This window comes from Halorhodospira sp. 9628, assembly GCF_022228075.1.
Classification (GTDB): domain Bacteria; phylum Pseudomonadota; class Gammaproteobacteria; order Nitrococcales; family Halorhodospiraceae; genus Halorhodospira; species Halorhodospira halophila_A.
Genome location: NZ_JAJNRF010000001.1, coordinates 226,213 through 282,708, shown reverse-complemented (window position 1 = coordinate 282,708; position 56,496 = coordinate 226,213). Strand labels below are relative to the sequence as shown.

Below are 56,496 nucleotides of genomic sequence, written 5' to 3'. Positions count from 1 at the left end.
GCTGAGGCCGGCGGCCCCGGTCAGGACGACGGGCTTGAGGGCGTGGCCGAGCCGGCGGAGTTGCTTGAGTTGATCCGGATCTAGATGCATGGAGGTGTTTGGTGCCTGGTGACGATAAAGCAAGAAGGCTATCACGCCGTGGCGTGGTCCGGGCAAGCGGCGGGCCGCTGCGCGAGGTCAAGATCGAGCTGGGTGTGGTGGTGCTGGTGATCATCTCGGCGTACTTCCTGACGCTGGGTCTCGATCTCGCCGCCTGGCAGGAGGCGCTCGGCGTGCTGGTGGTCGCCAGCCTGGGTGCCGGCTGGGTCGTGCTGCGCGCACGTGCCGTGGCGCGCCGCCGCGTGGCGGAAGGGGGCGGGCATGGCGGCCTGTAGGCGGCGGCGCAGCGGCTGCAACTCCCGGGCCCGGCGGAGCCGGCACGAAAGCGATCCGTTCGTCCGCCGTGCCCGTGCTGAGGGGTGGCGCTCGCGGGCAGCACTTAAGCTCGAGGCGATCGACCAGCGCGACGGGCTCCTGCGCCCCGGTCAGGTGGTTGTTGACCTGGGCGCCGCACCCGGTGGGTGGTCGCAGCTGGCGGCGCCGAAGGTGGGCGCGTCGGGGTTGGTCGTCGCCATCGACCTGCTGGAGATGGAACCCCTGCCCGGGGTTACGTTCGTCCACGCCGACTTTTCCACCGACGACGGGCTGCGCGCCGTGGAGACCGCGCTGGGCGGGCGCCCGGTGGATGTGGTGCTCTCCGACATGGCGCCGAATCTGACCGGGCACAGCGCGGTGGATCAGCCGGCGGCGATGGGGCTGGCGGAACTCGCCGCCGACTTTGCCGGTCAATTCTTGCATAAGGATGGTGACTTCCTCGTCAAGGTCTTCCACGGCGAGGGGTTCGACACGTTCCGCGGCGAGCTGACACGGCGCTTCTCCCGCGTCCTCTCTCGCAAACCGGACGCCTCCAGGTCGGGCAGTCGGGAGGTCTACCTTCTGGCTCGCGGTCCGACGGTATAGTAAGGTGCCTATCAGGTGCCGCATTCAGGCAGATTGAGGTGACGCCGTGAGCGACATGGCCAAGAATCTGATCCTTTGGGTCATCATCGCCGTCGTGCTGATGTCCGTATTCAGCAACTTCCAGGAGCAGTCGGCGGATGTGACCGAGAAGGTCCCCTACTCCGAGTTCCTCAACGAGGTCGAGCGCGGCAATATCCGCGAGGTGCTGATCCGGGGCGAGGAGATCACCATCCAGCACGCCGACGGCAACGAGTACCTGACCTTCAACCCCGAGGTGGACAACCGGGCGCTGATCGGCGAACTGCTCGAGCACGGCGTCACCATCGATGCGGAGCGGGCTGAGGAAGACAGCATGCTCCTGCAGATCCTCATCTCGTGGACGCCCTTCCTGCTGCTGATCGCCGTGTGGATCTACTTCATGCGCCAGATGCAGGGAGGCGGTGGCGGCCGCGGGGCGATGTCCTTCGGCAAGAGCAAGGCCAAGATGATGACCGAGGAGCAGAGCAAGCACAGCTTCTCGGACGTGGCCGGCTGCGACGAGGCCAAGGAGGACGTCAAGGAGCTTGTGGACTTCCTGCGCGACCCAAGCAAGTTCCAGAAGCTCGGCGGGACCATCCCGCGCGGCGTGCTCATGGTCGGGCCGCCGGGAACCGGCAAGACCCTGCTCGCCAAGGCCATCGCCGGCGAGGCGCGGGTGCCGTTCTTCTCCATCTCCGGGTCGGACTTCGTCGAGATGTTCGTCGGCGTCGGCGCCTCCCGGGTGCGGGACATGTTCCAGCAGGCCAAGAAGCAGGCGCCGTGCATCATCTTCATCGATGAGCTGGACGCCGTCGGCCGTCAACGCGGCGCCGGGCTCGGTGGTGGTCACGACGAGCGCGAGCAGACGCTAAATCAGATGCTCGTCGAGATGGACGGTTTCGAGGGCAGCGAGGGCATCATCGTCATCGCCGCCACCAACCGGCCGGACGTGCTCGACCCGGCACTGCTGCGCCCCGGCCGCTTCGACCGCCAGGTGGTGGTGCCGCTGCCGGATGTGCGCGGACGCGAGCAGATCCTGAACGTGCACATGCGCAAGGTGCCCATGGCCGACGACGTCCGGCCCGAGATCATCGCCCGCGGAACGCCGGGCTTCTCCGGGGCCGATCTGCAGAACTTGGTCAACGAGGCGGCGCTGTTCGCAGCGCGGGCCAACAAGGAGGCCGTCGATCAGACGGACTTCGAGCAGGCCAAGGACAAGATCATGATGGGCTCCGAGCGCAAGTCCATGGTGATGAAGGAAGACGAGAAGAAGCTCACGGCCTACCACGAGGCTGGGCACGCCATCGTCGGCCTGCGCACCCCGGAGCATGATCCGGTCCATAAGGTGACGATCATCCCACGCGGTCGTGCGTTGGGCGTGACCATGTTCCTCCCGGAAGAGGATCGGTACAGCTACACCAAGCAGCGCCTGGACAGCATGATTGCCAGCCTCTTTGGCGGCCGGATCGCCGAGGAGCTGATCTTTGGCAACGACCGGGTCACCACCGGTGCCCAGAACGACATCCAGCGGGCCACCGAGATTGCCCGCAACATGGTCACCAAGTGGGGGCTCTCGGCGCGGCTTGGCCCGCTTGCCTACGGCGAAGAGGAGGGCGAAGTCTTCCTCGGCCGCTCGATGGCGCAGCAGAAGGAGGTCTCGGACGAGACGCAGCACGCCATCGACGAGGAGGTCCGGGCGGTGATCGACAGCAACTACACCGCCGCGGAGAAGATCCTCCAGGAGAACCTGGAAAAGCTCCATATCATGGCCGATGCCCTGATGAAGTACGAGACCATCGACCGCGACCAGATCGATGACATCATGCAGGGCAAGGAGCCCCGGCCGCCCAAGGGGTGGCAGGATCGCGATCAGGGCGGTGGCTCCACCGACGAGGGCGAGACGGTCGGGGTTGACGACCAGGCCGAAACGGATGGCAAGGACGACGGCCGCGAGGGACCCATCGGCGGACCCGTAGGCGAACACTGATGGTGGCGTTGTCCGACGGGGCGGTTCTCCATTGCGGGGGCCGCCCCCTCTCGTTAGATCGGCCGCGGGTTATGGGCGTGCTCAACGTGACCCCGGACTCCTTTTCGGACGGGGGCCACTTCCTCGACCTGGAGCAGGCGCGCGCCCATGCCCGGCGGATGGTGGCCGAGGGCGCCGACCTGATCGATGTCGGAGGCGAGTCGAGCCGCCCCGGTGCGCCGCCGGTGCCGCTGGAGCAGGAGCTTGAGCGAGTGGTCCCGGTCGTCGAGGCCCTGGCCAGCGAGGTCGATTGCCCGATCTCCGTGGACACCTACAAGCCCGAGGTGGCCCGCGAGGCGGTAGCCGCCGGGGCGGGTTTGATCAACGACATCCGTGCGCTGCAGGAGCCGGGGGCCGCGGAGGCAGCCGCCGGGCTGGGCGTCCCAGTGTGTCTGATGCACATGCAGGGTCAGCCCCGGACCATGCAGGATGCGCCGAGCTACAATGACGTGGTGACCGAGGTGGCCGAATGCTTGGCGGAACGGATGGCCGCCGCCGAGGAGGCCGGGCTGCCACGCGAGCGCATGCTGCTCGATCCGGGGTTCGGTTTCGGTAAGACGCTGGAGCACAACTACCAGCTGCTCCGGCACCTGGATCGGATCGTGGCGCTCGGACCACCGGTGCTCGTCGGCATGTCGCGCAAGTCCATGATCGGCAAACTGCTGGATCGCCCGGTGGAGGAGCGGTTGCCAGGCAGCCTGGCGGCGGCGGCCGTCGCCGTGTACCAGGGGGCACGGATCATTCGTGCCCACGATGTTGGGGCGACCGCCGACGCGGTGCGGGTGGCAGCGACGGCCGCGAGCGCCTAGGCAAGTGCACTGAAAGGGAACACGGACTTGGCCGAGCAGAGAATCTATTTCGGAACCGATGGCATCCGCGGGCGGGTCGGCGAGGCGCCGATCACCCCGGACTTCGTCCTCAGGCTGGGCTGGGCGGCTGGCCGTGTCCTCGTCGGCGAGGGGCAGCGCAAGGTGGTCATCGGCAAGGACACCCGGCTGTCCGGGTACATGTTCGAGTCCGCCCTCGAGGCCGGTTTCGCGGCCGCCGGCGTGCACAGTCTGATGCTCGGGCCCATGCCGACCCCGGCCATTGCCTACCTGACGCGGACCCTCCATGCCCGGGCCGGTGTCGTCATCAGCGCCTCGCACAACCCGCATTACGATAACGGGATCAAGTTCTTCGGCCCGGATGGCTACAAGCTCGACGACGCCACCGAAGAGGCCATCGAGCGACTGCTCCAGGACGGGCCGCCGCAGATGGTCCCCTGCCAGGAGCTGGGCCGCGCGACCCGTATCAACGACGCGGTCGGGCGGTACATCGAGTTCTGCAAGGGCTCTGTGGGTCGGCGCATCGACCTGCGCGGTCTCCGGGTCGTGGTTGACTGCGCCCACGGTGCCACCTACCAGGCGGCACCGGCGGTGCTCCGCGAGCTGGGTGCCGAGGTGGTGCTCATCGGCCACGAGCCGGACGGGCTGAACATCAATGTCGATCACGGCTCCCAGCACCCGGAGCGTCTGTGCCGGCGGGTGGTGGACGAGTCCGCGGATGTCGGTGTGGCGTTCGACGGCGACGGCGACCGGGTGATCATGGCCGACCGGTCCGGCCGCCTGATCGATGGCGATGGTCTGCTCTATATCATCGCTACGGCCCGGGTGGCCCGTGGTCAGGCGTGCGGACCGGTGGTCGGCACCCAAATGACCAACCTCGGCCTGGAGGTGGCGCTGCAGGAGCTGGGGCTTCCCCTGGAGCGGACCCGGGTGGGCGACCGTTATGTCCTCGAGCGGCTGCTGCAGGTCGGCGGTGTGCTGGGCGGTGAGTCCTCCGGTCATATCATCTGCCTGGATCGGACCACCACCGGCGACGGGCTGATCTCGGCGCTGCAGGTGCTCGAGGCCATGGTGACCACCGGCCGGCCGCTGGATGAGCTGGTCGCCGGGATGCAGTACTATCCACAGCGTCTGGTCAATGTGCCGATCGAGCGTGGCGTGGACGTACTCGGGTTGCCGGCGGTCAACGAAGCGGTCAGCGAGGCCGAGCAAGAGCTCGGCGAACGGGGGCGGGTGTTGTTGCGTCCGTCGGGGACAGAGCCGCTGCTGCGGGTGATGGTCGAGGGCGCCGACGGGGCGCAGGTGGATCGCCTGGTCGAGTCGCTGGCGGAGACCGTGGCCAGCGCGGCCCGGGGTGCGGCCACCGACCCGATTTGATTTCAGTCGCTTGTGTAGATAGGCTTCGTCAGCTTCACAGGAATCCATAGACAGGGTTGGGTCTAGGCATGCGGCGCAAGATCATTGCTGGTAACTGGAAGATGAACGGCGACCAGGATCTGGTCCGCCGCGTTGCGGAGCACGCTGCCGACAGCGGTGGCGATGCCGAGCTGGCGGTCTGCCCGCCGTATCCCTTGCTCGCGGCGGCCGCATCGCAGCTGCCATTCGGTGTGGCGCTGGGTGCGCAGGACGTCAGCGAGTACGAGTCGGGCGCCTACACCGGCGAAGTGTCGGCGGGCATGCTGCTCGAGGCGGGGTGCCGTTACGTGATCGTCGGGCACTCGGAGCGTCGGACGCTCTACGGCGAGGACAACGGCCGGGTGGCCGGCAAGTTCGTGGCGGCGCGCAATGCCGGGCTGACCCCGATCCTGTGCGTTGGCGAGACCCTGGCCGAGCGAGATGCCGAGCGCACCGAGACTGTGGTAGGTGAACAGCTCGACGCTGCCATCGACGCCGTGGACGGGGCGGCCTTCCAGGGGGCGGTCATCGCCTATGAGCCGGTCTGGGCCATTGGGACCGGGCGGACCGCAACCCCGGAACAGGCGCAGGCGGTGCACGCTTTCATCCGTCAGCGCGTTGCGGAGCGCGATGGCAATGAGGTGGCCGACCAGCTGCGCATCCTCTACGGGGGCAGCATGAAGGCGGACAATGCCGCCGAGCTCCTGGCCCAGCCGGATATCGACGGCGGTCTGATCGGTGGCGCGTCGCTGGATCCCGACAGCTTCCTTTCGATTTACAACGCAGCCGCGGAGGGCTGAGCTAGACCCATGTTTGAAGCGTTGCTTGCCGTCCATATCGTCATCGCCGTTGCCCTGGTGGTGCTGGTCCTGCTGAACCAGGGGAAGGGCGCTGACATGGGAGCCGCCTTCGGCAGCGGTGCCTCGAGCACCGTCTTCGGCTCGCGCGGCGCAGCGACCTTCATGACCAAGCTGATTGCGACCCTGGGTACGACCTTCTTCCTGACCAGCCTGGGGCTGGCGGTGATCGCCTCGCAGGGGATCGGCGGCGGCGCTTCGGTGATTGGCGACGACGACGTGCTCGAGAGCGAGGAAGAGACGGAAGAGGAGGATCCGGAGGCGCCGGCGGCTCCGGACATGCCGGCGGAGCAGGAGGCCCCTGCGCCTGAGGCGCCGGGTCAGCCGGTGGAGCCGGACGCGCCTGCGGAAGAGGGTGAAGCGGAGTAGCCCCTTTTCCGCGATTGCGGGATTGAATCGCGGGATCAGGGTTGCTATCATGCGTCCCGCGTTGGGGCAGAGTAAACGCCCAAGCGCAACTGTCTACGTGCCGAAGTGGTGGAACTGGTAGACACGCCGTCTTGAGGGGGCGGTGGCGAAAGCCGTGCCGGTTCGAGTCCGGCCTTCGGCACCATCTATATCTCTCCTTCCTCAGCGCGCACTCGCGCGATATCCCGCACCCTGATCGTCCCTGTCTGGTCGCGCCGGTTGGCGGGATTGATTTCCCGCAACCGTCACGATCGTTTGTCGGCACGATAACGTCTTTAAAATCAGGAAGTTAAAAAAGCCGCTGAGTTGACACGGAGAGAGACCGCTCCGTAAACTCCAGCGATGTTCGACACGGGGGCGGGGCACCGGTCCCGTGTTCTCACCAGCGGAGCGGCGAACGATGCTAGAGAATTACCTCCCGGTTCTGCTCTTCATTGTCGTCGGGCTCGTCTTCGGCGTCCTGCCTCTGGCTGCCGGGTTCGTGCTCGGTCCTCGGCGTGAAGATCCGGAAAAGCAGTCGCCTTACGAGTGCGGCTTCGAGGCCTTCGAGGATTCGCGCATGAAGTTCGACGTGCGCTATTACCTCGTCGCCATTCTGTTCATCCTCTTCGATCTCGAGATCGCCTTCCTCTTCCCTTGGGCAGTTGTGTTGGACGACATTGGGCTGTTCGGCATCTTGGCCATGGGCCTATTTGTCGGGCTTCTCGTGATCGGTTTGCTCTACGAGTGGCGTAAAGGGGCGCTGGAATGGGAGTAGAAGGCATCCTGGAGCGGGGGTACGTGACGACCTCCGCGGATAAGCTGATCAACTGGGCGCGGACCGGCTCCCTGTGGCCCATGACCTTCGGCCTGGCCTGCTGTGCCGTCGAGATGATGCACACCGCGGCGGGGCGCTACGACATGGACCGCAACGGTCTGATCTTCCGGCCCAGCCCGCGGCAGTCTGATGTGATGATTGTCGCCGGCACGCTCTGCAACAAGATGGCCCCGGCGCTGCGCAAGGTCTACGACCAGATGCCGGAGCCGAAGTGGGTGATCTCCATGGGGTCGTGTGCCAACGGCGGGGGGTACTACCACTACTCCTACTCGGTGACGCGCGGCTGCGACCGCATCGTCCCCGTGGACATCTACGTCCCCGGTTGTCCACCCACGGCCGAGGCCCTGTACTACGGCATCCTGCAGCTGCAGAACAAGATCCGCCGGACCAATACCATCGCACGTTGAGGGAGAGTCATGGCTGAGCCCGAGAGCCTGTTGGAGCAGCTCCGCGGCCATTTCGGTGGTCGTTTGACCGATTGCTGGCTCGAGCGCGGCGAGGTGACGCTGGAGGTCCGGCCCGCCGAGTTGGTTGCGGTGATGACCGAGCTGCGTGATGCCGCCGATTGGCGTTTCGAGCAGCTGTCCGATGTCGCCGGGGTCGACTACGCCGCCTACGGCCAGGATGAGTGGATCACCGAGTCGGCGACCGGGACAGGCTTCAGCCGCGGGGTGACCGAGCCGGGGTTTGGGCGTCTGGGCCTGACCGGCATCTACGGGGTGCAGTCGATCGAGGAGCGGACCGGCCGGCGTTTCGCGGCGGTCTATCAGCTGCTGTCGTTGACGCACAATCAGCGCCTTCGCGTGCGCTGCTTCGCCGAGGATGACGACCTGCCGGTATTGCCCTCTGTGTCGGGCCTCTGGCCGTCCGCCAATTGGGCCGAAAGGGAGGCTTTCGACCTGTACGGTATCGTTTTCGAAGGCCACCCGGATCTGCGCCGGATCCTCACCGATTACGGTTTTGTCGGGCACCCCTTCCGCAAGGACTTCCCGCTGATCGGCAACGTAGAGCCGCGCTACGACCCCGAGAAGGGGCGTGTCGTCTACGGGCCGGTGGAGATCGAGCCGCGGGTGCTCGTGCCGCGGGTGATCCGCGAAGACAACCGTTACGCCGCACCGCACAAGGCGGAAGGCACGGAGGGACAAGCCGATGGCTGAGTTCCAGAGCTATACCCTGAACTTCGGCCCGCAGCACCCGGCGGCGCACGGGGTGCTGCGCCTGGTGCTGGAGATGGAGGGGGAAACGGTGCGCCGCGCCGACCCCCACATCGGTCTGCTGCACCGGGCGACGGAGAAGCTGGCCGAATCCAAGCCGTACAATCAGTCCATCGGCTACATGGACCGGCTCGACTACGTCTCGATGATGTGCAACGAGCACGGCTATGTGCGCGCGATCGAGAAACTGCTCGGTATCGAGCCGCCGCTGCGGGCGCAGTATATCCGCACGATGATGGACGAGGTCACCCGCATCTTGAACCACCTGATGTGGCTCGGCGGGCACGGGCTCGACGTCGGCGCCATGACCGCGTTCCTGTATACCTTCCGCGAGCGCGAGGATCTCATGGATGTCTACGAGGCGGTCTCGGGCGCGCGGATGCACGCGACCTACTACCGCCCGGGCGGGGTGCACCGCGACCTGCCCGACCAGATGCCCAAATACGAGCCCTCGCCCTACCGCAGCGAGAAGGAGTTGCGTGAGATGAACCGCGCCCGCGAGGGCTCGGTGCTCGACTTTCTCGACGACTTTTGCGAGCGCTTCCCCGCCTGCGTGGACGAGTACGAGACGCTGCTGACCGAGAACCGGATCTGGAAGCAGCGACTGGTGGACATCTGCCCGGTCTCCGCCGAGCGTGCCGTGGAACTCGGCTTTACCGGTCCGCTGCTGCGCGGCTCCGGAGTGGCCTGGGACCTGCGCAAGAAACAGCCTTACGCCGCCTACGACCGGGTCGACTTCGACATCCCGGTCGGCGTCAACGGTGACTCCTACGACCGCTACTTGGTGCGTGTCGAGGAGATGCGCCAGTCGGTGCGCATTATCAAGCAGTGCGTGGACTGGCTGCGCGACAACCCGGGCCCGGTGCGGGTCGACGATCCGAAGGTGACCCCCCCGACCCGGGAAGAGATGAAAGACGACATGGAGTCGCTCATCCACCACTTCAAGCTCTTCACCGAGGGGTACTGCACGCCGCCCGGCGAGGTTTACGCCGTGGTAGAGGCGCCCAAGGGCGAGTTTGGCGTCTACCTGATCTCGGACGGCGCCAACAAGCCGTACCGCTTAAAGGTCCGGCCGCCGTGCTACTACCACCTGGCGGCTACTGACGAGATGATCCGCGGCTACATGCTGGCGGACGTGGTGACCCTGATCGGCTCGCTGGATGTGGTGTTCGGGGAGGTGGATCGGTGACGGAGCAGACGGTGGCAGCAGAGACCCTGAGCGCGGACCAGTGCCGGCGTATCGACCACTGGCTGGCTAAGTATCCCGATGACGAGCAGGGGCGGGCGTCGGCGATCATCCCGGCGCTGCACATCCTGCAGGATGATAACGGCGGCTGGCTGGAGCGGCGTCACGTGGCGGCGGCCGCAGACTACATCGGCATGCCCCGGGCCAGCGCCTTCGAGGTGGCGACCTTCTACTCCATGTTTCACCTCGATGAGCCGGTGGGCCGGCACAAGGTCAATATCTGCACCAATATTTCGTGCTGTCTCAACGGCGCCGATGAGCTGGTGGCCTACGCCGAGGAGAAGCTCGGGATCCGGCTCGGCGAGACGACGCCGGACGGACGCATCACGCTGGTGCGCGAGGAGGAGTGCCTGGCCGCCTGCACGCGGGCGCCGATGATGGTCGTCGACGGGCACTACTACACCCATCTGACCCGCGAGCGGATCGACGAGATCCTCGACGGGCTGAGCTGAGCCGCAGGGCGCGGAGGGGTCATGGTCAACCAAGTTTGTTATACGACCCTGGGCTATGACGAGCCGTGGAGCCTGGAGACCTACCGCAAGGTGGGTGGCTACAAGGCCCTCGAACGCGTGCTGCGCACGCCCATGTCGCCCCAGGAGGTCATCGACGAGGTCAAGCAGAGCGCCCTGCGCGGTCGGGGCGGTGCCGGCTTCCCGCCGGGGATCAAGTGGGGGTTCATGCCCCGCGACAGTGCCGGGCAGAAGTACCTGATCTGCAACTCGGATGAGTCCGAACCGGGAACCTGCAAGGATCACGACATCCTGCGTTTCAACCCGCATGCGGTGGTCGAGGGGATGATCATCGCCGGCTACGCCATGGGCGCGAGCGTCGGCTACAACTACCTGCGCGGCGAATTCCATCACGAGCCGTTCGAGCGTATGGAGCAGGCGGTGGCCGAGGCCCACCAGGCCGGCTACCTGGGGCAGAACATCCTCGACTCGGGCTTCGATTTTCAGCTCCACAACCACTACGGTGCCGGCGCCTATATCTGCGGCGAAGAGTCGGCACTCATGGAGTCGCTCGAAGGCAAGAAGGGCCAGCCCCGATACAAGCCGCCTTTCCCGGCGCAGGTCGGCATCTACGGCAAGCCGACGACCATCAACAACACCGAGACCCTCGCCTCGGTGCCTGCGGTCATCCGCAATGGCGCCGACTGGTTCCTCAACCTCGGTAGGCCGAACAACGGCGGCGAGAAGATCTTCTCCGTCTCCGGTCACGTCGAGCGCCCCGGCAACTACGAGATCCCGATGGGCATCCCCTTCCGCGAGCTACTGGAGATGGCCGGCGGTGTGCGTGGTGGTCGCCGGCTCAAGGCGGTGATCCCCGGCGGCAGCTCGACGCCGGTGGTCCCCGGCGAGACCATGCTCGAGACCGACATGGACTACGACAGCATTGCTGCAGCCGGCTCCATGCTCGGCTCCGGGGCCGTGGTGGTGATGGACGATACCACGGACATGGTGCGCATCCTCGCCCGTATCACGCGCTTCTATTACGCCGAGTCCTGCGGGCAGTGCACGCCGTGTCGTGAAGGCACCGGCTGGCTCTATCGCGCGGTCCAGCGGATCCATGAGGGGCGCGGCACCCACGACGACCTACGCATGCTCGAGGAGGTGCCGGGGCAGATCGCCGGGCACACCATCTGCGCCTTCGGTGATGCGGCGGCAACTCCGGTGCAGAGCTTCATCCAGCACTTCCGGCACGAGTTCGAGCACTACATCGAGCACGGTCGATCCCCGGTGGAGGCAGCGGCATGAGCGCAAACGAGGAGACGGTCACCATCGAGGTCGATGGGTGCTCCATCGAGGCCCGCAAGGGCGAGATGCTGATTCAGGCCACCGACCGTCACGGGATCCACGTCCCGCGGTTCTGCTACCACAAGCACCTCTCGGTGGTGGCCAACTGTCGGATGTGCCTCGTCGAGGTCGAGAAGGCGCCGAAACCGCTGCCGGCGTGCGCCACGCCAGTGGCTGACGGCATGGTGGTGCGCACTACATCGGCGACGGCGATCAAGGCGCAGCGCGGGGTGATGGAGTTCCTGCTGATCAATCACCCGCTCGACTGCCCAATCTGCGACCAGGGCGGCGAGTGCGAGTTGCAGGACATCTCCATGGGGTACGGCCGCGGGATCTCGCGCTTTACCGAAGGCAAACGCTCCGTGGCCGACGAGGACCTTGGCCCGCTGGTCGCCACGGAGATGACCCGCTGCATCCACTGCACCCGCTGTGTGCGCTTCCTCGACGAGGTGGCCGGGCAGAAGGAACTCGGTGGCATGGGGCGGGGCGAGCACATGGAGATCTCGACCTACCTGGAAACGGGTCTAAGCTCGGAGCTCTCCGGCAACGTGATCGACCTCTGCCCGGTTGGAGCGCTGACCAACAAGCCGTTCCGTTTCCGGGCCCGTCCGTGGGAGCTGCTCAGCTTCCCAGCGGTCTCCCCCCACGACGGGGTCGGCTCGAACCTGGCGCTGCACACCCTGCGCGGACGTATCCAGCGGGCGGTGCCGCGCGAGAACGAGGCCATCAACGAGACCTGGATCGCCGACCGCGACCGGTTCGCCATTGAGGGGGTCGACCACGCCGACCGGCTTGTGCAGCCGATGATCAAGCGCGACGGCCGTTGGCACGAGGTGCCCTGGGAGACGGCACTCGATCGCGCCGCGGGGGCCCTGCAGGGGGTCGTCCAGCGCCACGGCGCTGATGGTCTGGGCGGGCTGCTGGCGCCGAGCGCCACCCTCGAGGAACTCTACCTGGCGGCGCGACTGCTGCGCGGTCTGGGGAGCGGGAACGTCGACCACCGGCTCCGCGAGGTGGACACCTCGGACCAGGAACAGGCACCGCCCTTCCCCTATCTCGGGCAGGAGATCGCCGAGCTCGAGCAGGTCGATGCGGCGCTGCTGGTCGGGGCCTATACCCGACACGAGCAGCCGCTGATCAACCACCGCCTGCGCAAGGCCGCGCGTTCGGGCGCGCAGATCATGGCCCTGAACCCCCGGGGGTTCGATTGGAACCTGCCGCTGGCCTCAGAGCAGGCCGTTGCGCCGGCGCAGCTGGTTGCCGAGTTCGGCGCGGTGGCGGTGGCAGTGGCCGAGGGAGCCGGGCGCTCGCTGCCCGACGAATTGGCTGCCGTGGCCGGACCGGTGACGGATCACGCCCGCGAGGTGGCGCGCCGGTTGGCCGCGGCGCAGCGGCCCACGGTGCTGCTCGGCAACCTCGCCAGCAGTCATCCGCAGGCTGCCGCGTTGCGGGCCCTGGGCAGCTGTATCGCGGAGTTCTGCGGCGGGCGCCTCGGGGTTCTCGCCGAGGCCGGCAATACCGCCGGCGGCTGGTTGGCCGGCGCGGTGCCACATCGTCAGGCCGGCGGCGTGGCGGCACAGCCGGCCGGACGCAGCGCCGACGCCATGCTGCGCGCCGGGCTCAAGGGGTATCTGCTGCTGAACGTCGAGCCGACCCGCGATCTATGGGATCCGCAGGCCGCCCGGCAGGCCATGGAGCAGGCCGAAGAGGTGGTGGCCATCACGGCCTTCGCCGACGAGCAGCTGCGCGCCCAGGCCGACGTCCTGCTGCCGATGGGCGCTTTCGGCGAGAGTGCCGGGACGTACGTCAACAACGAGGGCCGCTGGCAGAGCTGCCGTGGTGTGGCGGAGCCTCCCGGCGAGGCACGCCCGGGCTGGCGCGTCCTGCGTGCCCTGGGCACGGTCCTCGGGCTGGAGCGCTTCGAATACAACGACATCGCCGATGTTTACGGCGAGCTGGCCGGGCTCTGTCGGGATCTGAGGCCGGGGTCGCACTACCCGGCCACGGCGGTGGCCGCCGGGGCGAAGACGGGGCAGGGCTTGGCGCTGGCCGGTGGTGTGCCGATCTACGCCGGCGATCCGCTGGTGCGGCGCGCGCGGCCACTGCAGCAGGCGCCGATTGCCGGGCGGGCCGAGGTGGTGCTTGCCCCGCAGACGGCGGCCGAACTCGGGTTTTCGCAGACGCAGCCACGCCGCGTCCGGGTCCGTGCCGACAGCGGGGTGGCGGAGCTGCCGCTGGTCGTGGATGACGCCGTGCCGGCAGGCGTGGCCTGGATTCCTGCCGGGCTGGATGAGCGTGCGGCGCTCGGCGGCCCTTACGGGACCGTCTCGCTGGAAGCGCTCTAGGCCGCAGAGCCGCAGAAAAGGACGATCGAGGGCATGTACGAGACACTCTTCTGGCAGTTCGCCAAGATCTGGGCCGTCCTGATCCCGCTGTTCCTGGCCGTGGCCTATTTCACCTACGTCGAGCGGCGGGTGATCGGTCACATGCAGGATCGACGCGGGCCCAACCGGGTCGGTCCCCGCGGGCTGCTGCAGCCCATTGCCGATGCGCTGAAGCTCCTTTTCAAGGAGATCACCATCCCGACCTACGCCAGCCGGACGCTGTTCCTGATCGCCCCGGCGATGGCCATCATGCCGGCCCTGGCCGCGTGGGCGGTGATCCCCTTCGACGACGGCCTGGTGGTGGCGGATATCAACGCTGGTCTGCTCTACATCCTGGCGATGACCTCGCTGGGGGTGTACGGACTGATCATCGCCGGCTGGGCCTCCAACTCCAAGTACGCGCTGCTCGGTACCTTGCGCGCCTCGGCCCAGGTCGTGTCTTACGAGATCGCCATGGGGTTCGCGCTGGTCGGTGTGTTGCTGGCCGCCGGGACGATGAACCTCACCGGCATCGTCAACGCCCAGGCCGGTCCGTTCTGGGAGTGGTTCTGGCTGCCGCTGCTGCCGCTGTTCCTGATCTACTGGATCTCCGGCGTCGCCGAGACCAACCGGGCGCCGTTCGACATTGCCGAGGGCGAGTCCGAGATCGTTGCCGGTTTCCACGTGGAGTACTCGGGAATGGCCTTCGCGGTCTTCTTCCTGGCCGAGTACGCCAACATGCTGCTCATCTCGTTCCTCGCGGCGACTCTGTTCCTGGGCGGGTGGCACTCGCCCTTCGAGGGGCTGCCGGTGCTTGGGCCAGCGTTCGACTGGGTCCCCGGGATCGTCTGGCTGTTCGCGAAGGCTGCCTTCTTCGCCTTCTGCTACCTGTGGTTCCGCGCCACCTTCCCGCGCTACCGCTACGACCAGCTCATGCGGCTGGGCTGGAAGGTTCTGATCCCGGCCACCGTGGTCTGGCTGGTGGTGCTCACCGGCTTGGTCTACGGCGGCGTCGGTCCTTGGTTCTGACGGGGGTACGGTCATGAGACCGCTAAACGACTATCTGAACAGCTTCCTGTTCACCGAGCTGCTGCGCGGACTGCGGCTGACGGCGGGGCACATGTTCTTCCGACGCAGCGTCACGCTGGAGTTCCCGGAAGAGCGGGCGCCGAAGTCGCCGCGTTTCCGGGGGCACCTGGCCCTGCGTCGATACCCCAACGGCGAGGAGCGCTGTATCGCCTGCAAGCTCTGCGAGGCGGTGTGCCCGGCGCTGGCGATCACCATCGATTCACACCAGCGCGCCGACGGCACACGGCGCACCACGCGCTACGACATCGACATGTTCAAGTGCATCTACTGCGGCTTCTGCGAGGAGTCCTGCCCGGTAGACTCCATCGTCCTGACCCGGCTCGACACCTTCCACATGGAGCGTCGCGAGGAGCGGGTCGCCGACAAGCAGAAGCTGCTGGCCATGGGTGACAAGTACGAGAGCCAGCTGGCGGCCGATCGCGCCGCCGATGCGCCCTACCGGTAATGGGAGCCTCGGGCTTATGGAACAGGTGATCTTCTACATCTTCGCCGGGGTGCTGCTGTTCGCGGCGACCATGGTGATCTCCGTGCGCAACCCGGTCCACGCGGCGCTGTTCCTGGTGCTCGCGTTCTTTAACGCTGCGGTGATCTGGGTACTGGCCGGTGCCGAGTTCCTCGGCATCGCCCTGGTGTTGGTGTACGTCGGCGCGGTGATGGTGCTCTTCCTCTTCGTGCTGATGATGCTCGATATCAACATCGCCCCGATGCGCGAAGGGTTTACCCGCTACCTGCCGGTCGGGGCACTGGTGGCGGTCCTGATGGCCGCGCAGCTGGTGGCGGTCATCGTCTCCGAGCGGGCGGACCTGGTCAGTGGGACCATCCCCGAGCCGGCGGCGGACGTGAACAATATCCAGGCGATTGGCGGGGTGTTGTACACGGTCTACGTCTACCCGTTCGAGATCGCGGCGGTGATCCTACTGCTGGCCATCGTTGCCGCGATCACCCTGACGCTGCGCCGGCGCGAGGGGACGCACAAGCAGGATGTGCCCCGGCAGCTGTCGGTCAAGAAGGACGACCGCCTGCGCATGGTGCGCATGAAGTCCTCGCGACGGCAGGACCATACGCGGAACTGAGGGCCCGAAGCCGGGCAAACGACTAGCGAAGGCAAGCAGGAAGGCCCAATGATCGAGCTGTCCGATTTCCTGATCCTGGGGGCGTTGCTGTTCTCCCTCGGCGTGGCAGGCATCTTCCTCAACCGGAAGAACGTGATCCTGCTGTTGATGTGCATCGAGCTGATCCTGCTCGCCGTGAACATCAACTTCATCGGCTTCTCCGCCTATCTGGAGGATATAGCCGGGCAGATCTTCGTCTTCTTCATCCTCACCGTGGCGGCGGCGGAGGCGGCCATCGGCCTGGCCATCGTCGTGGTCCTGTTCCGCTCACGCGGCGACATCAACGTTGCCGCCCTGGATGCGATGAAGGGGTAAGCCATGGAGACGGTCCTCTACGCCATCGTCCTCTTTCCGCTGGTCGCCGCCGCCATCGCTGGCATGGCTGGCGGCTGGATCGGACGCGCCGGAGCCCACTGGGTGACCATCCTCGGTGTCGCCATTTCCTGCGCCCTTTCCTTCTGGGTGCTGCACGGCCTGGTCTGGGGCGATCTGGAGCCGGTGGACTTCACCGTCTACACGTGGGCCTCGGTGGGCGACCTGAGCTTCGAGATCGGCTTCCTGGTCGACCGGCTCACCGCGGTGATGATGGCCACCGTCACCTTTGTCGCGCTGATGGTCCATATCTACACCATCGGCTACATGCACGACGACCCAGGCTATCAGCGGTTTTTCAGCTACATCGCGCTGTTCACCTTCGCCATGCTGATGCTGGTCATGGCGAACAACCTGCTGCAGCTGTTCTTCGCCTGGGAGGCTGTCGGGCTCGTCTCTTACCTGTTGATCGGTTTCTGGTACACCCGCGAGAGCGCCATCTTTGCCAACCTCAAGGCGTTTCTGGTCAACCGCGTGGGGGATCTGGGGCTGCTTCTGGGCATCGCCGTACTGGCTGGTGCCTTTGGCACGCTCCACTACGGCGAGATCTTCGCGGCGGTGGAGGCCGATCCCGGCCGGACGCTGAACCTCTTCGGCGCCGCCGAGTGGAGCCTGGTGACCGTCGCCGCGCTGCTGATCTTCATCGGCTGCATGGGCAAGTCGGCCCAAGTCCCGCTCCATGTCTGGCTGCCGGACTCCATGGAGGGCCCAACGCCCATCTCGGCGCTGATCCACGCCGCGACCATGGTGACCGCCGGCATCTTCCTGGTCGCCCGCATGTCGCCGGTCTTCGAGCTGTCCACGGTGGCGCTGACCGTGGTCCTGGTCGTGGGTGCGCTGACGGCCTTCTTCATGGGCTTGATCGGGCTGGTACAGAACGACATCAAGCGGGTCATCGCCTACTCCACGCTCTCCCAGCTCGGCTACATGGTCGCGGCCCTGGGCGTGTCGGCCTACGCGGCCGGTGTCTTCCATCTGTTCACCCACGCCTTCTTCAAAGCACTGCTCTTCCTCGGGGCCGGCTCGGTGATCATCGCCCTGCACCACGAGCAGGACATGCGCAAGATGGGCGGGCTGGCCCGGTACATGCCGGTGACCTACATCGCCATGCTGGTCGGCACCCTGGCGCTGATCGGCATCCCCGGCTTCTCTGGCTTCTTCTCGAAGGACGCCATTATCGAGGCCGTGGGGTACTCCGCCGGCGGCTGGGCCACCTTCGCCTATTGGCTGCTGGTGCTCGGGGTCTTCGTCACCGCGCTCTATAGTTTCCGCCTGCTGTTCATGGTCTTTCACGGCGAGGAGCGCATGGACGAGCACGCCCGCAAACATCTGCACGAGAGCCCGCTGGTGGTGACCGTGCCGCTGGTGCTCCTGGCGGTGCCCTCGGTGCTGATCGGCCTGTTCACCTTCGGGCCGATGGTCATGGGCGACTTCTTCTACGCCGACGGGTCGATCCGCGTGCTTGCCGATCAGACCGGCCTGGATCGCCTGGCGGACGGGTACACCGGGGTTCTGGGCTTCATGGCCCACGCGTTGGTGACGCCGGTGCTCTACCTGGTACTGGCCGGTGTCTTCGTGGCCTGGCTGCTCTACCTGCGTCGCCCCGACCTGCGGGAACGGGTGGTGGCGCCCCTGCGTCCGCTGCAGCGGGTGCTGGAGCACAAGTACGGGTTCGACTGGCTCTACATCCGCGGGTTCACGGATGGCGGTCGAGCGATCGCCGGGCTGCTGTCGAAGGTCGGGGATCGCTGGCTGATCGACGGGCTGCTGGTCAACGGGTCGGCGCGTCTGATCGGCCGGGTCGCTGCCGGGGCGCGGTACTCACAGACCGGGTACCTGTATCACTACGCCTTCGTCATGGTCATCGGCGTACTGCTGCTGATCTCATTCTTCGTTGTGCGAATGCTGTTCGCCTAGTGCGCGGCTTCGGAACGGACGCGCAAGAACGCAGGGGAAGAACGGATGTTCGACGGTTGGTTGCTTAGCCTGATTATCTGGCTGCCGATCCTCGGCGGTGCCGCGGTGCTGGCCGTTGGCCAGCGCTCGGAGGTGGCGGTCCGGGAACTGGCCACCGGCGTGGCCGGGCTGACGTTCCTGTTCAGCCTTGTGCTCTGGTTCGCCTTTGAACCCGGGAGCGGTATGCAGTTCGTGGAGAAGCGCGACTGGGTGCCGACCTTCGACATCCACTACCACCTGGGGGTGGACGGTATCTCCATGCCGCTGGTGGTGCTGACCGCCTTCGCCACGCTGTTGGTGGTGGTCGCCGGTCGCAGCGGGCTCACCTATCGGCCGGCGCAGTACATGGGTGCCTTCCTGATCATGGAGGGGCTGATGGTTGGCGTCTTCGCGGCGCTCGACGCCATCCTCTTCTATGTTTTCTGGGAGGCGATGCTGGTGCCGATGTTCCTGCTCATCGGTATCTGGGGCGGCGCCAACCGCATCTACGCCACCATCAAGTTCTTCCTCTACACCTTCCTCGGTTCGGTGCTGATGCTCATCGCCTTCCTCTATCTGCGTTGGGAGGCGGGCAGCTTCGGCGTACTCGATTTCCACGGGCTGAGCATCGGGCTCGAGGCGCAGATCCTGATCTTCCTGGCACTGCTGGCGGCTTTTGCCGTCAAGGTGCCGATGTGGCCAGTACACACCTGGCTCCCCGATGCACACACCGAGGCGCCCACCGGTGGCTCGGTGATCCTGGCGGCGATCACCCTGAAGATGGGCGCCTACGGGTTCCTGCGCTTCGCGCTGCCCATCGCGCCGGAGGCGAGCCAGGAGCTGGCCTGGCTGGTGATCGCCATGTCGCTGATCGCCATCGTCTACATCGGTTTGGTGGCCATGGTCCAGGAGGACATGAAGCGGCTGATCGCCTACTCATCGATCGCCCACATGGGCTTCGCCACCCTGGGGTTCTTCGTCATCTTCCAGGCCGGTCTCGGTGCCGAGGCCGGGGACGGCGCCCTGATGGCCATGACCGGCGGCTACGTCCAGCTGATCTCCCACGGGTTCATCTCGGCGGCGCTGTTCCTGTGCGTCGGCGTGCTCTACGACCGGATGCACACCCGGAACATCGCCGACTACGGTGGTGTGATCAACCGCATGCCGATCTTTGGCGCCCTCTTCGTGGTTTTCGCCATGGCCAACGCGGGCCTGCCCGGGACCTCCGGCTTCGTCGGCGAGTTCCTGGTCATCCTCGGCAGCTACCAGGCCAGCTTCTGGTACGCCGCCATCGCCGGTCTGACCCTGATCGTCGGAGCTGCCTACTCGCTGTGGCTGGTCAAGCGGGTTATCTTCGGTCCGGTGGCCAACGAGCGGGTGGCTGCGCTGAACGACCTCGACCGGCGCGAGTTCATGCTGCTCGGCGTGCTGGCGGTGCTGGTGATCGGCGTCGGTGTCTATCCCCAGGCGCTGGTCGCTGTGGCGGAGCCGACCCTGGTCGAGTTGTTGAACGACGTCTCTGCAGCGCTCCCGGCTGCCCGGTAAGGAAGGAGAGGCAATGAGCTTCGAGACGCCCGATTTCTCCCTGGCGCTGCCGGAAATCTGGTTGCTGGCGGCCACCTGCGGCGTGCTGGTGGTGGACCTCTTCTCCAGTGATGCCCGGCGTAGCGCGACTTTCTATCTGACCCAGGGGGCGCTGCTGGTGACGGCGGTGCTGGCCCTGAGTACCCAGTGGGGCGTGAACGAGGTGACCTTCTCGGGCCACTACGTTGCCGACTCCCTGGGTGCAGTGGTCAAGGCCTCCGTGGCACTGCTGTCCATGCTGGCCCTAGCCTACACGCGGCCCTATCTGGGCGACCGCGGGTTGCTCCAGGGGGAGTTCTACCTGCTGGCCCTGTTCGCCAACCTGGGCATGCTGGTGATCGCCTCCGGCGCCAGCCTGCTCAGCTTGTATCTCGGCCTGGAGCTGCTGTCGCTGGCCCTCTACGCCCTGGTGGCCTATCACCGCGACTCGCGCCGTGCGGCTGAGGCGGCCATGAAGTACTTCGTTCTCGGTTCGCTGGCCTCCGGCATCCTGCTCTACGGCATGTCGATGGTCTACGGCGCTACCGCGAGCCTGGAGCTGTCGGTGATCGCCGAGGTGGCGGGCCGCCACTCCGATCCACTGATGCTGCTCTTCGGGGTGGTGTTCATGCTGGTGGGCGTGGCCTTCAAGCTCGGTGCCGCGCCGTTCCATGCCTGGGTGCCGGACGTCTACCAGGGCGCCCCCACGCCGGTGACCCTGTTCCTGAGTACGGCGCCGAAGGTGGCGGCCGTGGCGCTGTTCATGCGGTTGCTGGTCGACGGTCTGGGACCGATGCACGAGCAGCTTGAGCCGATGCTGATGATCCTCGCCGTGGCCTCGCTGCTGGTCGGCAACCTGATCGCCATCGTGCAGACCAACTTCAAGCGCATGCTGGCTTACTCGGCCATCGCCCACGCCGGGTTCATCATGGTCGGGTTTACCGCCGGTACCGATGCCGGTCACGCGGCCGCGCTGTTCTACACCATCGCCTACAGCATCATGGCGGCCGGCGCGTTCGGCATGATCACGGTGCTGGCCCGCTCTGGGTTCGAGGCTGAGGAGATCGCCGATCTGCGCGGGCTCAACGAGCGTCATCCGGTTTACGCCGGGGTGCTGCTGCTGGTGCTGGTGTCGATGACCGGCATTCCCGGTACGGTCGGCTTCTACGCCAAGTACCTGGTGCTCCAGGCGGCCGTCGAGGCGGGGCACATCCCGCTGGCGATCTTTGCCGTAGTGGCGGCCGTGGTTGGGGCCTTCTACTACCTGCGGGTGCTTAAGGTCGTCTATTTCGACCGCCCCGAGGCGGAGGCCGACACGCAGGCGCTGCCGGCCCCCGGCGCGTCCTCCGCCATCCGCAGCTTGGTGGTCGTCAACGGTGTGGCGGTCCTGGTGCTCGGGATCTTCCCCGAGCGGTTGATCGCCCTGTGCCAGGCGGCCCTGGGACTGTGACGGTGGATCGGCTCGCGAAGGCGGGGACGGCTTGATGTTTGCATAGGGTCCCCGTATAATCCTCTTTAACAGTTGCGGGGTGGAGCAGTCTGGTAGCTCGTCGGGCTCATAACCCGAAGGTCGCAGGTTCAAATCCTGCCCCCGCTACCAATCCGGAAAGGCGGCCCATGGCCGCCTTTTTTGTGGGCGCTTGACGGACGGTCCCGTTGGGTCAGCCGGCGTGGGCCGTGCGCTTTTTTGTCACCTGGCGCGTGTGTATAATCGCCGGCTGAAGCTGCGAGGGTGGTTGGGCTCGCAGGCTCTTTGGACACGCCCGCCGTCGGTTCGCCGACGAGCGGACTCGGGGGGAGGGCCTTGGGCCCTCTTTTTGTTTGTGGTGCCGGATGTCTCAGATCCAGACGCTTCACTCGTTACTCGAACCGACGGTGGCCGGGCTCGGCTATGAACTGGTCGGGGTCGAGCTGACCGGGGCAAAGGGCAATCGCACGCTGCGCGTGTTCATCGACACGCCCGCGGGCATTCGCCTGGAGGACTGCGAGGCGGTCAGTCACCAGGTCAGCGGTCTGCTCGATGTCGAGGACCCGATCGAGGGGGCCTACCATCTCGAGGTCTCCTCGCCGGGACTGGACCGGCCGATCTTCAAGTCGGCGGATTACGATCGCTTCAGCGGTGAGCGCATCCAGCTGCGCCTGCTGGAGCTCTACGAGGGGCGTCGCCGGGTCAAGGGCGTCCTGCTGGGACTGGATGATGAATTCGTGCGGGTGCGCGATGTCGACGGGATCGAGCTGCGCATCCCCCTGGAGCTGATCGACCGGGCGCGGCTGGATCTCGAGCCGTGAAGGGCGTCGGCCGCAGAAGAACAGCGGAGTCGGAGGCATGAGTAGAGAAATCCTGTTGGTCGTGGAGGCCACCTCCAATGAGAAGGGCGTGGACCGGGAGGTGATCTTCGAGGCCATTGAAGCGGCCCTGGCCTCGGCCACGCGCAAGCGGCACATGGAGGACATCGACGCCCGGGTCGCGGTGGATCGGCAGACCGGTGACTACGCCACCTATCGACGCTGGGAGGTGGTGCCCGATGAGGAGTCCGTGGAGGAGCCGCAGCGCCAGATCAGTCTGGAGCGCGCCCGCGAGCGGGACGCCGGTGCCGAGGTGGGGGGCTACGTCGAAGAGCCGATCGAGTCCGTGGACTTCGGCCGCATCGCGGCGCAGACCGCCAAGCAGGTTATCGTGCAGAAGGTGCGCGAGGCCGAGCGGGCTCAGATCGTCGACGCCTACAAACACCGGATCGGTGAGTTGGTCAACGGCACGGTCAAGCGCATGGAGCGCGGCAGTGCCATCATTGATCTGGGCGAGAACACCGAGGCGCTGGTTTCCCGCGAGGATCTGATCCCCCGCGAGGCGATCCGGCCCAACGACCGGATTCGCGGCTATCTGCGCGACGTCCGCTCTGAACCGCGCGGGCCGCAGCTGTTCGTCAGCCGCACGGCCAACGACTTCCTGGTCGAGCTGTTCAAGATCGAGGTGCCCGAGGTCGGTCAGGGGCTGATCGAAATCCTCGGCGCCGCCCGTGACCCGGGCATGCGTGCCAAGATCTCGGTACGTGCCCTGGATCCCCGCATCGATCCGGTCGGGGCCTGCGTCGGCATGCGCGGCTCGCGCGTGCAGGCGGTCTCCAACGAGCTCAGTGGCGAGCGCATCGACATCATCCCGTGGGACGAGAACCCGGCACAGTTTGTCATCAACGCCCTGGCGCCGGCCGAGGTCGAGTCCATCGTGGTCGACGAGGATCGTGGCGCCATGGATGTGGCCGTGGCCGAAGAGCAGCTCTCACAGGCCATCGGCCGTGGCGGGCAGAATGTGCGCCTGGCCAGCGAGCTTACCGGCTGGGAGCTCAACGTGATGACCGCCGAGGAAGCCGAGGCCAAGAGCGAGCGCGAGGCCGGCGAACTGGTACAGCTGTTTGTCGAGCACCTGGATGTCGATGAAGACGTTGCCGGGGTGCTGGTCCAGGAAGGGTTCTCCAGCATCGAGGAGGTGGCCTATGTGCCCACCGCCGAGCTGCTGGAGATCGAGGAATTTGACGAGGATATCGTCGAGGCCCTGCGTAGTCGCGCCCGGGACGTGCTCCTGGCCCAGGCGATTGCCGAGGAGGCCAACGAGAACCAGCCTAGCGAGGAGCTGCTGGCCCTTGAAGGGATGGATGAGCAGACGGCAAAGGCCCTGGCTGAGCGCGGCGTCGTCACGGTTGAGGATCTGGCCGACCAGTCCGTGGACGACCTGCTGGAGGTCGAAGGCATGGATGAGGATCGGGCCGGGCAGCTGATCATGAAGGCCCGCGAGCCTTGGTTCGCGGCCAGTGAGGGCGGCGAGCGCGCCGACTGAAAAGAGGGGACACGACGAGGTCTCTGACTTGGGCCGCGTCCGGAGAGTGTTATATGGCGGAAACGACGGTAAAAGAATTTGCGCAGACGGTAGGGATCCCGGTGGAACGGCTTCAGGCTCAACTGGAGGCGGCGGGACTCGGCCGGCGCGACGACGATGCAGCCCTCTCGGCGGAGGACAAGGCGACGCTGCTGGCTCACCTGAGGCAGGGGAGTGCTGCCCAGGACGAGGAGGGCGGCGGCTCCGACGGATCCCCCAAGAAGATCACCCTCAAGCGGCGCAGTCACAGCCAGCTCAAGATGCCGGCGGGCCGCGATGCGGGCAGTCGTGGTCCGCGGCAGACGCGCACGGTCAATGTCGAGGTCCGCAAGCGGCGCACCTACGTCAAGCGCAGCGATATCGAGGCCGAGGAGAAGCGCAAGCAGGAGGAGGCCGAAGAGGCCGCCGCACAGCTTGAGCGCGCCCTCGAGCAGGAAGAGGCTCAGCGCGAGGAGGACGCCGCCGAGGCCCAGCGCACCAGCGACCAGGCAGCGCCCGCCGCTGACGAGGCCGCACCGGCCGATGAGGCCTCCAGTGACGCGGTCGCGCCGGAGGCGACGGCGGAAGAGGGCAGTGCGGAAACCGCTGCCGCGGAGGCATCCGACGCCGAAGAGCAGGCAGCGGCGGAGCCGGAGGAGACGGCGGCCGACCAGACCGCTCGCGCCCAGGCCGAAGCCCTCAAGGAGAAGCCCAAGAGTCAGCAGGACGAGGCCAAGAAGCGGGAAGAGGAGCGGGAGCGCAAGCGCGCCGAACTCGAGGCCAAACGCGAGCGCGAGGCTGAGGAGCGCGCCCAGCGCAAGCAGGAGGCCAAGCCGAAGAAGAAGAAGAAGGAAGAGCAGTCCGCTGGGGGCCGTGGCGCCGGCAGTCGACGCGGAGGCAAGAAGCGCGGTGGCGGTACGGCGGCCAGGCAGCTGCAGCAGGGGTTCGAGCGCCCGACCGCGCCGGTCGTCCGTGAGGTCGAGATTCCCGAGACGATCACGGTGGCCGAGCTCGCTGACCGGATGAGCGTCAAGGCCGCCGTGCTGATCAAGGAGATGATGAAGCAGGGCGTGATGGCCACGATCAACCAGGCCATCGACCAGGAGACCGCGGCGATCCTCGTCGAGGAGATGGGCCACAAGCCCAAGCTCGAGCGCGAGGACGACGTCGAGGAGGAACTGCTGCGCCAGAGCGAGGAGCCCGAGGGCGAGCAGATCGGTCGGGCGCCGGTGGTGACCGTGATGGGCCACGTCGACCACGGCAAGACATCGCTGCTCGACCACATCCGCCGCTCCAAGGTGGCTTCCGGCGAGGCCGGCGGAATCACGCAGCATATCGGCGCCTACCGCGTCGAGGGTGAGAACGGCAGCGCCACCTTCCTCGATACGCCCGGCCACCAGGCGTTCACTGCCATGCGGGCCCGGGGCGCGCAGATGACCGACATCGTCGTGCTCGTGGTGGCCGCCGATGACGGTGTCATGCCGCAGACCAAGGAGGCCGTCGACCACGCTCGCGCCGCCGAGGTGCCGATCGTCGTGGCGGTCAACAAGATGGACAAGGAGGACGCGGATCCCAACCGCGTCAAGCAGGAACTCGCCCAGATGGAGGTCATCCCGGAGGAGTGGGGTGGCGACGTGCAGTTCGTCCACGTCTCGGCGATGACGGGCGAGGGTGTGGACGAGTTGATCGAGGCCATCGTCCTCCAGGCCGAGTTGCAGGAGCTCAAGGCTGTCAAGGATTGCCCGGCTCGCGGCGTGGTTCTTGAGTCCAGCCTCGACAAGGGCCGCGGTCCGGTGGCCACGGTGCTGGTCCAGAACGGCTACCTGCATCGCGGCGACACGGTCATCTCCGGCACCGAGTTCGGCCGTGTCCGGGCTCTGGTGGATGAGCACGGCCAGCGCGTCAACGAGGCCGGCCCGTCGACCCCGGTGGAGGTGTTGGGTCTTTCCGGGCTGCCGGATGCCGGCGATGACTTCATGGTGGTCGAGGACGAGCGCAAGGCCCGCGAGGTGGCCGAGAGCCGCACCGAGCGTCAACGTGAGAAGCGCCTGGCGCAGCAACAGGCGGCCCGGATGGAGAACCTCTTCTCGCAGATGAAGGAGGACGAGGTCTCCACCATCAACCTGCTGGTCAAGGCCGACGTCCACGGTTCCGCTGAGGCGCTGCGGCAGTCGCTGGAAGACCTCTCCCACGAGGAGGTTCGCGTGCGCGTGGTCTCCTCCGGTGTAGGTGCCATCACGGAGTCGGACGTCAATCTGGCGCTGGCCTCCGAGGCGATCCTTATCGGCTTCAATGTCCGCGCCGACGCTGCAGCCAAGCGCATGGTTCAGGAGAACGGCGTCGACCTGCACTACTACAGCGTCATCTACGACGCCATCGAGCAGGTCAAGAACGCCATCTCCGGCATGCTCGAGCCGGCCCTGGAGGAGCACATCCTGGGCACGGCGGAGGTTCGCGAGGTGTTCCGCTCGTCGAAGCTCGGTCAGGTGGCCGGCTGCCTGGTGGTCGACGGCGTGGTCCGCCGCCGCAACCCGATCCGGGTCCTGCGCGAGAGCGTGGTGATCTTCGAGGGTGAACTGGAGTCCCTGCGGCGGTTCAAGGATGACGTCAACGAAGTGCGTGCCGGCACCGAGTGTGGTATCGGCGTGAAGAACTACAACGACGTCCGCGTTGGCGACCAGATCGAGTGCTACGAGCGGATCGAGGTGCAGCGGAGCCTGTAGCGCAGACATGGCGAAGGACTATCCGCGCAGCCGGCGGATCGCCGAGCAGCTTCGACGCGAGCTTGCCGAGGTGATTCGCGACGACGTCGATGACCCCCGGGTGGGGTCAGTGACCATCTCGGAGGTGCAGGTTAGCCGTGACCTGGCCCATGCGACCGTGTACGTCACCGTTCTCGGCGCCGAGGCGGCCGAGGCGCAGGCCGGGATCGATGTCCTGAACCGAGCCCACGGGTTCGTGCGCAGCCAGGTGGCCCGGCGCATCCGTGCCAAGCGAACGCCGAGCCTGCGCTTCCTGCACGACACCGCCTTCGATCGCGGTGCGCGGCTGAGTGCCCTCATCGATGAGGTGGCACCGCCGCCTGCGGACGACGAATCGAGCAAGGAGTAGAAGGCGAATGGCGAAAAGGCGGGGTGGTCGCAACGTCACCGGCGTGCTGCTGTTGGACAAGCCGGCGGGCGTGACCTCCAATAAGGCCCTGCAACAGGTCAAGCGGCTCTTCGGGGCGCGCAAGGCCGGGCACACGGGCAGTCTCGATCCGCTGGCCACCGGGCTGCTGCCGATCTGCTTCGGCGATGCCACCAAGGTCTCCGGGTTCCTGCTCGACGCGGATAAGAGATACGTGGTCACCTGCAAGCTGGGCGTGGCCACCGATACCGGGGACGCCGAGGGCACCGAACGCGACCGTGCCGAGGTCCCGGGGCTGGACCCGGAGAGCGTCGAGCCGGTCCTGGCCGATTTTCGCGGGTCCATCGAGCAGCTGCCGCCGATGTATTCGGCCATCAAACACCAGGGGCAGCGGCTCTACGACCTGGCGCGTCAGGGGGTCGAGGTCGAGCGCGAGCGCCGACGGGTGGAGATCTACGACCTGCAGCTTCTGGCCGTCCGCGGGGATGAGCTGGAGCTGTCGGTGCACTGCTCCAAGGGAACCTACATCCGCACGCTGGCCGAGGATATCGCCGAGGCGCTGGGCACCGTCGGCCACGTCTGCGCGCTGCGCAGGCTGGGGCTCGGGCCGTACCAGGACCCGGCGATGTGGACCGAGGAGATGCTCGCCGCACGCGCCGAGCAGGGGCGGGAGGCGCTGGACGCCACGCTGCTTCCCATGGACTCGGCCCTCCAGCAGTACACCGGGGTTGAGCTCGCCGACGATCTCGCCTACTTCGTGGTTCAGGGCCAGCCGGTCTTCGTCCCCAAGGCTCCCAGCGAGGGCTGGCTGCGGCTGTACGATCGCGCCGGCAACTTCCTGGGCATGGGGCAGGCCCTGGATGATGGCCGCATCGGGCCCAAGCGCCTGGTAGCACGCCGCTGACGGGAGAAGCCCGCTGCGCAGTTTCCCGCCGCTCGCGGGTGAATTCTTGTTCCTTTGCCCCCGCGAGGGCTACACTAACGGCCTTTATGGACAGGCCGAAATCGAGCGTATAGGTCAGGAGTCGTACATGTCGCTGAATGCTGAGAAAAAATCGGAGATCGTCGAGCAGTTCCGGCGCTCTCCGTCGGACACCGGGTCGCCCGAGGTGCAGATCGCGCTGCTCTCGGCGCGTATCCAGCACCTTACCGAGCACTTCTCGGTGCACAAGCAGGACCACCACTCTCGGCAGGGCCTGCTCAAGCTGGTCAGCCAGCGCCGCAAGCTGCTCGATTACCTCAAGCGCAAGGATCGGAGCCGCTACCAGGACGTCATCGAGCGTCTCGGCATTCGCAAGTAAGCGCAAGGGGTAAAAAACGATGAGCGAGAGCCAGCTATCCCTGACCCCGGTCAAGCGGAGCTTCCAGTTCGGTCAGCATCAGGTGACCCTGGAGACCGGGGGCGTGGCCCGACAGGCCGATGGCGCCGTCCTGGTGGACATGGCGGACACGGTGGTCCTGGTCACCGTGGTCGGCAAGAAGGACCCCGCCGCGGCACGCGACTTCCTGCCGCTGACGGTCAACTACCAGGAGCGCACCTACGCGGCGGGGCGCATCCCGGGGGGCTTCTTCAAGCGCGAGGGTCGTCCCTCCGAGAAGGAGACCCTGACCTGCCGCCTGATCGACCGGCCCATCCGGCCCCTTTTCCCCGAGGGGTTCCGCCAGGAGGTCCAGGTCATCGCCACGGTGCTCTCGCTCAACGACGAGGTTGATGCCGACATCCCGGCGATGATCGGCACCTCGGCGGCGCTGGCGCTATCCGGCATCCCGTTCGAGGGGCCCATCGGGGCCTGCCGGGTCGGGCACCTGGACGGTGAGTTCGTCCTCAACCCGACCTTCAGTCAGACCGCCGAATCGGACCTGGATCTGGTGGTCGCCGGTACCCGCGATGCCGTGCTGATGGTCGAGTCCGAGGCCAACCTGCTGCCCGAAAGCACCATGCTCGATGCCGTGCTCTACGGCCACGAGCAGATGCAGGTGGCCATCGACACCATCAACGACCTGGCCGCCGAGGCCGGCAAGCCCCGGTGGGACTGGCAGCCGCCTGAGAAGAACGAGTCGCTGGAGTCGGCCGTGGCCGATCGGGTGCGCCCGGAGCTCGAGGCGGCCTACCAGATCGCCGACAAGCAGGAGCGCAGCGAGCGGGTCGGCGCCCTGCGGGATAGAGCCATCGAGGAGCTGGCGGACGAAGAGCGCGAAGGCTGGAGCGCCGGCGAGGTCGGCGAGGCGTTCAAGACGCTGGAGAAGAAGATCGTCCGGGGCCGGATTCTGGCCGGCCATCCGCGCATCGACGGCCGCGACAACCAGACCGTGCGCCCGCTCAACGTTCAGGCAGGCGTGCTGCCGCGGACGCACGGGTCGGCGATCTTCACCCGCGGTGAGACCCAGGCGATCGTCGTCAGCACCCTGGGGACCGGCCGGGACGCCCAGGTCATCGACGCCCTGGAGGGCGAGCGCCGCGAGCCCTTTATGCTGCATTACAACTTCCCGCCCTACTGTGTTGGTGAAACCGGCTTCATCGGCTCGCCGAAGCGGCGGGAGATTGGCCACGGCAAGTTGGCCAAGCGCGGCGTCGAAGCCGTGATGCCCTCGGACGAAGAGTTCCCCTACGTCATCCGCGTGGTTTCCGAGGTTACGGAATCCAACGGCTCGTCATCGATGGCCACCGTCTGTGGCACCAGCCTGTCGCTGATGGACGCCGGTGTACCGCTCAAGGCCCAGGTGGCGGGGATCGCCATGGGGCTGATCAAGGAGGGCGACGACTTCGCCGTCCTGACCGATATCCTCGGTGACGAGGACCACCTCGGGGACATGGACTTCAAGGTGGCCGGCAGCAAGGACGGTGTCACCGCGCTGCAGATGGACATCAAGATCGACGGGATCACCCGCGAGATCATGGAGCGGGCCTTGGAGCAGGCGCGCTCGGGTCGGCTGCATATCCTCGACGAGATGAACCGGGTGATCGACAAGCCGCGCGAGCAGATGTCCGAGTACGCCCCGCGTCTGCTGACCATGAAGATCGACCCGGAGCGGATCCGCGACGTCATCGGCAAGGGCGGTGCCACCATCCGTGGCCTGACCGAGGAGACCGGCACCAACATCGATATCAGCGACGAGGGCGTAGTGACCATCGCTTCCGCCGACAAGGCCGCGGCCGAGGAGGCGAAGAAGCGCATCGAGCTGCTGACCGCCGATGTCGAGGTGGGCAAGGTCTACGAGGGCAAAGTGGCGAAGCTCATGGACTTCGGGGCCTTCGTCAACATCCTGCCCGGCCGGGACGGTCTGGTGCACATCTCTCAGATCTCCAACAACCGGGTCGAGAACGTCGCCGACGAGTTGGCCGAGGGCGACTCGGTACGGGTCAAGGTGCTCGAGGTGGACCGGCAGGGCCGGATCCGGCTGTCCATGAAGGCGGTCGAGGAAGAGTAACCACGAACCGACCGCTGCAGTCGTTGCGGCGCTGGCTTGCTGCCGGCGCCGCGGCGGCTACCCTGATAAGGGGACACCGACCGATCCCCGGGAGGTTGCAGTGGTCGAGGCCCAACCTAGAGACGCCGAGCACGCGGCTTTGCTCGTCGTCGACGTCCAGCCGGACTTCATGCCCGGCGGCGCGTTGCCGACCCAAGGCGGTGAAGAAGTCGTAGCCCCCATTGCCCGCTTGCTCGAGCGGGCGCCCGTGCGCTACGTGGTAGCTACTCAGGACTGGCATCCGCCGGGGCATATCTCTTTCGCTTCCAGCCATCCGGGGTGTTCCCCTTTCGAGGTGATTGAGCTCCACGGTGTCGAGCAGGTGCTGTGGCCCGATCACTGTGTACAGGACACGCCCGGGGCGGCCCTGCACGACGGGATCCCTTGGCGCTACGCGGATCTTGTGCTGCGCAAGGCCACCGACCCGCTGGTCGACTCCTACAGCGCTTTCCGCGAGAATTTCGCGCCCGATGGGCGGCGACCCTCGACGGGGCTGGCCGGCTATCTCCGCGAACTCGGTGTCGAGCAAATCTACGTCTGCGGGTTGGCGCGGGACTACTGCGCGCTCTGGAGCGCGGAGGATGGTGCCCGGGCCGGCTTCCGGGTGCACTTCCTGTGGGACCTGACCCGTCCGGTGGATGCCAGCAACGACGCCTCGGTGCAGCGGACGCTGCAGGCTGCGGGCGTGGAGGTTGTCAGCGGGGCGCCGTGAGGCGTTCTCAGGCGAAGAAGCCGTGCAGGTGCCAGCCGTAGGGAGGGCGGTGGTCGCGATAGACCCAGAGACGGCTACCGCCCGGGGCGCGGGCTACGTAGTAGTCGCGCACCACGTCCTCGCCGTCCCACCAACCGCTCTCGATCCGTTCCGGGCCGGCCTCCAAGTGGAGGGGGCCGCCCCAGTATGGGCGGTCCTCGCTACTGCGCAGCCGCTGCGGACGGCGTAGCAGCCAGGCTGGTCGCGGTGGCGTGGCGACGGGCGGCTGATCGGGGTGTTCCAGTGGGATGCGGCGCCAGGCCCGCTCCGGGCGCGGGTCTGGGCAAACGGCCAGGCGGTGGACGCAATCGGTTCCCAGGCGGGCGATGAGCCGTTCGCTCAGGGTGCGGACGGCCTCGGTGCTGGTGCCGACCTCCTCGAAGAGCTGGCCGCTGGTGCCGTGGTACGGGAGCAGCTGATCCGCCTCGAGGCGGATAGCCACCGCCACATCGGGGAGCCTCTGGCGCTCCAGTCGGTGGCGGGCGATGTGGGCCATGTGTTCGAGGTCGCGGGTCGGGCGCAGGAACCCCAGCGTCAGTCGAGTCTCCGGCGCGTCGGGGTGTTCCAGGATGACGGTGGCCTGTTGGACCCCGGCGTCGATGCCACGCAGCATCCCCACCAGGGCGCGCAGCAACCGGTGCAGGCCGAAGCCGGCGGCCCGGGTGGCGGTCGTCGGGGCCGGCAGTTCCAGGCGGCCGCGGTAGTGCTGCGGCGGCGTGATGCAGTGGCGCGGTTCGGGCCGTTCGCCGAGGGCCTGCTCCAGCCTGCGCACGGGGGGATCGCCGATGCGGCGACGCAGGCCACTGCGGGGCATGCGCAGGCAGTCGCCCAGACGGCTCAGTCCGAGGGCGTCCAGGGCTTCCTGCTGGGCCGGGGTCGGATCGAGGAGCTGGCAGGGCAGGGGCATCAGGGTGTGGCGGAGCGTCCGGCGGTCCGTCACCCAGGTGCCCGGGCTGGCCCGGGCGAGCAGCCGGGCGCCCTGGGGCGTGGGGGCAGCAGCCAAGTATGCCGGAGTCTGGCCCAGCCCCTGCAAACCCTCCCGGGCGTGGCGTCGGATCTCCCCCGGTCCCCCGAACAGCCGCTGGCTGCCGCCGACCTCAAGGAAGACGGTGTCGGGGGGGGCGAGACTCACCTGATGCGTGAGCTCCAGGCCCCACAGGCCGACTTGCTCGAGGGTGTGCCCTGCCGAGGCCGGGGGCTCGGCGGCCAGCGCAGGCAAGCGGACAGCGAGCCACAGCGGGCTGGTGTGTGGCTCCGGCATGGTTGGGGCGCAGCGTGTCGTGCTAGAGGGGCAGGGGCAACTGCCCCGCGGCGGTGCGGGAGCGAGCGTCCTGCCGTCGTGGCTGGCGCCGCGGAGACGGTGCAGCCTGACGGGGCTGGTCACCGGCCGGCGCCTCCCGGAGGGCAGATTCGGCTGCTGCTGCGGTGCCCTCGGTGCGTGGAGAGGGGTAGCGCGCCTCGGTGGTGTTTCGGGCTTCGGTGGGGTTCGGAGGGGCAGCCTGTGCCGGCCGGAGCTGTAGCCGGCGCGGCTGGGCGCCGCGGCACTTGAGCAGGTCGACGCCGAGCGTGGCGTCCTCTTCCGGTTGTAGGGCGATACGGATTGCCGCCGTGGAGGCCTGGTGCCGTGCCTTGTGCGGCCGGAACAGGGCGGCCCAGCTTTCGCCGGTTTCGGCGGCCAGTTGCAGGCGGCGCAGGGCGGTCCGGTCTGCCTGCCGGGGCCAGCCGACCACAGCGCCGCAGGTTCCGCTCCGCAACGCCTGCTCCATGGCCCAGAGGTGCTCTTCGTGGGCGCGCGGGTGGATGAGCAGCACCCGTGAGAGGTCCAGCCCCGCGTGGGCCAGCCCCGGGGCGTAGGGGATGTAGGGCGGGGCGACCAGGGCCAGCCACTGCCTGCGCCGGCTCAGCGCTGCCAGGCTGGGCAGGATCAGCTGGAGTTCGCCGATGGCCGGTTGCTCGTGGAAGATCTCGGTCACGGTGCCCAGAGGCCAGCCGCCGTCGGGCAGGGCGGCGTCCAGTTCCGGATAACCGGTGCCGAGCGCGGGTTGCCGGGCGGTCTCGGCCCGGCGGCCAGGGCGCCAGATGCGCGGATCGTTCAACAGCGGTTGCAGGGCAGCTTCGCTCACGGTTGCGCCTCCTCAGTCGGACGCCGTGTCGTCTTCCGGACCGCGCGGGTGGAGCGGACTACGCAGCACGCCGACGCCGATGCCCTCGAGCACGGCATCCTGACCGTCCGCCGCCACCTCGATGACGGGGTAGTCCGGGTGGGCCGGGATCAGCCGCAGGACGCCATCGCGGCGTTCCAGGAACTTGACGGTGACTTCGTCGTGGAGGCGGATCACCACGATCTGCCCGTCCCGGGCCTCGGTGTCACGGCGAACGGCGAGCAGATCGCCGTCCAGGATGCCGGCATCGCGCATGCTTTCGCCGCGGACACGCAGCAGGTAATCGGCCGGCGGGGAGAACAGTGCAGCATCGACCTGGCAGTAGCGCTCGATGCTCTCCTCGGCCAGCAGCGGACTACCGGCGGCCACCCGCCCGACAACCGGGAGGCCGGTGCCGTCCGTTTCCTCGGTGGTCCGGGGTGCTTCGGGGTTGCCTCGGGCAGCGGCATCGGTCAGCCGGATGCCCCGCGAGGCGCCGCGCCGCATTTCGATGGCCCCCTTGCGGGCGAGCGCACGTAAGTGGGACTCGGCAGCGTTCGGTGAGCGGAAGCCGAGGCTCTGACAGATCTCGGCTCGAGTCGGGGGGTATCCCCGCTCCGCCACCGAGCGGCGGATGAGCTCGAGGATTTCGCGTTGGCGGTCTGTAAGGGTATCCATGGGTAGTACTATATACACAGATGGTTTTATGTACAACAGTGTGGATCGGCTCAGTCGTCAACCGCTCGTGCCGCGAGGGGAGAGCGTTCTCCCTTGTCACGGCCCCGTTGCAGCCTGAAACTCTCCCCCTGAACCCTGAACCCTGAACCCTGAACCCTGAACCCTGAACCCTGAACCCTGAACCCTGAACCCCAGAGGCCCATGGTCCAATCCGCCCTAGCCGACATCGACGACGTCACCACCCTGGAGCCGGCCGCCTGGCTGCACCGCCTGCCGGTGTCGCTCAGCGACGCCGACCGCGAGCTGCTCGAGGGCGCCTGGGCGCGTGCGCGGGCCGGTTACGGGGAGCGGATGCGCGATTCCGGCGAGCCGTATTTCGCCCACGCTGTCTACACCGCGACCATCCTTGCCGAGCTGGGCCTGGACGCCGCGACCCTGGCGGCGGCGCTGATCCACGATCTGCCCGAGTTGCAGGAGGGCGCCATCGCCGGGCTGGGCAAGCATCTGGGTCCCGACATCGCCGAACTCGCCCAAGGGGTGTGCCGCATGCACGGCATCGGCCGGTTCCGTGACTCCGCCGAGCTTGAGTCGGCCATTCAGGGCGAGCGGGTTGAGGGATTGCGCAAGATGCTGCTGGCCATGGCCCGGGATGTCCGGGTGGTCTTCATCGCTCTGGCCGAGCGGCTGCACGACCTGCGCAGTTGCCGCGGGCTCGGCGAGGAGGAGCGCAGCCGCCTGGCCCGCGAGACGCGGGATATCTATGCGCCCCTGGCGAATCGGCTGGGTATCTGGCAGCTCAAGTGGGAGCTGGAGGATCTGGCGTTCCGTTATCTGGAGCCGGAGGCCTACATGGAGCTCGCCAAGCGCCTGGCCGAGCGCCGGCGCGATCGCGAGGCCTACATCGAGCAGGTTTGCAGCCAGCTGCAGGCGGCCATGGACGAGGCGGGCCTCGATGCCGAGGTCTACGGTCGCCCCAAGCATATCTACAGCATCTATCGGAAGATGCAGCGCAAGGGGCTGCGCTTCGACGACCTCTACGACCTGCGCGCCGTGCGTATCCTCGTCGACGATGAGCGCGCCTGCTACGCCGCCCTGGGGATCGTCCACGGCCTGTGGATGCCGATCCCGCGGGAGTTCGACGATTACATCGCAACCCCCAAAGAGAACAACTACCGCTCGCTGCACACCGCGGTGGCCGGCCCCGAGGGCAAGGCGGTGGAGGTGCAGATCCGTACCCACGAGATGCACGCCGAGGCGGAGCTGGGGATCGCCGCCCACTGGCGCTACAAGGAGGGCGGCAGGCAGGACGCGGAGTTTGAACAGAAGATCGCGTGGCTGCGCCAGATCCTCGAGTGGGGGCGCGAGGACGACGACGAGGGGGATTTCGTTGATCGTGTCCGTGCCGAGGTCTTCGCTGATCGGGTCTATGCCCTCACCCCGGGGGGAGACGTGATCGACCTGCCGCGGGGGGCGACGGCGCTGGATTTTGCCTACCACATCCATACTGGCCTGGGCCACCGTTGTCGCGGGGCGAAGATCAACAACCGGATCGCGCCGCTGACCCGCCCCCTGGAGAACGGCGATCGGGTTGAGATCCTCACCAGTCGCGAGGAGCGGCCAAGCCGCGACTGGATCAACCCGGAGCTGGGGTATCTCTACACCAATCGAGCGCGCACCAAGGTACGCACCTGGTTTCGGCAGCGCGATCACGACAAGAACGTGGCGGCAGGGCGCCAGGCGCTGGACAAGGAGTTGCGCCGTCTCGGGCTGGAGGAGGTGAGCACCGACGAGGTGGTCCGGCGTAGCCGCTACGCCCGGGCGGAGCTGTTCCTCTCGGCCCTAGGCCGGGGCGAAGTGACCTCTGGGCAGATCGCGGCCCTGCTGCGCGACCGGCTGCTGCCGCAGCAGCCGGAGCCCCCGGCGGCGCCCGAGCGGGCCCGCCGCCCCGAGAAACCGGGCGGTGACGATGACGTCACCGTGGAGGGCGTGGGCAACCTGCTGACCCGTATGGCCCGCTGCTGTGCCCCGGCACCCGGGGACCCGATCATCGGGTTCATCACCCGGGGCTCGGGGGTGACGATCCACCGTCAGGACTGCCGCAATGTGGAGCAGCTGCGGGAACGGGAGCCGGAACGTCTGCTCGACGTCAACTGGCGGACGGCTCCGGCCGGGCGCTATCCGGTGCGCATCCACGTCCGTACCGGGGTGCTTGACGGGCCACTGAGCGAGATCACCCGCCTGTGCGGCCACGAGGGGGTGCGCCTGGACGGCGTGCAGACCCACGCCGAGCCGGCGGACGCCTACCGCATCGATATCGATGTGCAGGTCAGCGACGTCCAGCAGCTCTCCCGGCTGATGGCCAAGCTCTCGGCCAGTGAGCGGGTGGAGCGCGTGTGGCGCGGCACATGAGAGGGCGCTAATATACCCTGGCTATCGACGGTCCCTGCCAGGAGTCACCATGCGTCCCGCTTACCAGATCCTCTTCGCCGCCCTGCTGATTGCCGGGGTGGCGTCCGGTGGTTATTGGCTGACGCGTGGCGAGCCGTCGCCCGCGGGTGGCCCCCCGGCGGGGCGCGAGGCGGTGGTCGAGACCGCCGGTGCAGAGCGGGCGACGATCCGCGATACCTTCCGGGCGACCGGAACCACCCGCGCCCGGGAGGCTGTCGATGTCGTCACCGAGGCGGCCGGACGGGTCACGGCCATCGGTTTCCAGGAGGGGGCTGCGGTGGGGGCCGGACAGACCCTGCTGGAGCTGGATGCCGAGCGGGAGCAAGCGGTGCTGGAGGAGGCCCAGGCCCACTTGGAGGACCTGCAGGCGCAGCTGCGTCGAACGCGCTCCCTGCGCGAGACCGGAGACGCCACCGAGCAGGATCTGGATACCCTGGTGGCCGGTGTCGCCGTGGCCGGCGCCCAGGTCCGGGTGGCCGAGGCCCAGCTGCGTGAGCGCCGCATCAGGGCTCCGTTTAAGGGGGTAACCGGGATGCGCGAGGTCAGCCTCGGTGCTTACGTGGACCCGCAGACCGTCATCACCACCCTCGATGATACTACCACCCTGCGTGTCGGTTTCTCGGTCCCGGAGCGGCTGCTCGGGCAGCTCGAGCCCGGGCTGCCGGTGACGGCCACCAGCGCTGGGTTCGCCGATCGCACCTTCTCCGGGCAGCTGCGCCGGATCGACAGTCGTGTCGACCCGATCACCCGTACACTGCGCCTGGAGTCCGAGATCGATAACCCGGACGGGCGTCTCAAACCGGGCATGTTCCTGCAGGTCGAGCTGGAGCTCGACCAGCGCGAGGCCGTCGTCATCCCCGAGGAGGCGCTGATCCTCGAGGGCCGGGCGCGTTACGTCTACCGCGTCGACGATGGCGTGGCCCACCGGGTGGCGGTGCAGAGCGGCCAGCGCCGCGACGGCCGGGTGGAGATCGTCGCCGGTTTGGAGGCCGCTGACCGGGTGGTGGCCCTCGGCCACCAGCGTCTGAGCGACGGCGCCCGGGTGCGGGTACGCAACCCGTCGGCCGACGCCGCAGCGACCGGTGACGGCCTGGCCGAGGCCGCCCGTTGATCCTCTCCGACATCGCGATCCGCCGCCCCGTGCTGGCCACCGTGGCCAGCGTGCTGATCGTCGTCCTCGGCATCGCCTCCCTCGCCCAGCTGCCGGTGCGCGAATACCCCGACATCGATCCCCCTGTGGTCTCCATCGAGACGCGCTACACCGGTGCCGCGCCGGCGGTGATCGACACCGAGATCACCGAGCTGATCGAATCGGCGGTGAGCAGTGTCGACGGGATCCGCTCGATGACCTCGGAGAGTCGCGACGGGCGCGGTGAGACGGATATCGAGTTCGAGGTGGGCCGGGATATCGACGCCGCCGCCAACGACGTGCGTGACGCCATCGGACGGATCCTCGACGACCTGCCCGCGGATGCCGACCCCCCGGTGGTGGCCAAGACCGAGGCCGACGCCCGGCCGATGATGTGGCTGTCCCTGAGCAGTAGCCGCATGAGCCCCGAGGAGATGACCGACTACGCCGACCGTCATCTGGTGGATCGGCTTTCGGTACTCGACGGGGTGGCGCGGGTGCGTATCGGCGGCGAGCGGCGCTACGCCATGCGCATCTGGCTCGACAGCGAGGCCCTGGCGGCCCGCGCCCTGACCGTCGAGGACGTGGAGAATGCCCTGCGCCGGGAGAACATCGAGCTGCCCGCCGGCGAGATCGAGTCGGTGGCCCGGCAGCTGACCGTGCGCACCGACACCCGGCTGAGCGATCGCGACGACTTCGCTCGCCTGGTCATTGAGCGCCGCGGCGACGAGCTGGTCCGCCTGGGCGAGGTAGCCCGGGTCGAACGCGGGGTGGAGGATGACGACACCGCCGTGCGCCTGGACGGCGAGACCGCGGTGGGGCTGGGGATCATTCGCCAGTCCCGGGCCAACACCATCGCCGTCGCCGACGCCGTGCTCGCCGAGATGGCCCGGCTCGAGGATCAGCTGCCCGCCGATCTGCGTCTGGTGGTTGGCTACGACGAGTCGCAGTTCGTGCGCCAGTCGATCCGCGAGGTGGTGCGCACCCTGCTGATCGCCGTCGGGTTGGTGGTGCTGACTATCTTCGTCTTCCTGCGCAGCCTGCGCGCCACCCTGATCCCTTCGGTGACCATCCCGGTGGCGGTAATCGGCGCGTTCATCGTCATGGGTCCGCTCGGCTTCTCGCTCAACGTCCTGACGCTGCTGGCGCTGATCCTGGCCATCGGGCTGGTGGTCGACGACGCCATCGTGGTGCTGGAGAACATCCAGCGGCGCATCGACGAGGGCGAGCCGCCGCTGCTGGCCGCCTACCGCGGCGTGCGCCAGGTGGGTTTCGCGGTCATTGCCACCACCATCTCGTTGGTGGCGGTCTTCGTGCCCATTGCGTTCATGGAGGGGAACGTCGGACGTCTGTTCACCGAGTTCGGGCTGGTGCTGGCGGCGGCGGTGGTGTTCTCCAGCTTCGTTGCCCTGACCCTGACGGGCATGCTTTGTTCCAAGTGGCTGCGCCCCCGGGCGGCACAGCCAGGGGGGCTCGAAGCGGTTGCCGAGCGGTTCTTCACCGGCCTGACCGGCGGCTACCGTCGTGCGCTGGGCGGTGCGCTGCAGGCGCCCATCGCCGTGCTCGGCGTCGGGGTGGCCGCCGCCGTCGGCGCCTATGCGCTCTATCAGGCGCTGCCCCAAGAGCTGACCCCCACCGAGGACCGCGGCGTGTTCATTGTCCCGGCGAGCGCGCCGGAGGGCAGCACCGCGGCGCACACCGATGCCGGCGTACGCGAGCTGGAGGAGATCCTGCGGCCGCTGCGCGAGGAGACTGGTGAGGCTCGTCGGGTGCTGAGCATCCTGGGCTTTGGCGGGCGCGCCAATAGCGCGTTCATCATTGTTGGCCTGGAGGATTGGGGCGATCGTTCGCGGAGTCAGCAGCAGATTGTCGCCGAGACCATGCCGCGGCTGATGGGCGTCCCCGGCGTGCGCGCCTTCGCCGTGAATCCCCCGGGTCTCGGCCAGAGCGGATTCCAGCAGCCGGTACAGTTCGTGGTCGGTGGCACCGATTACGATGAGGTAGCCGGCTGGACCGAGCGCATCCTGGATCGGGCCCGGGACGAAAATCCCCGCCTGGTCAACCTCGACAGCAGCTATGACGCCACGCGTCCGCAGCTCAACGTGCGCATCGACCGTGACCGGGCCGCTGACCTCGGGGTCAGTGCCGAGGCGCTGGGGCGCACCGTGCAGACCCTGCTTGCCTCGCGCACGGTGACCGCTTACCTCGACCGCGGGCGCGAGTACGACGTCATGCTCCAGGCCGAGGCGGTGGATCGGCGCAACCCGGGCGACCTGGACCGGCTGCACGTGCGCAGCCTCAACGACGGTGCGCTGATCCCCCTCTCGGCCTTAGTCACCTTAGAAGAGGAGGGCGCGCCGCCGGCTCTCAGCCGCGTCGATCGCCTGCCGGCGGTGACGCTGACCGCGTCGCTGGCGCCGGGTTACGACTTGGGCGCGGCCCTGGCTTACCTCGAGCAGGTGGCCGCCGAGGAGCTGCCCGCCACAGCGCGGATCAGCTACCTGGGCCTGTCGGAGGAGTTCAAGCGCGCCGGCGGGGCGGTCTTCCTCACCTTCGGTCTGGCTCTGCTCATCGTCTTTCTGGTGCTCTCGGCGCAGTTCGAGAGCTTCGTCCATCCGCTGATCATCATGACCGCGGTGCCGCTGGCCATCACTGGGGCCCTGGGTGCGCTTCTGCTCGGCGGCAGCAGCCTGAACATCTACAGCCAGATCGGTATGATCCTGCTAATCGGCCTGATGACGAAGAACGGGATCCTGATCGTTGAGTTCGCCAATCAGCTGCGGGACCAGGGCTACAGCGTGCGCGAGGCCATCCACGCCGGGGCGGTGCTGCGCTTCCGTCCCGTCTTGATGACGGCGATCTCCACAGTCTTCGGAGCGGTCCCCCTGGTTCTGGCGCTGGGCGCCGGGGCCGAGAGCCGTGCCGCCATCGGTACCGTGATCATCGGCGGCATGGGGTTTGCGACCCTGTTGACGCTGTTCGTCATCCCGGTCCTTTACGACTGGCTGGCTCGGTACACCACCCCGGTCAATGTGGTCGGTGCCGAGCTGGAGCGCCTGGAACGGGCCCACGGCGCGCCGCGGGCGAGGGAGTGAACTCAGGGAGGAGTCCACGGTGACTGGAATACGCATGGCAGCGGGATGGGCGCCGGTTCTGCTCGGAGCCGTGCTACTGCTCGCCGGCGGCGCGGCGTCCGCCGACGGAGTGTGTGCCTCCGCGGAGACCACCGCTGTCCACAAAGTGGCCGGGCAGATAGACGATCGCCCGGCTCCGGACGAGACGATCCAGGTGTGCGGTGTGGTGACCGGCGCCTTCCTCGGTGAGGACGGGCTGGACGGCTTCTTCATCCAAAGTGTCGAGCCTGCCCCGGACGGCAAGCCGGCGGGGCTGTTCGTCTATGCCCCCGAGCTGGCATCCGAGCAGCGTGAACGCATCGAGCCCGGCCGGCGGGTCCTGCTCACCGGTCGTGCCGGCGAGCACCGCGGGCGGCCTCAGCTCGAATGGCTGGAGGCGGTCCGCGACTGCGGAGAGGCCGAGCTGGCCCCCCATCCCGTGGCGTGGCCGGCGGCCGATCCGGAGCGCCTGGAGGGAGTGCTGGTGCGCATCCGGCCGCCAATGGTGGTCAGCGGCAACCACGAGCTTGCGCGCTACGGTACCCTGAAGCTGACCCCTGGGCGGCGCGCCTTCCGCCCCACCAACTTCCTGCCTGGGCACGGCCCTGACGATCCGGCCCTGATCGCGGGACGCCTGCGTCTGGATGACGGCAGCTACCGGAGCCGGCCCGATCCCATACCCCACCTGGATGCCGACGGCACGCGGCGGGTGGGGAGCCGGGTGACGGACCTGACCGGAGTGCTGACCCACGCCTTCGGCGCCTGGCGCCTGCACCCGACCGAGCCCCCCGGGTTCGAGCAGTCCAACCCGCGACCCGGGTCGCTGCCGTCGCCGGAGCCGGGCACGGTGCGGGTGGCGGCCTTCAACGTTGAGAACTACTTCCTCACCCTGGGGGAGCGCGGTGCGGCCAGACGGGCAGAACTGCAGCGCCAGCGGGCCAAGCTGCTCGCCGCCGCAGAATCCTTGCACGCCGACATGCTGGTGCTGGTGGAGATGGAGAATCGCCGGGACGCCCCCGAGGACTTCATCGAAAGGCTGGCTGCGGCCACCGGCCACCCCTGGCGCTTGGCCAGCGGCGGGGAGACCGGCAGCGACGCCATCAAGGTCTCCCTGGCCTATCGCGAAGATCGGGTCGAGCCGCTGACCGGGACCGTTCGTGATGCCCGGGGCGTTCATCACCGCCCGCCGCCGCTGGCCGCATTTCGACCCCGTGGGGGTGGGGATCCCTTCGCCGTGACGGGCATCCACTTCAAGTCGAAAACCCGTTGCCCGGATGCCGGGGACGTGGATCGAGGCCAGGGGTGCTGGAACCGGCGCCGGACCGAGCAGGCCGAAGCGCTGGTCGAGTACCTCGAGCGCTGGCGCAGTGAGCGCGACGAGCTCCTGCCGGTGCTGATCGCCGGCGATCTAAACGCCTACGGCGGCGAGGATCCGGCGCGTGCCCTGGCCGCGGCGGGCAAGGTGGATCTGCTCGCCGAGCACCTGCCATGGCCCGAGCGCTACACCTACGTCTTCCGTGGTGAATCGGGCTACCTGGATCATCTGCAGGCCCACCCGGCGCTGGCCGGGCGCGTGGCAGCGGTTCACCGGCATCCGATCAACGCCGACGAACCGCGCTTTCTGGAGTTCGACAGTGACCCGCAGCGCGTCCGCGACGACGCCTACCGCTCCTCCGATCATGATCCTGTCGCCGTGGACCTCGAGAAGGTCGAATAGATGCCCGGCTCAGGCGGCGGGCCTGCCCGGGGTCGTGTAATCCCCCCGGGGGTGGATGTCGGGCCGGGTACGTGAACATCCACCGGGTTTCCCTGTATCTTGTCGCGATGGACCGCGAAGAGCTCCAGCAGACCCTCACCGAACTCCGCCACGACCTGCTCGGCCTCGACGGCGAGGCGGCCCGCCTCCGGGATGCCCCCTGGCTGCCGCCCTGGGAACGGCTTCTGCGCCGTATGGACGGGCTCATCGCCCGCCTCGAGCGCGAGGATGAGCCCCTGCTGGTGGTCTTCGCCGGCGGTACCGGTGCCGGCAAATCCACCCTGGCCAACACGCTGGCCGGCTCAGCGGTGGCCGCCACCAGCGCGCGCCGGCCGACCACCTCGGTGCCCACGGTGATCGGACGCCCCGGCGATCTGGATACGGTGCTGCGCCGCGGCGTCCTGGCCGCGGAGGCCGAACGCGCCGCTCTGCGCACGGCCCCTCTGGAGTCGGTGCCGGAGGGCCTGGTGGTGGTGGATGCGCCGGATGTGGACAGCGTCGAGACCGCCAATCGCGCCGCCACCGAGCGCCTGCTGGAGGTGGCCGACGTCTGGGTCTGGCTGGCCACCGCCCGCACCTACGCCGACGAGGCGGGCATGGTCTATCTGCGCCAGGCGGCGCAGCTGGACGTCTCGACCCTGGTCGTGCTGACCCAGGCCAGTGATGCCGAGGCGCACGAGATCCTCCCCGACCTGGCCGAGAAGCTCGACGCCGCCGGCCACCGCACCGTCGAGACGGCGCACCTGCCCACGGCGCCGGTCTCCGGCGAGCGCCTGCCCGAGTCGGTGGCCGGGCCGGTGCTTGAGCGGATCCGCGCCCTCGCCCCGGCGGAGCAGCGTGCCGCCCATCGGCGCCGTACGGTGCTCGGTGCCGTGCGCTATCTGCCGGCAGAGGTCGACGCCCTGCTTGAGGCGGTCGATTCGGAGCGCGCTGCGGCCCGCGGTTTGGCCGCCACCGTCGAAGAGGACTACGCCGACGTCCCGCAGCGCGTGCTCACCCAGCTCCACGAGGGGGAGCCCTTGCGCCGGGAGGTGCTGCGCCGCTGGACCGAGCTGGTCGGCAGTGGCTGGCTGCAGCGCCAGCTCCATGCGGCGGTGGGTCAGCTCTCGCCGCGGCGCTGGTTGGCCTGGTTGCCGCTGGGCCGAGGGGGGCGTCAGGTGGAGCAGGAGGCCAAGGAGGAGGCCCGCGCTGGTATCGCCGAGATGCTGCACACGGTTCTCGAGCAGACCGCTGCCGGCGTGGAGAGTGCCTGGCAGCAGGAACCGGTGGGTCGTGCCATCTTCGCCCGGGAGCCGCGTCCGCGTGCCGCAGGTTCAGTCGCCCGGCGTGCGGATGCCGAGGCGCTGGTGGCGGCCTGGGAGCAGCAGGTCGCCGAGCACGTGGCCACCATCGGTCGGGCCAAGCTCAGCTGGGCCCGCCGGGCAACCACCGGCATCAATGCCACCTTCACCAGCGCCGTTCTGGTCCTCTTCACCCTCAGTGGCGGCCTGAGCACCGGCGAGCTGGCCCTGACCGCCGCAGGTTCGACCACGACCCACACGGTCCTCTCGCGGATCCTCGGCGAACGCAACGTCCATCAGCTCATCACCGATATCCGCGAGGATCTCCACAACCGGGTCGCCGAACTCGCCGAGTCCGAGGCGCAGGTCTACCACCGGTTATTGACTGTGGCAGCCCCGTCGCCGGAGGCGGTGGATGCGGTGCGGGCCCGGCGGGATGCGCTGGCGGGGGTGCTGTGATGCGCCGGCTGGGCTCGAGCAGCAGCGGCGTCGCCACGCGTGGGACGAGCGACGTGGATACCGGCCTGGAGACCCTGGAGGCGCTGCATCGCCTCGGTGCCGGTCGCCTGCCGCCGACGCTGGTCGACGAGATGGCGCATGTGCAGGGACGGGCCCGGGAGCGTCTGGCCCGCTCACGGGATCATGTCGTGATCGCCGTGGCCGGCGGGACCGGCAGTGGGAAATCCTCTTTGGTGAATGCCCTGGTGGGCGAGGAGGTCTCTGCCCCGGGGGTACGCCGGCCGACGACGGATCACGCGGTGGCAGTGACCGTGGGCGAGGATGACCGGGTCGCAGCGCTGCTCGACTGGCTACAGGTCTTCGAGCGGCGTAGCGTGCCGGATGGTCGCGGACGCAGTGATCTGGATGGTGCGGTGCTCCTCGACCTGCCCGATATGGATTCGGTGGTGCAGGACCACTGGGCGGTGGCTGAGCGGCTGATCGAGCGCTGCGACCTGCTGCTGTGGGTTGTCGATCCGCTCAAGTATGCCCACGCGCTGGCCCATGAGGGGTACTTCGCCCGCCTGGCCCATCACGCCGAGGTGCTGATGGTCGCCCTGAACCATGCCGATCGTCTCACCCCGTCGGATCGGGATGCCTGTCTGGAGCACCTGCGAGAGCTGCTCGGCCGCCAGGGCCTGCAGGCGGTGGAGCTGCTGGCCACGGACGCGGTCGGGGGCGAGGGCGTCTCCCGGCTGGCCGAGCGGATCGCTGCCCGGGTGCGTGAGCGCCGCGCGCCGCTGGAGCGTCTCCGTGCCGATGTCACCGAACTGATCAGCCGTAGCGCGGCGTGTCTACCCGATCCCGAGCGCCTCGAACTCGACGGCGAGAGGCTGGTGACGGCCCAGCGCCAGGCGGTGAACGAGGCCGAGCTGCTTGCCGGTGCCGCCGGAGCCTATCGTCAGGCCGGCATGCGGGCCGTGGCCTCACCGCTGAAGCGGTTGCTCGGCGCGCTGTTCTCGGGCCTGCGCGGGCGTCCCGCGGTCACGGCCGTCGCCACCTCGGCGCTGCCGCGGCCGAAGGTTGCCGAGCCGCTGCTGCGTGACGGCCTGTTGCAGGCCATCGAGCCGGCCGCGGCGCGGTTGCCGGAGCCGGCTGCAGAGCGGCTTCGCAGCCTGGCAGTGACTGCAGCGGTGCCGCGCGCCGGCGAGCTGCGGGGGCGATTGGGCGAGCTGGCCTGGTCGCCCCGTCCGCGCCTCTGGTGGCGGGGGGTGGGGGCCTTACGGGGCGCCAGTGAGGCCGCCGCGCTTTTCGGCGGGCTCTGGCTGGTCACGCGGGGAGGTGCCGAGTGGCTGGCCTTGCCGAGCGTGCCCGCGCCGGCGGTGGCGGGTGAGATCAGCTGGCCCTTTGCCCTGCTCGCCGGCGGCAGTGTGGCCAGCCTGCTGCTCGGCTGGTTGGGGCGCGCACTGCTCGGGCCCGGAGGTCGGCGCCACGCACGGCGGTTGGCCGGGCAGCTGGCCGAGGCGGTGGCGGGGGCCGATGGGGGGGCGATGGCCGACGTGCACGAGGAGTTGGCCAGTTGCCAGCGCCTGAGCGCCCGAACCCGCAGCGCCGCCACCGAGGTGGCGGCGTCGGGGCGCCGGTGAGGGCGGCTGCGGGTCAGTCGAGGAGCGGGTAGGTGCCGTTCTCGTCGTGTACCTCGCGGCCAGTCAGGGGCGGGTTGAAGACGCACATCAGGCGCAGCTCCTCCTCGGCGCGCAGGTAGTGCTTCTCGTGGCCGTCGAGGCCGTACAGCATGCCCGGCTCGATGGTGTAGGTTTCACCGCCGACGACCTCGATCGCGCCCTTGCCCGAGATGCAGTAGACCGACTCAAGGTGGTTGGCGTACCAGATGAACATGTTAGTGCCGGCCTTGATGATGGTCTCGTGGAACGAGAACCCCATCCCGTCCTCCTTGAGGATGATCCGGCGGCTGATGAATTCATCGGTCTCGACCTCGCGGTCGGAGCCGATGATGTCCTGCATGTGACGCACGATCATGGTTGACCTCGCTTACTGGATGGGCCGGGCGACGGAGGGCCCGGTGCACTCGGTTCGTTGATGAGGGTGGGGGAGATGGCCGGCGGCGACCCGGGCCGCCACCGGCCGGGTACGGTTCAGGCCAGCCCGCGGCGCTGCATCGCCTCGCCGAGGGCGCGCTCGATGATCGCCAGGCCCTCCTCGAGGTCCCGGTCCTCGATGATCAGCGGCGGCAGGAGCTTGAGCACATCGTCCTCGGGGCCGGAGGTCTCGATGATCAGCCCGTGCTCGAAGGCGATCTCCGAGATCGTGCTGGCCAGCTCCTTGTCCTTGGTGAAGCGAATCCCGCGCATCATGCCTCGACCGCGGTGTTCGCCGCCGGCGCGGGGGTACTTGTCGATCAACTCCTGCAGCGCCTCGTAGATGCGACGGGCCTTGCGCTCGGTCTCGCGCTGCAGGGTGTCGTCGCTCCAGTACAGTTCCAGGGCGCGCTTAGCGGTCACGAAGGCCAGGTTGTGGCCGCGGAAGGTGCCGTTGTGCTCGCCCGGCTCCCAGATGTCGTGCTCCGGCTTGACCAGGGTCAGCGACATGGGCAGCCCGTAGCCGCTGATCGACTTGGAGACGGTGACGATATCCGGCGTGATGCCGGCCTCTTCGAAGCTGAAATACGGTCCGGTGCGGCCGTTGCCGGTCTGGATGTCGTCGACGATCAGTAGCAGGTCGTGCTTGCGGCAGAGCTCTTCAAGGCCCTTGAGCCACTGCATGCTGCAGGCGGCCAGGCCGCCCTCGCCCTGGACCGTCTCGGTGATGATCGCCGCCGGGTGGTCCACGCCGCTGCCCTTGTCAGCCAGGAGCTTGTCCATGTACTCCAGCGTGTCGACGTCCTGCCCGAAGTAGCCGCAGTACGGCATGCTCTCGCTGTAGGTCAGCGGGAACCCGGCGCCCTTGCGCTTGAAGGCGTTGCCGGTGACCGCCAGGGAGCCGACGGTCATGCCGTGGAAGGCGTTGGTGAACGAGACCATGCGCTGACGGCCGGTGACCTTGCGGGCGATCTTCAGCGCTGCCTCGACGGCGTTGGTGCCCGTCGGCCCGGGGAACTGCACGCGGTAGTGCATGCCGCGCGGCTCAAGGATGAGCCGGTGGAAGGTCTCCAGGAACTCGGCGCGGGCCACCGAGGCCATGTCCAGGCTATGGACGATGCGGTCGTCCTGGAGGTACTCGAGTAGCGGCTTTTTGAGCTCCGGGTTGTTGTGCCCGTAGTTCAGCACGCTCGCCCCGGCGAAGAAGTCCAGATAGCTGTGGCCGTCGGTGTCGTAGACCCGCACGCCGCTGGCCTTGTCGAACGGTTTGGGGAACGTGCGGATGTAGGAGCGCACGACCGACTCGTGCTGCTCGATGGTCTGCATTACATCAAGGGTCATGGCGTCTTTGCCTCGGTTGTGACTTGCAATGGATTGGGCGGTCTGCGGCGCCCGGCGCCGCAGACTTAGCGAATGGGGGCGATCCGGTAGTGCTCTTCGGACTCATGGCCCGGCGGGAAGTGATCTTCGCGGAAGTATTCGCTGACCTGAATCTCGGCTCCGTGCTCACGGGCGATGGCCGTGAACAGGCCGCGGGAGGCCGCGTTGGAGGGCGATATGGTGGTCTCGAGGACGCGGGCATCACGGGCGCCCGGGGTCTCGAGGAAAGCGCGCACTAGGCGCTTGCCGAGTCCCCGACCCTGGGCGTCCGGGGAGATGCCGATCTGCCAGAGGAAGACCGAATCGGGCCGCTGCGGCAGGCGCAGGCCGGTGACGAAACCGAGCAGGGCGCCGTCTTCTTCGGCCACCACGCAGGTGTCCGCGAACTCCGTGCAGAGGAGCAGGTAGAGGTAGCAGGAGTTGACGTCCAGGATGCCGGTACGCTGGACCAGCTGATGGATGGCGGCGCCGTCTTCCCGCTCGGGCGGACGAAAGACGATGGATGGTTCTTCGGACAACGAGCTGCGCTCTTGTTCGCAAGATTCGCATTAATTACAGCAGCCGCCCGGGGGGCGGTCAAGCGAGGTGGTCCCGGCGCCGTCGCGGCAGCGCCCGGGTCGTCGGGGGCGTCGATCAGCGGTATATTGCCCCGTCGCAAGGCCCGCAGAAACCGTCGGCGCCCCCGCCGCTGGGGCGCGGGCAGCGCAGGAGGGATGGGATGACACAGACCGTCATCGTTGCCCTGGAGACAGCCACCGAGGGGTGCTCGGTGGCTGTCTACCGGGACGGTGATATCTTCGAGCACAGCGAAGAGGCCCCGCGTCGGCACACGGCGCGGCTGCTGCCGATGCTCGAGGCCGTGATGGCGGAGGCCGGTATCCGTGGCGAGCAGGTCTCGGCGGTGGCCTTTGGCCAGGGACCCGGGGCCTTTGCCGGGGTGCGCCTGGCGGCCTCTTCGGCCCAGGGGCTGTGCACGGCGTGGGGGGTGCCGGCGCTGCCGGTCTCCACCCTGGCCGCCCTGGCCGAAGGGGCCCGCCGCCGACACGGGGCGGGGCAGGTGCTGGCGGCCCTGGATGCCCGCATGGGGCAGGTCTACTGGGGCAGCTACCGCACCGTGGGGGGCACGGGGGTGGCGCTGGCGGGGGGTGTCGAGGCCGCCGATGCGCCGGAGGACGTGGACGGCGGCGGCACCGACTGGTTCGGGGTCGGGCGCGGCTTCGCCGCCTACGCCGGGCGGTTGCCGGACACCGGTGCCGGCTGTGACCCCGAGGCCCTGCCCGAGGCGCGCGACCTGTTGCCGATGGCGCTGGCCGCTTGGCAGGCCGGTCGCGCCATTCAGGCCGAGGCGGTGCGCCCGGTCTATCTGCGCGAGGGGGTCTAGACGCGCGCTACTTATCCCGGTCGAGGCAGTCCAAAAAGCCTTCCGCCAGCTGTTCAAGCAGCTGGAAATACGCCTCCGGTCCCGGTTCCAGGCCGGCCCCCAGGGGGTCGAGTTCGCCGGCGCGGGCATCCAGGCCGCGGACCAGCGAGCGGACGATGGCCGGCTGGAACTGCGGCTCGCTGAACACGCAGACGGCGTCCAGCTCGCGGATCTGTGCCCGCAGCTCGTTGAGATGGCGCGCCCCCGGGGGCTGTTCGGGGTGGATCGTCACCGCGCCGACGGCCTGGAGGCCGAAGCGGCGCTCAAAGTACTGATAGGCGTCGTGGAAGACAACGTAGGGGCGCCCGCGGACGGGTTCCAGGCGCTCGCTGAGCTCCGCCTCGAGCGCCGACAGGCGCTGCTTCTGCGCCTCGGCGTTGTCGCGGTAAGTGTCCGCGTGCTCGGGGTCCAGCTCGGCCAGCCGTTCGGCCACCGCGGCGGTGATCTGTTGAGCGTTCTGCGGATCCAGCCAGATATGGTAATCGGTGCGGTGGGCGTCTTCCGCGCCGTGGTCGTGCCCGTGCCCGTGCTTGTCCCAGGCCTCGCCGTCGCGGCCGCCAAGCAGGCGAATGCCGTCGATGTCGGCGGCGACCAGCACGCTCTCCGGGTCACCGCGAGCATCCAGGGCACGCTCCAGGAAGGCCTCCATGTGCGGGGAGATGTGGACGATGAGATCGGCATTGCGCACGGCGCGGGCCTCAGAGGGGCGCATGGCGTAGGTGTGCGGCGAATCCCCGGCCGAGAGCAGGAGCTCCGGCTCGCTGACCCCCTCGGTTACCCCGGCAACGAGGCTGTGTAGGGGCTTGATCGAGACGACCACCTGCGGTGCCGCTGCGGCGGATCCGGAGGCCAGCAGGGCGAGGGCGGTCAGGATGGCGGAAAGCGCTCGCATGGGTCGAATCCCCGGGATTTCTTCATGGAATCGTTATGTTATACAATACCAAAATGCGCAACAACGGCGAACACGACATGGCCCGCTTGCACCGCCCGCTGGTAACGGGTTTCCCCGGCGACGATCACGATCACGGCGTTTGCCGCGAGACGGTCCTGGCCACAGCTGATGCCATCTGTCGCGGCCGGGGTATGCGCTTTACGCGGTTGCGGCGTCGGGTGCTGGAGCTGATCTGGGACGAGCACCGTCCGGTCAAGGCGTACGAGCTGCTCGATCGCCTGCGCGCCGAGCGCACCGGTGCAGCGCCGCCGACGGTCTATCGCACCCTCGACTTCCTGCTCCAGGAAGGGCTGATCCATCGTGTCGAGTCGCTCAACGCTTACGTCGGTTGCGGCGATCCGGGGCATGTCCACCCCGTGCAGCTGCTCGTCTGCCGCTCCTGTGCTGCGGTGGCCGAGCTCGCCGACGACGACGTGGCCCAGCTGCTCCGGCAAAAGGCCGGGCAGCTTGGGTTTCAGGCCGATTCCGCCGTGGTTGAACTCGAAGGTGTATGCCCCCGGTGCAGCGGTTAGCCATGCAGGCGTCCGGTCCATCCGCGTTGATCCGCCTGCAGGACGTGGCCGTGGCCTTCAGCGGGCGTTCGATCCTGCAGGATGTCAGTCTGGACGTCGTGGCTGGACGGATCACGACGCTCGTCGGCAACAACGGCGCCGGAAAGACCACCTTGTTGCGGGTGGTGATCGGGCTCACGCATCCGTCTGCAGGGCAGGTGCGGCGGGCATCCCGGGTGCGCATCGGCTACGTGCCGCAGCACTTCTCCGTGGACGTCAACCTGCCCATTACGGCGCGGCGGTTCATGGCGCTGTCCGGGCGCGCGGACGCCGCCCGTTGGCAGGAGGTCGTGGCGGACACCGGCGTGGCGGGGCTCCTCGATCAACCCCTGCAGGGGCTCTCCGGCGGCGAGATGCGCCGCATCCTGCTCGCCCGTGCGCTGCTCCAGCACCCCTCGGTGCTGGCGCTCGATGAGCCGGCGGCGGGCCTGGACGGGCGCAGCCAGGGAGCCCTCTATCGGCTGATCGGCACGCTCCGGGATCGCTACGGCTGTGCCGTGGTGGTCATCTCCCACGACCTGAACCTGGTCATGGCGGCCAGTGACGAGGTGCTCTGCCTCGAGCATGGCCGGATCGCTTGCCGCGGTGCGCCGGCATCGGTGATCGAGCACCCGGAGTACCAAAAGCTCTTCGGTTCTCACCTGGGGCCGGATACCGGGGTGTTCCCTCACGACCACCATGATCATCCGGCGCACGGCCCGGCGGGAGGTGACCGTGGATGAATTCATCCTCACCGCGCTGGCCGCCGGCCTGGGCCTGGCCATGGTCGCCGGACCCCTGGGTAGCTTCGTGGTCTGGCGGCGGATGGCCTACTTCGGCGAGACCCTGGCGCACTCCGCGTTGCTGGGCGTGGCCCTGGGGTTTCTCTTCGGCATCAACCTCAACCTCGGCATCCTGGTGGTGTGTGTCGTTGTGGCGGTGCTGCTGGTCGTTCTGCGCCAGTACCAGCGGCTAGCCAGCGATACGGTGCTCGGCATCCTGGCGCACAGCTCCCTGTCCCTCGGGCTCGTGGCCATCGCCTTCATGGAAGGGCTGCGCGTCGATCTGATGGGGTATCTCTTCGGCGATATCCTGGCGGTGACGCCCACAGATCTCTACTGGATCTACGGCGGCGGGGTGCTGGTACTCGCCACCCTGGTGGGTATCTGGCGGCCGCTGCTCAGCCTCACGCTGCACGAGGAGATGGCGCGGGTGGAGGGGGTGCGCGTGCTGCCGGTTCAGCTCGTCTTCATGGCCCTGGTGGCGGCGACCATCGCCCTGGCCATGCAGATTGTCGGCATCCTGCTGGTGATCTCCATGCTGATTATCCCCGCTGCCGCGGCGCGGGCCTTCGCGCGGACCCCGGAGCAGATGGCGGTCGTAGCGGCACTGATCGGCGCGCTGGCGGTGCTGGGGGGGTTGGCCGGATCGTTCCGTTGGGATCTGCCCACCGGGCCGGCCATCGTGGTCAGTGCCACGGCCCTCTTCGCGGTGGTGACCAGCGTCCGGGGTGCGGTCGCTGCCCGCCTCTAGTTACGCGAGTCGCCGTACAGCGCCTGCGGGTCGACCTGGGGCGGCTCGCTGACCACCAACCGGTCGCCCTGCACCACGTTGTAGAAACAGGTGCGCCGCCCCGTATGGCAGGCCGGTCCCTGCTGGTCCACCCGCAGCAGGAGGGTGTCGCCGTCACAGTCGAGACGCAGCTCGCGCAGATACTGCACCTGCCCCGAAGATTCGCCCTTGCGCCAGAGCGTCCCGCGTGAACGGGAGTAGTAACAAACGCGGCCGGTCTGTAGGGTTTCCTCCAGGGCTTCCCGGTTCATCCAGGCGAGCATCAGCACCTCGTTGCTGTCGTGCTGCTGAGCGATCGCTGGCAGGAGGCCGTCGGCATTGAAGGGCAGGCTGTCGAGCACTGCCGACCAGTCCAGGCCGTCTCCCGGGCGAGCTGTCTCATTCTGTTCGATCATGGGGGGAGAGGATACAGACTGGAGGCGAGCGGCTGAAGCCGGCAAGCTGGATGGAGCGAGCAACAGGAGGAGTGCCTAGCCGTGTCGGATCCGATCAGTACCCTGGATGCCCACCGGGCCCTGGCCGAGGCCCTGAAGGACCCCGCGTGCTACCCGTGGCCGGTGGACAGCGTCGAGCGCATCGAGACCCACATCTCCACGGTGCTGCTCGCCGGGGATTACGTGGTCAAACTCAAGAAGCCGCTGGACCTTGGCTTCCTGGACTTCTCTAATCTGGAGCGACGCCGCTACTTCTGCGAAGAAGAGATCCGCCTTAACGGCCGGCTGGCCCCGCAGATCTACCTGCGCCGGGTTCCGATCGTCGGCACTCCCGGCGAGCCGCGCGTCGACGGCGACGGCACTGTGCTGGAGCACGCCGTGCTCATGCGCCGCTTCCCCGAGAACGAGCTGATGAGCCGCTTGCTGCGCGAGGGGCGCCTGCCCGCCGACGCCGTCGAGCGGCTGGCCGAGACCGTGGCGCGCTTCCATGCGGGGCTGCCGGCAGCCGGGGAGGAGAGCGAGTACGGCACCCTGGAGGCGGTGGCCGAGCCCATGCGCGCCAACTTCCGGGCCCTGGAAGCGTTGCCGGCGGCGGCCGCGCTGCGCGCCGAGCTGCGCGCCCTGGAGCGGTGGACCGAGGCGCAGCTGCAGCGGCTGGAGCCGCTGATCCTCCAGCGCCGCGCCAACGGCTCGGTGCGTGAGTGCCATGGCGATCTGCACTTGGGTAACGTGGCCTGGCACGACGACGCGCCCATCATCTTCGATGGCATCGAGTTCAATCCGGCCCTGCGCTGGATCGATACCGCCAGCGAGATCGCCTTCACTGTCATGGACCTGGATTTTGAAGGTGCCCGGCGGATGCGGTATCGCTTCCTTGACCGCTACCTGGAGCACAGTGGCGACTACCAGGCTCTGCCGCTGCTGCCCCTCTACGCCGTCTACCGGGCGCTGGTGCGGGCCAAGATCAACGGGCATGAGGCCGAGCAGGGTGCCGGCTGTGCCGCCCGGGAGGCCCTGGCCGAGCACGTCCAGCTGGCCCATGGATACACGGCGGCGCAGACGCCGGAGCTGGTGATCACCTACGGGCTGTCGGGTTCCGGCAAAAGCACACGGGCCCGTCGCCTGGTCGAGGAGCGGGGATTCGTGCGTCTGCGTTCGGATGTCGAGCGCAAGCGGCTGTTCGGCCTGGATCCGCGGGCGCGCTCCGACTCCGCCCTGGACAGCGGGTTGTACACCCCGGAAGCCACGCAGCGCACTTACGAGCGGCTGCAGGAGCAGGCTGAGCGTGCGCTGGAGGCCGGGTTTTCGGTGGTGGTGGATGCCGCGTTCCTCAAGGCCGAGCGGCGTCGGCCCTTCCTGGAGCTGGCTGCGCGCACCGGTTGCCGATTCCGTATCCTGCATGTACGGGCCGACGAGCAGACGCTGCGCGAGCGCCTGCGCAAGCGACTGGCCGAGGGGCGTGATCCCTCCGAGGCTGATGAGGCGGTGCTCGATGCGCAGCTGCGCACGGCCCAGCCGCCGTCCGGCGAAGAGGCGGCCTTCGTCGAAACCGTCGACGCGGACGGGTAAGATAGCCGGCCTTGCCCTGAGCCGGACCGAGGAGCGAAATGTCAGGAATCCCCAGCCAGCCCGGTGAGCCGGTGACCGATGTCGCTCAGCTTGCGGAACATCTCGAACGCGGAGCCCGGCCTCCGGAGCAGTGGCGGATCGGCACGGAGCATGAGAAGTTCGTCCACCATCTGGAGGACTTCAGCCCGGTCCCCTACGAGGGTCCGCGCGGTATCGGTGCCTTCCTCGAGGGGCTGGTGCGTTTCGGCTGGCACCCGGTCCGCGAAGACGGGCGGATCATCGCCCTCAAGCGCGAGGGGGGCGCCTCGGTCAGTCTCGAGCCGGGCGGGCAGGTGGAGCTCTCCGGCGCCCAGCTCGAGACCCTGCATGAGTCCTGCGTCGAGGTCCGCGAGCACCTCCAGCAAGTGGATACCGTGGCCCGCGAGCTGCAGATCGGGTTTTCCGGCTTCGGGTTCCACCCGGTCTGGCGACGCGAACAGATCCCCTGGATGCCCAAGGCCCGCTACGGCGTCATGCGCCGCTACATGCCGCAGGTCGGCAGCCTGGGCCTGGACATGATGCTGCGGACCTGCACGGTCCAGGTGAATCTGGACTTCTCCAGCGAGGCGGACATGGTCCGCAAGTTCCGTGTCGGCCTGGCGTTGCAGCCGATCGCCACGGCGCTGTTCGCCAACTCGCCGTTCACCGACGGCCGCCCCAACGGCTACCTGAGTTACCGCAGCCGGGTGTGGGAGGACACCGACCCGGATCGCTGCGGCATGCTTGGCTTCGTCTTCGAGTCGGGCATGGGCTTCGAGCGTTACGTGGACTACGTCCTCGACGTGCCCATGTACTTCGTCTACCGCAACGGGCAGTACATCGACTGCGCCGGCGAGTCCTTCCGCGACTTCATGGCCGGGCGGCTGCCGCAGCTGCCGGGCGAGCGGCCCACGCTCAGTGACTGGGACGACCACCTGACCACCCTCTTCCCCGAGGTGCGCCTGAAGCAGTTCCTGGAGATGCGCGGTGCCGACGGCGGGCCGTGGCGCGGCCTGTGTGCGCTGCCGGCGCTGTGGACCGGGCTGCTCTACGACGATGCGGCCCTGGCTGCCGCCGAGGCGCTGATCCGCGACTGGAGCGTCGAGGAGATCGTCACCCTGCGTCACGAGGTCCCGCGCACGGCGCTCGACACCCCGTTCCGTGATACCACGGTGGGGGTGCTGGCGCGGGAGGTGCTGACCATCGCCAGTGACGGGCTGCGCAATCGCCAGCGCCTGGATCAGCGCGGGCGGGACGAGCGCCGCCACCTGGAGCGGCTCTGGGAGATCGTCGACGCCGGACGGAGCCCGGCGCAGGAGTTGCTCGATGCCTACCACGGGCGTTGGGGCGGCTCGCTCGATCCGGTCTTCACCGAGTACGCCTATTAGCGAGCCAGGGGGCAGGGCTATGGAGACGGACCCGCGGGCGATCGTTGAACGCTACCTGCAGGCCCTTGAGGAGCGCGACTACGAGGCGGCCCGGGCGTGTCTTGCGGATCAGGGCTTCAGCTATACCAGCCCCATCGCCGCTTACACCCGGGCTGAAGACCTGCTGGATCACGCCATGATCGGCGGTTCGATCGTCCAGCAGCGCCAGGTGGTCAAGTGCTTCGTTGACGGTCCCGACGTCTGCCACATCCTGCGCTACTGCATCCAGCTCTCCGACAAGCAGCAGATCGACCTGGCCCACTGGGCGCGCGTCGAGCAGGGGCGGATCGTCTCCATCCTGGCCATCTTCGACGCCCACGCCTACTGGACCCTGTTCGAAGAGCCCGAGCCGAGGCAGACCCCTTGCAGATTGACCTAGCTGCGGCACCGACCGACCCGAGCGCCTACGACGCGCGCAAACGCCGGCTGGCGGAGACCTTCACCAAGCTCTACCTGCGCGGTGCGTGGCGGCCTCTGGACCGGTTGGTGCGCCGGCTACACGCGGCCGATGCGGCGGCCGTGTTCGCCGAGCTGCCGGTCGCGCAGGTGGTCGATACCCTCCAGGCGGTGAGTCGCCCCCGTCACGCGGCGCGGATTGTCAACGAGATGCCCCAGGCGCTGCGCCATCAGGTCGTCGAGGCCTTGCCCCGCGAAGAGCTGGCGGAGCTGCTGGAGAATTTTCGACCCGATGAGCTGACGGACCTGATCCAGGCCCTGCCGGAGGATCGGCGCGAGCATCCGCTCTCCGCGCTGCCCGCTGACAGCCGCGACGAACTGGATAGCCTGCTGGCTCACGATCCCGGGGCCGCCGGTGGTCTGATGACCACGGAGTTCTTTGCCCTGCACGAGATGGTCACCGTGCGCGAGGCGATCGATGCCC

The 56,496-nt window shown here is 68.1% G+C and carries 52 protein-coding genes and 2 tRNA genes (2 of these 54 cut by a window edge); 45 read left to right on the top strand and 9 right to left on the bottom strand.

Annotation, left to right across the window (positions count from 1 at the left end):
- Positions 1-90, bottom strand: partial view of a ribosome assembly RNA-binding protein YhbY gene (gene yhbY, locus LRG10_RS01275; protein ID WP_201171483.1) — the beginning only. It extends 201 nt beyond the left edge of the window; 90 of the gene's 291 nt are visible here — the first part of the coding sequence; it begins with the start codon at positions 88-90; its stop codon lies off the left edge, out of view.
- An 11-nt stretch (positions 91-101) separates the two neighbouring features.
- On the opposite strand from yhbY, the gene LRG10_RS01270 reads away from it, so the two are divergent.
- From LRG10_RS01270 to LRG10_RS01120, 31 genes are all read left to right on the top strand, one after another.
- A complete protein-coding gene (locus LRG10_RS01270) occupies positions 102-374 on the top strand; it encodes a hypothetical protein (RefSeq protein ID WP_201171479.1) in 273 nt (90 codons plus the stop codon).
- Entirely contained in the window at positions 361-999 is a 639-nt protein-coding gene (locus LRG10_RS01265) for an RlmE family RNA methyltransferase (RefSeq protein ID WP_201171477.1), read from the top strand. The genes LRG10_RS01270 and LRG10_RS01265 overlap by 14 nt, the downstream gene beginning before the upstream one ends.
- A gap of 46 nt (positions 1,000-1,045) precedes the next feature.
- Positions 1,046-3,004 carry an ATP-dependent zinc metalloprotease FtsH gene (gene ftsH / locus LRG10_RS01260; protein ID WP_201171475.1) on the top strand — a complete coding sequence of 653 codons (1,959 nt, stop codon included), beginning with the start codon at positions 1,046-1,048 and terminating at the stop codon, positions 3,002-3,004.
- Positions 3,004-3,852 carry a dihydropteroate synthase gene (gene folP / locus LRG10_RS01255; RefSeq protein WP_238634463.1) on the top strand — a complete coding sequence of 283 codons (849 nt, stop codon included), beginning with the start codon at positions 3,004-3,006 and terminating at the stop codon, positions 3,850-3,852. Before ftsH ends, folP begins: the two co-directional genes overlap by 1 nt.
- 27 nt (positions 3,853-3,879) lie before the next feature.
- Positions 3,880-5,247, top strand: coding sequence for a phosphoglucosamine mutase (gene glmM, locus LRG10_RS01250; protein ID WP_201171463.1), 1,368 nt, complete (start codon positions 3,880-3,882; stop codon positions 5,245-5,247).
- Positions 5,248-5,315: 68 nt separating this feature from the next.
- Positions 5,316-6,065 (top strand): triose-phosphate isomerase, encoded by a 750-nt coding sequence (gene tpiA / locus LRG10_RS01245; protein WP_201171461.1) that lies wholly within the window; start codon positions 5,316-5,318, stop codon positions 6,063-6,065.
- 9 nt (positions 6,066-6,074) lie between these two features.
- Positions 6,075-6,491 carry a preprotein translocase subunit SecG gene (gene secG, locus LRG10_RS01240; protein WP_201171459.1) on the top strand — a complete coding sequence of 139 codons (417 nt, stop codon included), beginning with the start codon at positions 6,075-6,077 and terminating at the stop codon, positions 6,489-6,491.
- A gap of 99 nt (positions 6,492-6,590) precedes the next feature.
- Positions 6,591-6,675, top strand: a tRNA-Leu gene (locus LRG10_RS01235).
- Positions 6,676-6,930: 255 nt separating this feature from the next.
- The gene (locus tag LRG10_RS01230; RefSeq protein WP_011814551.1) at positions 6,931-7,287 is read left to right on the top strand and encodes an NADH-quinone oxidoreductase subunit A; all 357 of its coding nucleotides are present in this window, start codon (positions 6,931-6,933) and stop codon (positions 7,285-7,287) included.
- A complete protein-coding gene (locus tag LRG10_RS01225) occupies positions 7,278-7,754 on the top strand; it encodes an NADH-quinone oxidoreductase subunit B family protein (protein WP_011814550.1) in 477 nt (158 codons plus the stop codon). Before LRG10_RS01230 ends, LRG10_RS01225 begins: the two co-directional genes overlap by 10 nt.
- A gap of 9 nt (positions 7,755-7,763) precedes the next feature.
- Entirely contained in the window at positions 7,764-8,504 is a 741-nt protein-coding gene (locus LRG10_RS01220; protein WP_201171457.1) for an NADH-quinone oxidoreductase subunit C, read from the top strand.
- On the top strand, positions 8,497-9,750 hold the full coding sequence (locus LRG10_RS01215; protein ID WP_238634462.1) for an NADH-quinone oxidoreductase subunit D: 1,254 nt from the start codon (positions 8,497-8,499) through the stop codon (positions 9,748-9,750). Before LRG10_RS01220 ends, LRG10_RS01215 begins: the two co-directional genes overlap by 8 nt.
- A complete protein-coding gene (gene nuoE, locus LRG10_RS01210; protein WP_201171454.1) occupies positions 9,747-10,259 on the top strand; it encodes an NADH-quinone oxidoreductase subunit NuoE in 513 nt (170 codons plus the stop codon). The genes LRG10_RS01215 and nuoE overlap by 4 nt, the downstream gene beginning before the upstream one ends.
- A 21-nt stretch (positions 10,260-10,280) precedes the next feature.
- Complete coding sequence (gene nuoF / locus LRG10_RS01205; protein WP_201171452.1) at positions 10,281-11,561, top strand: NADH-quinone oxidoreductase subunit NuoF; 1,281 nt, start codon at positions 10,281-10,283, stop codon at positions 11,559-11,561.
- Entirely contained in the window at positions 11,558-13,945 is a 2,388-nt protein-coding gene (nuoG, locus tag LRG10_RS01200; protein WP_201242073.1) for an NADH-quinone oxidoreductase subunit NuoG, read from the top strand. The genes nuoF and nuoG overlap by 4 nt, the downstream gene beginning before the upstream one ends.
- Positions 13,946-13,978: 33 nt before the next feature.
- The gene (gene nuoH / locus LRG10_RS01195) at positions 13,979-14,992 is read left to right on the top strand and encodes an NADH-quinone oxidoreductase subunit NuoH (protein WP_201171444.1); all 1,014 of its coding nucleotides are present in this window, start codon (positions 13,979-13,981) and stop codon (positions 14,990-14,992) included.
- A 13-nt stretch (positions 14,993-15,005) separates the two neighbouring features.
- On the top strand, positions 15,006-15,497 hold the full coding sequence (gene nuoI / locus LRG10_RS01190; RefSeq protein WP_201171441.1) for an NADH-quinone oxidoreductase subunit NuoI: 492 nt from the start codon (positions 15,006-15,008) through the stop codon (positions 15,495-15,497).
- Positions 15,498-15,513: 16 nt separating this feature from the next.
- A complete protein-coding gene (locus LRG10_RS01185; RefSeq protein ID WP_201171439.1) occupies positions 15,514-16,125 on the top strand; it encodes an NADH-quinone oxidoreductase subunit J in 612 nt (203 codons plus the stop codon).
- Positions 16,126-16,173: 48 nt separating this feature from the next.
- Positions 16,174-16,479 (top strand): NADH-quinone oxidoreductase subunit NuoK, encoded by a 306-nt coding sequence (gene nuoK, locus LRG10_RS01180; protein ID WP_201171437.1) that lies wholly within the window; start codon positions 16,174-16,176, stop codon positions 16,477-16,479.
- 3 nt (positions 16,480-16,482) lie between these two features.
- Complete coding sequence (gene nuoL / locus LRG10_RS01175; protein WP_238634460.1) at positions 16,483-18,453, top strand: NADH-quinone oxidoreductase subunit L; 1,971 nt, start codon at positions 16,483-16,485, stop codon at positions 18,451-18,453.
- 45 nt (positions 18,454-18,498) lie between these two features.
- Positions 18,499-20,016: an NADH-quinone oxidoreductase subunit M gene (locus tag LRG10_RS01170; protein WP_201171432.1), complete on the top strand. Its 1,518-nt coding sequence runs from the start codon at positions 18,499-18,501 to the stop codon at positions 20,014-20,016.
- A gap of 13 nt (positions 20,017-20,029) precedes the next feature.
- Positions 20,030-21,484, top strand: coding sequence for an NADH-quinone oxidoreductase subunit NuoN (gene nuoN, locus LRG10_RS01165; protein WP_201171430.1), 1,455 nt, complete (start codon positions 20,030-20,032; stop codon positions 21,482-21,484).
- A 73-nt stretch (positions 21,485-21,557) separates the two neighbouring features.
- Positions 21,558-21,634: transfer RNA gene (locus LRG10_RS01160), tRNA-Met, on the top strand.
- 233 nt (positions 21,635-21,867) lie between these two features.
- Positions 21,868-22,323 (top strand): ribosome maturation factor RimP, encoded by a 456-nt coding sequence (rimP, locus tag LRG10_RS01155; protein ID WP_201171428.1) that lies wholly within the window; start codon positions 21,868-21,870, stop codon positions 22,321-22,323.
- A gap of 37 nt (positions 22,324-22,360) precedes the next feature.
- Positions 22,361-23,866, top strand: coding sequence for a transcription termination factor NusA (gene nusA / locus LRG10_RS01150; protein ID WP_201171426.1), 1,506 nt, complete (start codon positions 22,361-22,363; stop codon positions 23,864-23,866).
- A 53-nt stretch (positions 23,867-23,919) separates the two neighbouring features.
- The gene (infB, locus tag LRG10_RS01145) at positions 23,920-26,607 is read left to right on the top strand and encodes a translation initiation factor IF-2 (RefSeq protein ID WP_238634457.1); all 2,688 of its coding nucleotides are present in this window, start codon (positions 23,920-23,922) and stop codon (positions 26,605-26,607) included.
- 7 nt (positions 26,608-26,614) lie between these two features.
- Positions 26,615-26,995, top strand: coding sequence for a 30S ribosome-binding factor RbfA (gene rbfA / locus LRG10_RS01140; RefSeq protein WP_238634456.1), 381 nt, complete (start codon positions 26,615-26,617; stop codon positions 26,993-26,995).
- 7 nt (positions 26,996-27,002) lie between these two features.
- Positions 27,003-27,917 carry a tRNA pseudouridine(55) synthase TruB gene (truB, locus tag LRG10_RS01135; protein ID WP_201171420.1) on the top strand — a complete coding sequence of 305 codons (915 nt, stop codon included), beginning with the start codon at positions 27,003-27,005 and terminating at the stop codon, positions 27,915-27,917.
- A gap of 127 nt (positions 27,918-28,044) precedes the next feature.
- The gene (gene rpsO / locus LRG10_RS01130; protein WP_201171416.1) at positions 28,045-28,314 is read left to right on the top strand and encodes a 30S ribosomal protein S15; all 270 of its coding nucleotides are present in this window, start codon (positions 28,045-28,047) and stop codon (positions 28,312-28,314) included.
- A 40-nt stretch (positions 28,315-28,354) separates the two neighbouring features.
- Positions 28,355-30,442 carry a polyribonucleotide nucleotidyltransferase gene (gene pnp, locus LRG10_RS01125; RefSeq protein ID WP_201172511.1) on the top strand — a complete coding sequence of 696 codons (2,088 nt, stop codon included), beginning with the start codon at positions 28,355-28,357 and terminating at the stop codon, positions 30,440-30,442.
- 100 nt (positions 30,443-30,542) lie between these two features.
- A complete protein-coding gene (locus LRG10_RS01120) occupies positions 30,543-31,193 on the top strand; it encodes a nicotinamidase (RefSeq protein ID WP_201171405.1) in 651 nt (216 codons plus the stop codon).
- 7 nt (positions 31,194-31,200) lie between these two features.
- On the opposite strand, the gene LRG10_RS01115 is transcribed toward LRG10_RS01120, so the two are convergent.
- The 3 genes from LRG10_RS01115 to lexA are packed head-to-tail and all read right to left on the bottom strand — an operon-like array spanning position 31,201 to position 34,051.
- Complete coding sequence (locus LRG10_RS01115; protein WP_238634455.1) at positions 31,201-32,493, bottom strand: DNA polymerase Y family protein; 1,293 nt, start codon at positions 32,491-32,493, stop codon at positions 31,201-31,203.
- A 22-nt stretch (positions 32,494-32,515) separates the two neighbouring features.
- Positions 32,516-33,355, bottom strand: coding sequence for a translesion DNA synthesis-associated protein ImuA (gene imuA / locus LRG10_RS01110; RefSeq protein ID WP_201171400.1), 840 nt, complete (start codon positions 33,353-33,355; stop codon positions 32,516-32,518).
- A 12-nt stretch (positions 33,356-33,367) separates the two neighbouring features.
- Entirely contained in the window at positions 33,368-34,051 is a 684-nt protein-coding gene (lexA, locus tag LRG10_RS01105) for a transcriptional repressor LexA (protein ID WP_201171397.1), read from the bottom strand.
- Positions 34,052-34,252: 201 nt separating this feature from the next.
- Here lexA and LRG10_RS01100 point away from each other — a divergent pair, with 201 nt between their 5' ends.
- From LRG10_RS01100 to LRG10_RS01075, 6 genes are all read left to right on the top strand, one after another.
- Entirely contained in the window at positions 34,253-36,460 is a 2,208-nt protein-coding gene (locus LRG10_RS01100; protein WP_201171396.1) for a bifunctional (p)ppGpp synthetase/guanosine-3',5'-bis(diphosphate) 3'-pyrophosphohydrolase, read from the top strand.
- Positions 36,461-36,509: 49 nt separating this feature from the next.
- On the top strand, positions 36,510-37,610 hold the full coding sequence (locus LRG10_RS01095; RefSeq protein WP_238634454.1) for an efflux RND transporter periplasmic adaptor subunit: 1,101 nt from the start codon (positions 36,510-36,512) through the stop codon (positions 37,608-37,610).
- Entirely contained in the window at positions 37,607-40,723 is a 3,117-nt protein-coding gene (locus LRG10_RS01090) for an efflux RND transporter permease subunit (protein ID WP_238634453.1), read from the top strand. Before LRG10_RS01095 ends, LRG10_RS01090 begins: the two co-directional genes overlap by 4 nt.
- 34 nt (positions 40,724-40,757) lie before the next feature.
- Entirely contained in the window at positions 40,758-42,458 is a 1,701-nt protein-coding gene (locus LRG10_RS01085; protein ID WP_238634452.1) for an ExeM/NucH family extracellular endonuclease, read from the top strand.
- 107 nt (positions 42,459-42,565) lie between these two features.
- Positions 42,566-44,236 carry a GTPase gene (locus LRG10_RS01080; protein WP_201171391.1) on the top strand — a complete coding sequence of 557 codons (1,671 nt, stop codon included), beginning with the start codon at positions 42,566-42,568 and terminating at the stop codon, positions 44,234-44,236.
- Positions 44,236-45,861 (top strand): GTPase family protein, encoded by a 1,626-nt coding sequence (locus tag LRG10_RS01075; RefSeq protein WP_201171381.1) that lies wholly within the window; start codon positions 44,236-44,238, stop codon positions 45,859-45,861. Before LRG10_RS01080 ends, LRG10_RS01075 begins: the two co-directional genes overlap by 1 nt.
- A 13-nt stretch (positions 45,862-45,874) precedes the next feature.
- Here LRG10_RS01075 and LRG10_RS01070 read toward each other — a convergent pair whose 3' ends face one another.
- The 3 genes from LRG10_RS01070 to ectA all read right to left on the bottom strand — a co-directional run bounded on the left by LRG10_RS01070 (position 45,875) and on the right by ectA (position 48,212).
- Positions 45,875-46,255 (bottom strand): ectoine synthase, encoded by a 381-nt coding sequence (locus tag LRG10_RS01070; RefSeq protein WP_238632542.1) that lies wholly within the window; start codon positions 46,253-46,255, stop codon positions 45,875-45,877.
- 116 nt (positions 46,256-46,371) lie between these two features.
- A complete protein-coding gene (gene ectB, locus LRG10_RS01065; RefSeq protein WP_238632541.1) occupies positions 46,372-47,655 on the bottom strand; it encodes a diaminobutyrate--2-oxoglutarate transaminase in 1,284 nt (427 codons plus the stop codon).
- 65 nt (positions 47,656-47,720) lie between these two features.
- Positions 47,721-48,212: a diaminobutyrate acetyltransferase gene (ectA, locus tag LRG10_RS01060; protein WP_201241488.1), complete on the bottom strand. Its 492-nt coding sequence runs from the start codon at positions 48,210-48,212 to the stop codon at positions 47,721-47,723.
- Positions 48,213-48,412: 200 nt separating this feature from the next.
- Here ectA and tsaB point away from each other — a divergent pair, with 200 nt between their 5' ends.
- Positions 48,413-49,075, top strand: a complete 663-nt coding sequence (tsaB, locus tag LRG10_RS01055; protein WP_238634451.1) for a tRNA (adenosine(37)-N6)-threonylcarbamoyltransferase complex dimerization subunit type 1 TsaB — start codon at positions 48,413-48,415, stop codon at positions 49,073-49,075.
- 7 nt (positions 49,076-49,082) lie between these two features.
- On the opposite strand, the gene znuA is transcribed toward tsaB, so the two are convergent.
- A complete protein-coding gene (gene znuA / locus LRG10_RS01050; protein ID WP_201241738.1) occupies positions 49,083-50,006 on the bottom strand; it encodes a zinc ABC transporter substrate-binding protein ZnuA in 924 nt (307 codons plus the stop codon).
- Between the two features lie 35 nt (positions 50,007-50,041).
- Here znuA and LRG10_RS01045 point away from each other — a divergent pair, with 35 nt between their 5' ends.
- The 3 genes from LRG10_RS01045 to znuB are packed head-to-tail and all read left to right on the top strand — an operon-like array spanning position 50,042 to position 52,129.
- Positions 50,042-50,578, top strand: coding sequence for a Fur family transcriptional regulator (locus LRG10_RS01045; RefSeq protein ID WP_274519762.1), 537 nt, complete (start codon positions 50,042-50,044; stop codon positions 50,576-50,578).
- A 2-nt stretch (positions 50,579-50,580) separates the two neighbouring features.
- Complete coding sequence (locus tag LRG10_RS01040; protein WP_201171351.1) at positions 50,581-51,339, top strand: ATP-binding cassette domain-containing protein; 759 nt, start codon at positions 50,581-50,583, stop codon at positions 51,337-51,339.
- On the top strand, positions 51,296-52,129 hold the full coding sequence (znuB, locus tag LRG10_RS01035) for a zinc ABC transporter permease subunit ZnuB (RefSeq protein WP_207189713.1): 834 nt from the start codon (positions 51,296-51,298) through the stop codon (positions 52,127-52,129). Before LRG10_RS01040 ends, znuB begins: the two co-directional genes overlap by 44 nt.
- Here znuB and hisI read toward each other — a convergent pair.
- On the bottom strand, positions 52,126-52,563 hold the full coding sequence (gene hisI, locus LRG10_RS01030) for a phosphoribosyl-AMP cyclohydrolase (protein ID WP_201171338.1): 438 nt from the start codon (positions 52,561-52,563) through the stop codon (positions 52,126-52,128). The two genes, znuB and hisI, sit on opposite strands and share 4 nt — an antisense overlap.
- Before the next feature lie 81 nt (positions 52,564-52,644).
- On the opposite strand from hisI, the gene LRG10_RS01025 reads away from it, so the two are divergent.
- The 4 genes in view from LRG10_RS01025 to mgtE are tightly spaced (at most 38 nt apart) and all read left to right on the top strand, a layout consistent with a single transcriptional unit that may run on beyond the window.
- A complete protein-coding gene (locus LRG10_RS01025; protein WP_201241739.1) occupies positions 52,645-54,171 on the top strand; it encodes a bifunctional aminoglycoside phosphotransferase/ATP-binding protein in 1,527 nt (508 codons plus the stop codon).
- Between the two features lie 38 nt (positions 54,172-54,209).
- Positions 54,210-55,577: a glutamate--cysteine ligase gene (locus LRG10_RS01020; protein ID WP_201241740.1), complete on the top strand. Its 1,368-nt coding sequence runs from the start codon at positions 54,210-54,212 to the stop codon at positions 55,575-55,577.
- Between the two features lie 19 nt (positions 55,578-55,596).
- Entirely contained in the window at positions 55,597-55,995 is a 399-nt protein-coding gene (locus LRG10_RS01015) for a nuclear transport factor 2 family protein (protein ID WP_201171329.1), read from the top strand.
- Positions 55,980-56,496 carry the 5' end (the start) of a magnesium transporter gene (mgtE, locus tag LRG10_RS01010; protein WP_201171327.1) on the top strand. 872 nt of this gene lie beyond the right edge of the window, so the window shows 517 of its 1,389 coding nt (coding positions 1-517); it begins with the start codon at positions 55,980-55,982; the stop codon falls past the right edge of the window. The genes LRG10_RS01015 and mgtE overlap by 16 nt, the downstream gene beginning before the upstream one ends.

What these genes read in the sequence shown, in the direction of transcription:
- LRG10_RS01265 (WP_201171477.1), top strand. Translation starts at nt 361, where the DNA reads ATGGCGGCCTGTAGGCGGCGGCGCAGCGGCTGCAACTCCCGGGCCCGG.
- folP (WP_238634463.1), top strand. Translation starts at nt 3,004, where the DNA reads ATGGTGGCGTTGTCCGACGGGGCGGTTCTCCATTGCGGGGGCCGCCCC.
- tpiA (WP_201171461.1), top strand. Translation starts at nt 5,316, where the DNA reads ATGCGGCGCAAGATCATTGCTGGTAACTGGAAGATGAACGGCGACCAG.
- secG (WP_201171459.1), top strand. Translation starts at nt 6,075, where the DNA reads ATGTTTGAAGCGTTGCTTGCCGTCCATATCGTCATCGCCGTTGCCCTG.
- LRG10_RS01230 (WP_011814551.1), top strand. Translation starts at nt 6,931, where the DNA reads ATGCTAGAGAATTACCTCCCGGTTCTGCTCTTCATTGTCGTCGGGCTC.
- LRG10_RS01225 (WP_011814550.1), top strand. Translation starts at nt 7,278, where the DNA reads ATGGGAGTAGAAGGCATCCTGGAGCGGGGGTACGTGACGACCTCCGCG.
- LRG10_RS01220 (WP_201171457.1), top strand. Translation starts at nt 7,764, where the DNA reads ATGGCTGAGCCCGAGAGCCTGTTGGAGCAGCTCCGCGGCCATTTCGGT.
- LRG10_RS01215 (WP_238634462.1), top strand. Translation starts at nt 8,497, where the DNA reads ATGGCTGAGTTCCAGAGCTATACCCTGAACTTCGGCCCGCAGCACCCG.
- nuoF (WP_201171452.1), top strand. Translation starts at nt 10,281, where the DNA reads ATGGTCAACCAAGTTTGTTATACGACCCTGGGCTATGACGAGCCGTGG.
- nuoG (WP_201242073.1), top strand. Translation starts at nt 11,558, where the DNA reads ATGAGCGCAAACGAGGAGACGGTCACCATCGAGGTCGATGGGTGCTCC.
- nuoH (WP_201171444.1), top strand. Translation starts at nt 13,979, where the DNA reads ATGTACGAGACACTCTTCTGGCAGTTCGCCAAGATCTGGGCCGTCCTG.
- nuoI (WP_201171441.1), top strand. Translation starts at nt 15,006, where the DNA reads ATGAGACCGCTAAACGACTATCTGAACAGCTTCCTGTTCACCGAGCTG.
- LRG10_RS01185 (WP_201171439.1), top strand. Translation starts at nt 15,514, where the DNA reads ATGGAACAGGTGATCTTCTACATCTTCGCCGGGGTGCTGCTGTTCGCG.
- nuoK (WP_201171437.1), top strand. Translation starts at nt 16,174, where the DNA reads ATGATCGAGCTGTCCGATTTCCTGATCCTGGGGGCGTTGCTGTTCTCC.
- nuoL (WP_238634460.1), top strand. Translation starts at nt 16,483, where the DNA reads ATGGAGACGGTCCTCTACGCCATCGTCCTCTTTCCGCTGGTCGCCGCC.
- LRG10_RS01170 (WP_201171432.1), top strand. Translation starts at nt 18,499, where the DNA reads ATGTTCGACGGTTGGTTGCTTAGCCTGATTATCTGGCTGCCGATCCTC.
- nuoN (WP_201171430.1), top strand. Translation starts at nt 20,030, where the DNA reads ATGAGCTTCGAGACGCCCGATTTCTCCCTGGCGCTGCCGGAAATCTGG.
- rimP (WP_201171428.1), top strand. Translation starts at nt 21,868, where the DNA reads ATGTCTCAGATCCAGACGCTTCACTCGTTACTCGAACCGACGGTGGCC.
- nusA (WP_201171426.1), top strand. Translation starts at nt 22,361, where the DNA reads ATGAGTAGAGAAATCCTGTTGGTCGTGGAGGCCACCTCCAATGAGAAG.
- infB (WP_238634457.1), top strand. Translation starts at nt 23,920, where the DNA reads ATGGCGGAAACGACGGTAAAAGAATTTGCGCAGACGGTAGGGATCCCG.
- rbfA (WP_238634456.1), top strand. Translation starts at nt 26,615, where the DNA reads ATGGCGAAGGACTATCCGCGCAGCCGGCGGATCGCCGAGCAGCTTCGA.
- truB (WP_201171420.1), top strand. Translation starts at nt 27,003, where the DNA reads ATGGCGAAAAGGCGGGGTGGTCGCAACGTCACCGGCGTGCTGCTGTTG.
- rpsO (WP_201171416.1), top strand. Translation starts at nt 28,045, where the DNA reads ATGTCGCTGAATGCTGAGAAAAAATCGGAGATCGTCGAGCAGTTCCGG.
- LRG10_RS01115 (WP_238634455.1), bottom strand. Translation starts at nt 32,493, where the DNA reads ATGCCGGAGCCACACACCAGCCCGCTGTGGCTCGCTGTCCGCTTGCCT.
- lexA (WP_201171397.1), bottom strand. Translation starts at nt 34,051, where the DNA reads ATGGATACCCTTACAGACCGCCAACGCGAAATCCTCGAGCTCATCCGC.
- LRG10_RS01100 (WP_201171396.1), top strand. Translation starts at nt 34,253, where the DNA reads ATGGTCCAATCCGCCCTAGCCGACATCGACGACGTCACCACCCTGGAG.
- LRG10_RS01095 (WP_238634454.1), top strand. Translation starts at nt 36,510, where the DNA reads ATGCGTCCCGCTTACCAGATCCTCTTCGCCGCCCTGCTGATTGCCGGG.
- LRG10_RS01085 (WP_238634452.1), top strand. Translation starts at nt 40,758, where the DNA reads ATGGCAGCGGGATGGGCGCCGGTTCTGCTCGGAGCCGTGCTACTGCTC.
- LRG10_RS01080 (WP_201171391.1), top strand. Translation starts at nt 42,566, where the DNA reads ATGGACCGCGAAGAGCTCCAGCAGACCCTCACCGAACTCCGCCACGAC.
- LRG10_RS01075 (WP_201171381.1), top strand. Translation starts at nt 44,236, where the DNA reads ATGCGCCGGCTGGGCTCGAGCAGCAGCGGCGTCGCCACGCGTGGGACG.
- LRG10_RS01070 (WP_238632542.1), bottom strand. Translation starts at nt 46,255, where the DNA reads ATGATCGTGCGTCACATGCAGGACATCATCGGCTCCGACCGCGAGGTC.
- ectB (WP_238632541.1), bottom strand. Translation starts at nt 47,655, where the DNA reads ATGACCCTTGATGTAATGCAGACCATCGAGCAGCACGAGTCGGTCGTG.
- tsaB (WP_238634451.1), top strand. Translation starts at nt 48,413, where the DNA reads ATGACACAGACCGTCATCGTTGCCCTGGAGACAGCCACCGAGGGGTGC.
- znuA (WP_201241738.1), bottom strand. Translation starts at nt 50,006, where the DNA reads ATGCGAGCGCTTTCCGCCATCCTGACCGCCCTCGCCCTGCTGGCCTCC.
- LRG10_RS01045 (WP_274519762.1), top strand. Translation starts at nt 50,042, where the DNA reads ATGTTATACAATACCAAAATGCGCAACAACGGCGAACACGACATGGCC.
- LRG10_RS01040 (WP_201171351.1), top strand. Translation starts at nt 50,581, where the DNA reads ATGCAGGCGTCCGGTCCATCCGCGTTGATCCGCCTGCAGGACGTGGCC.
- znuB (WP_207189713.1), top strand. Translation starts at nt 51,296, where the DNA reads ATGATCATCCGGCGCACGGCCCGGCGGGAGGTGACCGTGGATGAATTC.
- hisI (WP_201171338.1), bottom strand. Translation starts at nt 52,563, where the DNA reads ATGATCGAACAGAATGAGACAGCTCGCCCGGGAGACGGCCTGGACTGG.
- LRG10_RS01020 (WP_201241740.1), top strand. Translation starts at nt 54,210, where the DNA reads ATGTCAGGAATCCCCAGCCAGCCCGGTGAGCCGGTGACCGATGTCGCT.
- LRG10_RS01015 (WP_201171329.1), top strand. Translation starts at nt 55,597, where the DNA reads ATGGAGACGGACCCGCGGGCGATCGTTGAACGCTACCTGCAGGCCCTT.